At 69.3% G+C, this 51,778-nt stretch carries 61 protein-coding genes, 1 tRNA gene and 1 riboswitch (1 of these 63 cut by a window edge); of the genes, 29 read left to right on the top strand and 33 right to left on the bottom strand.

All coding sequences use genetic code 11. The annotated features are described in order from the left end of the window. A protein-coding gene (locus DJ019_RS10515) for a M20/M25/M40 family metallo-hydrolase (RefSeq protein ID WP_111275993.1) crosses the window boundary here: on the top strand, positions 1-1,041 show its 3' portion. Its footprint begins 372 nt before the window's first position; the window shows 1,041 of its 1,413 coding nt (coding positions 373-1,413); its start codon lies beyond the left edge, outside the window; its stop codon occupies positions 1,039-1,041. A gap of 63 nt (positions 1,042-1,104) precedes the next feature. Beyond that, complete coding sequence (locus tag DJ019_RS10510) at positions 1,105-1,497, top strand: hypothetical protein (RefSeq protein ID WP_111275992.1); 393 nt, start codon at positions 1,105-1,107, stop codon at positions 1,495-1,497. Positions 1,498-1,500: 3 nt separating this feature from the next. Here DJ019_RS10510 and DJ019_RS10505 read toward each other — a convergent pair whose 3' ends face one another. The 3 genes from DJ019_RS10505 to thrB all read right to left on the bottom strand — a co-directional run bounded on the left by DJ019_RS10505 (position 1,501) and on the right by thrB (position 3,432). Further along, positions 1,501-1,947 (bottom strand): MarR family winged helix-turn-helix transcriptional regulator, encoded by a 447-nt coding sequence (locus DJ019_RS10505; RefSeq protein WP_165843977.1) that lies wholly within the window; start codon positions 1,945-1,947, stop codon positions 1,501-1,503. Between the two features lie 76 nt (positions 1,948-2,023). Further along, complete coding sequence (gene rnhA / locus DJ019_RS10500) at positions 2,024-2,470, bottom strand: ribonuclease HI (RefSeq protein ID WP_111275990.1); 447 nt, start codon at positions 2,468-2,470, stop codon at positions 2,024-2,026. After that, positions 2,467-3,432 (bottom strand): homoserine kinase, encoded by a 966-nt coding sequence (gene thrB / locus DJ019_RS10495; RefSeq protein ID WP_111275989.1) that lies wholly within the window; start codon positions 3,430-3,432, stop codon positions 2,467-2,469. The genes rnhA and thrB overlap by 4 nt, the downstream gene beginning before the upstream one ends. An 81-nt stretch (positions 3,433-3,513) precedes the next feature. Here thrB and DJ019_RS10490 point away from each other — a divergent pair, with 81 nt between their 5' ends. The 3 genes from DJ019_RS10490 to DJ019_RS10480 all read left to right on the top strand — a co-directional run bounded on the left by DJ019_RS10490 (position 3,514) and on the right by DJ019_RS10480 (position 4,430). Beyond that, positions 3,514-3,735 (top strand): AbrB/MazE/SpoVT family DNA-binding domain-containing protein, encoded by a 222-nt coding sequence (locus DJ019_RS10490; RefSeq protein ID WP_111275988.1) that lies wholly within the window; start codon positions 3,514-3,516, stop codon positions 3,733-3,735. Between the two features lie 78 nt (positions 3,736-3,813). Next, positions 3,814-4,041, top strand: coding sequence for an AbrB/MazE/SpoVT family DNA-binding domain-containing protein (locus tag DJ019_RS10485; protein WP_111275987.1), 228 nt, complete (start codon positions 3,814-3,816; stop codon positions 4,039-4,041). Continuing rightward, complete coding sequence (locus DJ019_RS10480; RefSeq protein WP_111275986.1) at positions 4,038-4,430, top strand: type II toxin-antitoxin system death-on-curing family toxin; 393 nt, start codon at positions 4,038-4,040, stop codon at positions 4,428-4,430. The genes DJ019_RS10485 and DJ019_RS10480 overlap by 4 nt, the downstream gene beginning before the upstream one ends. Here DJ019_RS10480 and ispH read toward each other — a convergent pair. After that, positions 4,427-5,368: a 4-hydroxy-3-methylbut-2-enyl diphosphate reductase gene (gene ispH, locus DJ019_RS10475; protein ID WP_111275985.1), complete on the bottom strand. Its 942-nt coding sequence runs from the start codon at positions 5,366-5,368 to the stop codon at positions 4,427-4,429. The genes DJ019_RS10480 and ispH overlap by 4 nt on opposite strands. A gap of 121 nt (positions 5,369-5,489) precedes the next feature. Here ispH and DJ019_RS10470 point away from each other — a divergent pair, with 121 nt between their 5' ends. Further along, positions 5,490-6,170 (top strand): Tat pathway signal sequence domain protein, encoded by a 681-nt coding sequence (locus DJ019_RS10470; RefSeq protein ID WP_165843976.1) that lies wholly within the window; start codon positions 5,490-5,492, stop codon positions 6,168-6,170. Next, on the top strand, positions 6,167-7,948 hold the full coding sequence (gene argS, locus DJ019_RS10465) for an arginine--tRNA ligase (RefSeq protein ID WP_111275983.1): 1,782 nt from the start codon (positions 6,167-6,169) through the stop codon (positions 7,946-7,948). The genes DJ019_RS10470 and argS overlap by 4 nt, the downstream gene beginning before the upstream one ends. Before the next feature lie 9 nt (positions 7,949-7,957). Here the strand turns inward: argS and DJ019_RS10460 are convergent, their stop codons facing one another. From DJ019_RS10460 to DJ019_RS10450, 3 genes are all read right to left on the bottom strand, one after another. Next, positions 7,958-9,256 (bottom strand): O-acetylhomoserine aminocarboxypropyltransferase/cysteine synthase family protein, encoded by a 1,299-nt coding sequence (locus DJ019_RS10460; protein WP_111275982.1) that lies wholly within the window; start codon positions 9,254-9,256, stop codon positions 7,958-7,960. Between the two features lie 66 nt (positions 9,257-9,322). After that, positions 9,323-10,228, bottom strand: a complete 906-nt coding sequence (locus DJ019_RS10455) for a TylF/MycF/NovP-related O-methyltransferase (RefSeq protein ID WP_111275981.1) — start codon at positions 10,226-10,228, stop codon at positions 9,323-9,325. Positions 10,229-10,293: 65 nt separating this feature from the next. Beyond that, positions 10,294-11,244, bottom strand: coding sequence for an alpha/beta fold hydrolase (locus DJ019_RS10450; protein ID WP_240606436.1), 951 nt, complete (start codon positions 11,242-11,244; stop codon positions 10,294-10,296). 535 nt (positions 11,245-11,779) lie between these two features. Between DJ019_RS10450 and DJ019_RS10445 the strand changes: the two genes are divergently transcribed. Next, positions 11,780-12,922 (top strand): zinc-binding dehydrogenase, encoded by a 1,143-nt coding sequence (locus DJ019_RS10445; protein WP_111275980.1) that lies wholly within the window; start codon positions 11,780-11,782, stop codon positions 12,920-12,922. A 156-nt stretch (positions 12,923-13,078) separates the two neighbouring features. Here the strand turns inward: DJ019_RS10445 and DJ019_RS10440 are convergent, their stop codons facing one another. Further along, positions 13,079-13,444: a response regulator gene (locus DJ019_RS10440; RefSeq protein ID WP_111275979.1), complete on the bottom strand. Its 366-nt coding sequence runs from the start codon at positions 13,442-13,444 to the stop codon at positions 13,079-13,081. A gap of 27 nt (positions 13,445-13,471) precedes the next feature. Next, positions 13,472-15,052, bottom strand: coding sequence for a globin-coupled sensor protein (locus tag DJ019_RS21540; RefSeq protein WP_111275978.1), 1,581 nt, complete (start codon positions 15,050-15,052; stop codon positions 13,472-13,474). A 363-nt stretch (positions 15,053-15,415) separates the two neighbouring features. On the opposite strand from DJ019_RS21540, the gene DJ019_RS10430 reads away from it, so the two are divergent. Continuing rightward, a complete protein-coding gene (locus tag DJ019_RS10430) occupies positions 15,416-15,826 on the top strand; it encodes a MarR family winged helix-turn-helix transcriptional regulator (RefSeq protein WP_165843975.1) in 411 nt (136 codons plus the stop codon). Positions 15,827-15,855: 29 nt separating this feature from the next. Here the strand turns inward: DJ019_RS10430 and DJ019_RS10425 are convergent, their stop codons facing one another. Both DJ019_RS10425 and DJ019_RS10420 read right to left on the bottom strand, forming a co-directional pair. Further along, positions 15,856-16,338, bottom strand: a complete 483-nt coding sequence (locus DJ019_RS10425; RefSeq protein WP_111275976.1) for a hypothetical protein — start codon at positions 16,336-16,338, stop codon at positions 15,856-15,858. Then, positions 16,338-16,949: a response regulator gene (locus tag DJ019_RS10420; protein WP_111275975.1), complete on the bottom strand. Its 612-nt coding sequence runs from the start codon at positions 16,947-16,949 to the stop codon at positions 16,338-16,340. The genes DJ019_RS10425 and DJ019_RS10420 overlap by 1 nt, the downstream gene beginning before the upstream one ends. A 294-nt stretch (positions 16,950-17,243) precedes the next feature. On the opposite strand from DJ019_RS10420, the gene DJ019_RS10415 reads away from it, so the two are divergent. Both DJ019_RS10415 and DJ019_RS10410 read left to right on the top strand, forming a co-directional pair. Next, a complete protein-coding gene (locus tag DJ019_RS10415) occupies positions 17,244-17,903 on the top strand; it encodes a hypothetical protein (protein WP_111275974.1) in 660 nt (219 codons plus the stop codon). A 146-nt stretch (positions 17,904-18,049) separates the two neighbouring features. Continuing rightward, on the top strand, positions 18,050-19,240 hold the full coding sequence (locus DJ019_RS10410) for a cytochrome P450 (protein ID WP_111275973.1): 1,191 nt from the start codon (positions 18,050-18,052) through the stop codon (positions 19,238-19,240). 13 nt (positions 19,241-19,253) lie between these two features. On the opposite strand, the gene DJ019_RS10405 is transcribed toward DJ019_RS10410, so the two are convergent. Beyond that, a complete protein-coding gene (locus DJ019_RS10405; protein WP_111275972.1) occupies positions 19,254-19,685 on the bottom strand; it encodes a CBS domain-containing protein in 432 nt (143 codons plus the stop codon). An 82-nt stretch (positions 19,686-19,767) separates the two neighbouring features. Then, entirely contained in the window at positions 19,768-20,406 is a 639-nt protein-coding gene (locus DJ019_RS10400) for an arylesterase (protein ID WP_111275971.1), read from the bottom strand. 51 nt (positions 20,407-20,457) lie between these two features. Here DJ019_RS10400 and DJ019_RS10395 point away from each other — a divergent pair, with 51 nt between their 5' ends. The 3 genes from DJ019_RS10395 (at position 20,458) to DJ019_RS10385 (ending at position 23,981) form a co-directional block, all read left to right on the top strand. Further along, on the top strand, positions 20,458-21,153 hold the full coding sequence (locus DJ019_RS10395) for an ABC transporter ATP-binding protein (RefSeq protein ID WP_111275970.1): 696 nt from the start codon (positions 20,458-20,460) through the stop codon (positions 21,151-21,153). Then, a complete protein-coding gene (locus DJ019_RS10390) occupies positions 21,150-23,666 on the top strand; it encodes an ABC transporter permease (protein ID WP_111275969.1) in 2,517 nt (838 codons plus the stop codon). Before DJ019_RS10395 ends, DJ019_RS10390 begins: the two co-directional genes overlap by 4 nt. Positions 23,667-23,771: 105 nt before the next feature. Continuing rightward, positions 23,772-23,981, top strand: a complete 210-nt coding sequence (locus DJ019_RS10385) for a hypothetical protein (protein ID WP_111275968.1) — start codon at positions 23,772-23,774, stop codon at positions 23,979-23,981. A gap of 3 nt (positions 23,982-23,984) precedes the next feature. Here the strand turns inward: DJ019_RS10385 and DJ019_RS10380 are convergent, their stop codons facing one another. Then, the gene (locus DJ019_RS10380) at positions 23,985-24,503 is read right to left on the bottom strand and encodes a cytochrome C (RefSeq protein ID WP_111276248.1); all 519 of its coding nucleotides are present in this window, start codon (positions 24,501-24,503) and stop codon (positions 23,985-23,987) included. Positions 24,504-24,613: 110 nt separating this feature from the next. Next, entirely contained in the window at positions 24,614-26,464 is a 1,851-nt protein-coding gene (gene thiC, locus DJ019_RS10375) for a phosphomethylpyrimidine synthase ThiC (RefSeq protein ID WP_111275967.1), read from the bottom strand. 43 nt (positions 26,465-26,507) lie between these two features. Beyond that, a riboswitch (TPP riboswitch) is annotated at positions 26,508-26,615 on the bottom strand. A gap of 124 nt (positions 26,616-26,739) precedes the next feature. On the opposite strand from thiC, the gene DJ019_RS10370 reads away from it, so the two are divergent. From DJ019_RS10370 to cuyB, 3 genes are read left to right on the top strand one after another with little or no spacing between them, the layout of a single operon-like run. Further along, positions 26,740-27,156, top strand: coding sequence for a DUF6491 family protein (locus DJ019_RS10370; protein WP_133255281.1), 417 nt, complete (start codon positions 26,740-26,742; stop codon positions 27,154-27,156). A gap of 23 nt (positions 27,157-27,179) precedes the next feature. Continuing rightward, on the top strand, positions 27,180-28,202 hold the full coding sequence (gene cuyA, locus DJ019_RS10365) for a D-cysteate sulfo-lyase (protein WP_111275965.1): 1,023 nt from the start codon (positions 27,180-27,182) through the stop codon (positions 28,200-28,202). After that, on the top strand, positions 28,195-28,899 hold the full coding sequence (gene cuyB, locus DJ019_RS10360) for a cysteate racemase (RefSeq protein WP_111275964.1): 705 nt from the start codon (positions 28,195-28,197) through the stop codon (positions 28,897-28,899). Before cuyA ends, cuyB begins: the two co-directional genes overlap by 8 nt. 32 nt (positions 28,900-28,931) lie before the next feature. On the opposite strand, the gene ypfJ is transcribed toward cuyB, so the two are convergent. The 5 genes from ypfJ to DJ019_RS10335 are packed head-to-tail and all read right to left on the bottom strand — an operon-like array spanning position 28,932 to position 32,463. Continuing rightward, positions 28,932-29,777, bottom strand: coding sequence for a KPN_02809 family neutral zinc metallopeptidase (gene ypfJ / locus DJ019_RS10355; RefSeq protein ID WP_111275963.1), 846 nt, complete (start codon positions 29,775-29,777; stop codon positions 28,932-28,934). Between the two features lie 58 nt (positions 29,778-29,835). Then, positions 29,836-30,198 (bottom strand): hypothetical protein, encoded by a 363-nt coding sequence (locus DJ019_RS10350; RefSeq protein WP_111275962.1) that lies wholly within the window; start codon positions 30,196-30,198, stop codon positions 29,836-29,838. Positions 30,199-30,220: 22 nt separating this feature from the next. After that, a complete protein-coding gene (locus tag DJ019_RS10345; RefSeq protein ID WP_111275961.1) occupies positions 30,221-30,784 on the bottom strand; it encodes a tetratricopeptide repeat protein in 564 nt (187 codons plus the stop codon). A 54-nt stretch (positions 30,785-30,838) separates the two neighbouring features. Beyond that, complete coding sequence (locus tag DJ019_RS10340) at positions 30,839-31,747, bottom strand: DMT family transporter (RefSeq protein ID WP_133255280.1); 909 nt, start codon at positions 31,745-31,747, stop codon at positions 30,839-30,841. A gap of 56 nt (positions 31,748-31,803) precedes the next feature. Continuing rightward, positions 31,804-32,463, bottom strand: a complete 660-nt coding sequence (locus DJ019_RS10335) for a sugar transferase (protein ID WP_111275959.1) — start codon at positions 32,461-32,463, stop codon at positions 31,804-31,806. A 152-nt stretch (positions 32,464-32,615) separates the two neighbouring features. On the opposite strand from DJ019_RS10335, the gene DJ019_RS10330 reads away from it, so the two are divergent. Continuing rightward, complete coding sequence (locus DJ019_RS10330; protein WP_111275958.1) at positions 32,616-33,401, top strand: cyclase family protein; 786 nt, start codon at positions 32,616-32,618, stop codon at positions 33,399-33,401. A gap of 25 nt (positions 33,402-33,426) precedes the next feature. On the opposite strand, the gene DJ019_RS10325 is transcribed toward DJ019_RS10330, so the two are convergent. Further along, positions 33,427-33,512, bottom strand: a tRNA-Leu gene (locus tag DJ019_RS10325). A gap of 125 nt (positions 33,513-33,637) precedes the next feature. On the opposite strand from DJ019_RS10325, the gene DJ019_RS10320 reads away from it, so the two are divergent. From DJ019_RS10320 to DJ019_RS10310, 3 genes are all read left to right on the top strand, one after another. Next, on the top strand, positions 33,638-33,949 hold the full coding sequence (locus DJ019_RS10320) for a FeoA family protein (protein ID WP_240606455.1): 312 nt from the start codon (positions 33,638-33,640) through the stop codon (positions 33,947-33,949). Next, positions 33,946-35,832, top strand: a complete 1,887-nt coding sequence (gene feoB / locus DJ019_RS10315; RefSeq protein ID WP_111275957.1) for a ferrous iron transporter B — start codon at positions 33,946-33,948, stop codon at positions 35,830-35,832. The genes DJ019_RS10320 and feoB overlap by 4 nt, the downstream gene beginning before the upstream one ends. A gap of 88 nt (positions 35,833-35,920) precedes the next feature. Beyond that, a complete protein-coding gene (locus DJ019_RS10310; protein WP_111275956.1) occupies positions 35,921-36,238 on the top strand; it encodes a hypothetical protein in 318 nt (105 codons plus the stop codon). A gap of 6 nt (positions 36,239-36,244) precedes the next feature. Here DJ019_RS10310 and DJ019_RS10305 read toward each other — a convergent pair whose 3' ends face one another. Genes DJ019_RS10305 through hppD form a run of 6 tightly spaced genes read right to left on the bottom strand, consistent with a single transcriptional unit; the run spans position 36,245 to position 41,238 of the window. After that, positions 36,245-36,751 carry a MarR family winged helix-turn-helix transcriptional regulator gene (locus DJ019_RS10305; protein ID WP_111275955.1) on the bottom strand — a complete coding sequence of 169 codons (507 nt, stop codon included), beginning with the start codon at positions 36,749-36,751 and terminating at the stop codon, positions 36,245-36,247. Beyond that, entirely contained in the window at positions 36,748-37,752 is a 1,005-nt protein-coding gene (locus tag DJ019_RS10300; protein WP_111275954.1) for a fumarylacetoacetate hydrolase family protein, read from the bottom strand. The genes DJ019_RS10305 and DJ019_RS10300 overlap by 4 nt, the downstream gene beginning before the upstream one ends. Next, entirely contained in the window at positions 37,749-38,024 is a 276-nt protein-coding gene (locus DJ019_RS10295) for a hypothetical protein (protein WP_111275953.1), read from the bottom strand. The genes DJ019_RS10300 and DJ019_RS10295 overlap by 4 nt, the downstream gene beginning before the upstream one ends. After that, positions 38,021-39,154, bottom strand: a complete 1,134-nt coding sequence (locus DJ019_RS10290) for a homogentisate 1,2-dioxygenase (protein ID WP_111275952.1) — start codon at positions 39,152-39,154, stop codon at positions 38,021-38,023. Before DJ019_RS10290 ends, DJ019_RS10295 begins: the two co-directional genes overlap by 4 nt. Further along, positions 39,154-40,137, bottom strand: coding sequence for an isoaspartyl peptidase/L-asparaginase family protein (locus DJ019_RS10285; protein ID WP_111275951.1), 984 nt, complete (start codon positions 40,135-40,137; stop codon positions 39,154-39,156). The genes DJ019_RS10290 and DJ019_RS10285 overlap by 1 nt, the downstream gene beginning before the upstream one ends. Before the next feature lie 3 nt (positions 40,138-40,140). Further along, entirely contained in the window at positions 40,141-41,238 is a 1,098-nt protein-coding gene (hppD, locus tag DJ019_RS10280) for a 4-hydroxyphenylpyruvate dioxygenase (protein WP_111275950.1), read from the bottom strand. Positions 41,239-41,377: 139 nt separating this feature from the next. Between hppD and DJ019_RS10275 the strand changes: the two genes are divergently transcribed. The 3 genes from DJ019_RS10275 to DJ019_RS10265 are packed head-to-tail and all read left to right on the top strand — an operon-like array spanning position 41,378 to position 43,054. Then, complete coding sequence (locus DJ019_RS10275) at positions 41,378-41,956, top strand: YqaA family protein (RefSeq protein ID WP_111275949.1); 579 nt, start codon at positions 41,378-41,380, stop codon at positions 41,954-41,956. 28 nt (positions 41,957-41,984) lie between these two features. Beyond that, a complete protein-coding gene (locus tag DJ019_RS10270) occupies positions 41,985-42,494 on the top strand; it encodes a disulfide bond formation protein B (RefSeq protein ID WP_111275948.1) in 510 nt (169 codons plus the stop codon). Continuing rightward, a complete protein-coding gene (locus tag DJ019_RS10265; protein ID WP_111275947.1) occupies positions 42,491-43,054 on the top strand; it encodes a demethoxyubiquinone hydroxylase family protein in 564 nt (187 codons plus the stop codon). Before DJ019_RS10270 ends, DJ019_RS10265 begins: the two co-directional genes overlap by 4 nt. On the opposite strand, the gene DJ019_RS10260 is transcribed toward DJ019_RS10265, so the two are convergent. After that, positions 43,051-43,608, bottom strand: a complete 558-nt coding sequence (locus DJ019_RS10260; RefSeq protein ID WP_111275946.1) for a carboxymuconolactone decarboxylase family protein — start codon at positions 43,606-43,608, stop codon at positions 43,051-43,053. The genes DJ019_RS10265 and DJ019_RS10260 overlap by 4 nt on opposite strands. Before the next feature lie 66 nt (positions 43,609-43,674). On the opposite strand from DJ019_RS10260, the gene DJ019_RS10255 reads away from it, so the two are divergent. Then, positions 43,675-44,010 carry a winged helix-turn-helix transcriptional regulator gene (locus tag DJ019_RS10255; RefSeq protein WP_111275945.1) on the top strand — a complete coding sequence of 112 codons (336 nt, stop codon included), beginning with the start codon at positions 43,675-43,677 and terminating at the stop codon, positions 44,008-44,010. 78 nt (positions 44,011-44,088) lie between these two features. After that, complete coding sequence (locus DJ019_RS10250; protein WP_111275944.1) at positions 44,089-44,373, top strand: hypothetical protein; 285 nt, start codon at positions 44,089-44,091, stop codon at positions 44,371-44,373. Here the strand turns inward: DJ019_RS10250 and DJ019_RS21190 are convergent. Beyond that, positions 44,370-45,173: a PEPxxWA-CTERM sorting domain-containing protein gene (locus tag DJ019_RS21190; protein WP_205854139.1), complete on the bottom strand. Its 804-nt coding sequence runs from the start codon at positions 45,171-45,173 to the stop codon at positions 44,370-44,372. The genes DJ019_RS10250 and DJ019_RS21190 overlap by 4 nt on opposite strands. A gap of 475 nt (positions 45,174-45,648) precedes the next feature. Here DJ019_RS21190 and DJ019_RS10235 point away from each other — a divergent pair, with 475 nt between their 5' ends. Beyond that, positions 45,649-45,843 (top strand): hypothetical protein, encoded by a 195-nt coding sequence (locus tag DJ019_RS10235; protein ID WP_111275942.1) that lies wholly within the window; start codon positions 45,649-45,651, stop codon positions 45,841-45,843. Between the two features lie 112 nt (positions 45,844-45,955). Then, positions 45,956-47,635 carry a sulfatase-like hydrolase/transferase gene (locus DJ019_RS10230; RefSeq protein WP_111275941.1) on the top strand — a complete coding sequence of 560 codons (1,680 nt, stop codon included), beginning with the start codon at positions 45,956-45,958 and terminating at the stop codon, positions 47,633-47,635. Positions 47,636-47,652: 17 nt separating this feature from the next. Here the strand turns inward: DJ019_RS10230 and DJ019_RS10225 are convergent, their stop codons facing one another. From DJ019_RS10225 to DJ019_RS10215, 3 genes are all read right to left on the bottom strand, one after another. Further along, positions 47,653-48,162: a hypothetical protein gene (locus DJ019_RS10225; protein ID WP_111275940.1), complete on the bottom strand. Its 510-nt coding sequence runs from the start codon at positions 48,160-48,162 to the stop codon at positions 47,653-47,655. Between the two features lie 120 nt (positions 48,163-48,282). Continuing rightward, a complete protein-coding gene (locus tag DJ019_RS10220) occupies positions 48,283-48,699 on the bottom strand; it encodes a DUF1330 domain-containing protein (protein WP_111275939.1) in 417 nt (138 codons plus the stop codon). A gap of 17 nt (positions 48,700-48,716) precedes the next feature. Continuing rightward, on the bottom strand, positions 48,717-49,622 hold the full coding sequence (locus DJ019_RS10215; RefSeq protein WP_111275938.1) for a haloalkane dehalogenase: 906 nt from the start codon (positions 49,620-49,622) through the stop codon (positions 48,717-48,719). A gap of 106 nt (positions 49,623-49,728) precedes the next feature. Here DJ019_RS10215 and DJ019_RS10210 point away from each other — a divergent pair, with 106 nt between their 5' ends. Further along, the gene (locus DJ019_RS10210; RefSeq protein ID WP_240606435.1) at positions 49,729-50,307 is read left to right on the top strand and encodes a TetR/AcrR family transcriptional regulator; all 579 of its coding nucleotides are present in this window, start codon (positions 49,729-49,731) and stop codon (positions 50,305-50,307) included. Here DJ019_RS10210 and DJ019_RS10205 read toward each other — a convergent pair. Next, entirely contained in the window at positions 50,304-50,864 is a 561-nt protein-coding gene (locus DJ019_RS10205; RefSeq protein WP_111275936.1) for an HNH endonuclease, read from the bottom strand. The two genes, DJ019_RS10210 and DJ019_RS10205, sit on opposite strands and share 4 nt — an antisense overlap. Between the last annotated feature and the right edge of the window lie 914 nt (positions 50,865-51,778).

Raw genomic sequence — 51,778 nt, 5'->3', positions numbered from 1 at the left:
GAGGATGGCTACTTCTACGGCCGCGGAGTCGCCGACGACAAAGCCCAGGCGGCCATCTGGACCGACATGCTGATCCGCTACCGGCAGGAGGGCTTCAAGCCCCGCCGGACGCTGAAGGTGGCGCTCACCTGCGGCGAGGAAGGCGGCGGCCAGGTCAACGGCGCGGCGTGGCTCGCCAAGAATCGGCGCGAGCTGATCGACGCGGGGCTTGCGCTGAACGAGGGCGGTGGCGGCGCCTTCGGCCCGGGCGGCAAGCGGCTGACCAACACCGTGCTGGTGGCCGAGAAAGCGCCGGTGACCTTCACCTTCGAGGTGACCAATCCGGGCGGGCACAGCTCGCGCCCGCGTCCCGACAACGCGATCTACCAGCTCTCGGCCGCGCTGCAGCGGCTGGCGGCGCATGAGTTCCCGGTGCAGTTCAACGACGGCAACCGCGGCTTCTTCCAGCGGATGTCGAAGATCGTCGGCGGCGAGACGGGCGCGGCCATGGCGGCCATCGTCGCGAACCCGACCGATGCGGCGGCCAACGCCGTGCTCAGCAAGGACGTGAACTACCACGCCTACCTGCGCACCACCTGCGTCGCCACGATGCTGGACGCCGGCCACGCCGGGAACGCCCTGCCGCAGCGGGCGCGGGCCACGGTGAGCTGCCGCATCCTGCCGGGCGTGCCCATCGACGAGGTGCGCGCGGCGCTGGAGCGGGCGGTCGCCGACCCGGGGGTCAAGATCACCGCGGGGCCGCGCTTCTTCCCAGAGTCCAAGCCGCCTGCGCTGACACCGGCGGTCCTAGCGCCCATCGAGAAGGTCACCGCCCAGATGTGGCCGGGCGTGGCCGTCGTCCCGGTGATGGAGGCCGGCGCCACGGATTCCAGCTTCCTGAACGCGGCGGGCATTCCCGCCTATGGCGTCTCGGGCCTGTTCTTCGATCCGGACCTCGGCGGCGTGCACGGGCTGAACGAGCGCGTCCGCGTCCAGTCGGTGATGGAGAGCCGCGAGTTCCTCTATCGCCTGGTGAAGATCTACGCCGACCAGAAGGACTGAGCCCTGAAGATCTGGATCGCCGCCGCGCACGACGCGGCGCATCGCAATGGCGGCTGGGCGTTCGTGCGTTCGGGAGGTGAGGCCGCGGGCTGGGCCGGCGGCGACCGCCGGACGACCCGCGCGCGGATGATCCTCGCCGGCTTCCTCGCCGCCCTGAAGGATGCGCCGGCGGGCGCCCAGCTCAGCGTGATCGCGCCGCGCCCTGACGCCCTGGTGCTGCACAGCCTGCTGAAGCCGCCGGCCGAACCGCCCGAGGCCGACCTCGATCTGCGCGCCGCCCTCGGCGCGGCCCTGGCGGGCCAGGACTGGAAGCTGGCCGTGGGCGATCCGGCCGCCGCCACGCCGCTGCAGTTCGCCGCCGCCTGGGCCGACCTTGCCAGCGAGAAGGCCAAGATGGGCGGCGCGTTCAGTTCCGCCATCCCCAAGACCAACCTGGCGAAGGTGAAGGGGCTGTAGCGGCTAAGTCTGCTCGGCCATCCAGACGCGCAAGGCGCGCAGGAACGGCAGGGCCTCTCGGAATTCCTTCTCGGTGAACCCCTCGCGCAGCTTCTCCACCTTGGGCCGGATGGCGGCCATGGCGCGGTTGTAGGCCTCGCGGCCGTCGGCCGTCAGGCGCACGCGCTTGCTGCGGCGATCCCGGAGGCATGGCTCCAGGATCGCGAGCCGAGTCGCCTCGAGGCGCTGCAGGGTGTTGGTGATGGCGCCGGGCGTCATCTTCAGCGCCTCTGCGATCTGCGCCGGCGTCAGGTCGTCGCCGCGCCGGGCGATCAGGTTGAGGACCTCATACTGCGGATAGGTCAGCCCCACGGGCAGCGAGCGCGTGATCGCCGTCCGCACGCCGTGCTCAATGAGACTGATCTCATCGAAAACCTGGACCTCGGGATGTTCCTCGATGACTGCGGCCATGCGCCGGCTCCTCCGAACCTGTCGGCGGGAGGAGCATGTCATTCAATATTGAACTATATAGTTCAGTATTGAAATATCAGCCCGATGCCGCTGCGTCCCGCAAGCCTTTCCGGGCGAGCCCGTCGGCCCGCTCGTTAAGCTCGTGGCCCGCATGGCCCTTCACCCACCGCCAGTGCACGTCGTGACGCGACCGGGCTTCGTCAAGGCGCCGCCACAGATCATCGTTCTTCACGGGCTTGCCATCGGCGGTCTTCCAGCCCCGGCGCTTCCAGCCGTGGATCCACTCGGCGATGCCCTTCTGGACGTACTGGCTGTCGGTATGCAGCTCGACCTTGCAGGGCTTCTTCAGCGCCTCCAGCGCCTGGATCGCCGCCATCAGCTCCATGCGATTGTTGGTGGTGCCCGGCTCGCCGCCGCAGATCTCCTTCTCCGTCTGGCCGTGGATCAGGATCGCGCCCCAGCCGCCCGGCCCCGGATTTCCGGAGCAGGCGCCGTCTGTGAAGATCATCACGTGGGGCGTCACGCGCCGTCCCCGAACAGCACCAGGTCCGGCGAGGACCGGTGGACGGCCAGCTTGCGCTCGTATTCCAGCGGATCCTTGGGCTTCACCAGCGCCCCGGCCGGGGTGGCGCCCCAGTCGTGGAGGCGAGTGAGGAAGAACCGCATAGCCGCCCCGTGCGCCAGGATCGGCAAGGCCGCGCGCTCGGCCTGACCGAGGGGCCGGGCCGCCTCGTAGCCGGCCAGGAACTGCCGCGCCGCGGTGATGTTGAAGCTGCCGTCCGGCTCGAAGCACCAGGCGTTGAGCGCCACGGCGATATCGTAGGCGAACGCCTCCGTGCACGCGAAGTAGAAGTCGATCGCCCCGGAGAACTTGCCGCCCGTGAAGAACACGTTGTCCGGGAAGAAGTCGGCGTGGCAGACGCCGGTCGGCAGGCCGCGCGGCCAGCGCTCGGCCAGCAGGGCGAGGTCGGACAGGATCGTTCGCGACAGGCCCGGCTTCAGATCCTCGGCCGCCGCCTCGAGGCCCGCGAACATGCTGGACCATGCGGCCTGGCCGAGGTCGTTCGCCCGGGTCATGGGAAAGCCCTCGCCGGCGAGGTGCAGGGCCGCGAGGCCGCCGCCGGCCTCCCGGCAATGCGCGGCTGTCGGCCGCCGCACCGACAGACCATTCAGGAATCCCGTGATCGCGCAGGGCTTGCCGCGCACATGCCGGATCAGCCGGCCCTGGCGGTCGGCCATCGGCTCGGACGACGGATAGCCGTGCCGGGCCAGCCATCGCATCAGCTCGAGGAAGTACGGCAGGTCGTCCGGGTTCGTACGGCTCTCATAGACGGTCAGGATGTAGCGGCCCGCCTCCGTCTCCAGCAGGAAGTTGGAGTTCGACACCCCCTCCGCGATCCCCTTGAACGCCAGGGGCGCGCCAAGGTCGTAGTCGGCCAGCAGCGCCGCCAGCTCGTCGTCGGTGATGTCCGTATAGACCGCCATCCCCGCCGCATGGGCGAGCGGCCGGAGTCGGTCAAGACAGGAGTTCTGTGCTAGCGTTCACCTCGTCTGGCGGAGGAAGCCATGATTGCACTCAAGGTCGAGAAGATCGGCGACCGGGCGGCGGTCGTCCTGAGCGAAGAGGCCCTGGCGGCCCTGCACCTGAACATCGGCGACACCCTGTTGCTGACGCCCTCGGGCGACGGCGCCTTCGCCGCCCAGACGCGGGAAGGCTGGGCCGAGGATCCGCACGCCCGAGGCCGCGCGTTCCTGAAGCGCTACAACCGAAGCTTCAGCCAGCTGTGACGAGGCGAGCGCGCAATACATTCTGCAGCACAAAATGTATTACATGCGTTATAATTCCTCAACTGAGGAGCGTTGGACATGATCGCCTTGAAGGTTTCACAGGTCGGTAATTCGGTGGGTGTGGTCCTGCCCAAGGAAGCGCTCGTGAAGCTCGGCGTTCAGAAGGGCGACGTCGTCTACCTGACGGAAGCAGCCGACGGCGAGATGCGGATCTCCGCCTACAACCCGAGCGTCGCCGAAGAAATCGCCGCAGGCGAAGCGTTCATGGACGAATACCGCGACACCTTCCGCGCGCTGGCGAAGTGAGCCGAGAACCACGCTGGATCACAAAACAGGCGCTACTGGTCCTACACGACCGCTCGATCGCCTTGCATGGCGGTGCGCCCGGGCTACGGGATGCAGGCCTGCTGGAGTCGGCGCTGGCGCGCCCCGTGAACCGATATCACTACGAAGGTGTCGATGAACCGCACGCTCTCGCGGCGACGTACCTGATCGGATTCGCCAGCAATCATCCCTTCGTGGATGGCAACAAGCGCACGGCTTTCCTTGCCGGCGGCGTCTTTCTTCGCATGAACGGCTGGAAGCTGACGGCGACACAGGCCGACGCCGCCCGGCGTGTGCTGGCCATCGCGGCCGGCGAACGAGATATCGATCAAGCGGCGGCCTGGCTCAGGGACAAGAGCGAGCGGCTCTAAGCCACCGCCCGCGGCAGCTTGAACGTCACGGTCTCGCGCGCCGTGTCGATCTCCTCGACGGTGACGTCGAAGCTCGACGACAGCTTGTCGATGACGCCCTGAACCAGAACCTCGGGGGCCGACGCGCCGGCGGTGACGCCCACGGTCCGCGCGCTCTCCAGCCAGGCGAGGTCCAGCTTGCTGGCGTCGTCGATCAGATGGGCTTCGGCGCCGCTCCGTCGCCCCACCTCGGCAAGCCGGACCGAGTTCGAGGAGTTGGCGCTGCCGATGACCAGCAGCACCTGGGAGCGGGCCGCGATCGCCTTCACCGCCTCCTGCCGATTGGTGGTGGCGTAGCAGATGTCTTCCTTGTGAGGCGCGGCGATGGCCGGGAAGCGGGCCCGCAGCGCCGCGACGATGTCGGCTGTGTCGTCCACCGAGAGGGTCGTCTGGGTCACGAAAGCCACGTTGCCCGCGTCGCGCGGCAGGAACGTCCGCGCGTCCTCCACCGTCTCGATCAGCGCGACGGCGCCTTCCGGCAATTGGCCCATGGTGCCCACCACCTCGGGGTGGCCGGCATGGCCGATCAGAACGATCTCGCGGCCGGCGTCGTGGTGGCGCTGGGCCTCCACGTGCACCTTCGAGACCAGCGGGCAGGTGGCGTCGAGGTACAGCATCCGGCGCGCCTGCGCCTCGGCCGGCACCGATTTGGGGACTCCGTGGGCCGAGAACACAACCGGCCGGTCGGCGGGGCACTCGTCCAGTTCCTCGACGAAGATCGCGCCCAGGGCCTTCAGCCGGTCGACGACGTGGCGGTTGTGGACGATCTCGTGGCGCACATAGACCGGCGCCCCGTATTTCTCGAGCGCCCGCTCCACGATCTGAATCGCCCGGTCCACGCCGGCGCAAAAGCCGCGGGGCGAGGCCAGCAGGACAGTCAGGGGACGACGGATCGACATGGGGCGGAACCTAGTGTCCCGGGGCGCAATCCGCCAGCCGCGTTGCCGCCGCAATCGTCCCGCTGTAGTTAGCCGTGACGCTGCGCCTTCGCGCGGCCCCATCCCATTGGACGCCTCTTCCATGCGCCGCCAGATGCTCCTCGCCGCCGCCGTCCTGGCGGCCATCACCGCCGTTCCGACGGCCTCGTTCGCGCAGGGTCGCCGCGACCCCGAGGCGGAACAGCGCAAGCAGCAGGAAGACGCGGCCAAGAAGCGCCGCCAGCGCGAGGAGTGGGGCGACATGCAGGCGCCCCTGCCGGCCCTGCGCAACGCGGGGCCCTGCCCGTTCGTGAAGTCGCTGTACGACGCGGCCCGTTATGTCGAGTTCAAGGACGGCCGCGAGGCCTCCACCGCCGTCGGCTTCTCGGGCGAAATTCAGGGCATCTCGGCAGGCTGCGCCTACAAGGACGACCAGCCCATCGAGGTGACGATGGAGGTGCTGTTCGAGATGGGCCGCGGACCTCAGGCCGAGGGGCGCCAGAAGACCTATCGCTACTGGGTGGCCGTCACCGACCGGAACCGGAGCGTCCTTGCCAAGGAGACCTTCGATCTTCCGGTGACCTTCCCCGAGGGCGAAGACCGCGTCTACGTGACCGAAAACATCGGCAACATCACCATCCCCCGCGCCGCGGTGACCACCTCGGGCTCGAACTTCGAGATCCTGGTCGGGTTCGAAGTGACGCCGCAGATGGCCACGTTCAACCGCGAAGGCAAACGCTTCCGCCTCAACGTCGGCCAGGCGGGCGCGACCCCGAACCCATGAGCGACCTCAAGACGGTCCTGGGCGAGGCGGTGGAAGCCGCCTTCGCCGCCGAAGGCGTGCCCGCCGAGCTCGCCCGGGTGACCCCTTCCGACCGGCCCGACCTGGCCGACTTCCAATCCAACGGCGCCTTGGCCGCGGCGAAGCGCGTGGGCAAGAACCCGCGCGAGATCGCGACCGCCGTCGCCGAGCGGCTGAAATCCGACCCGCGCCTGGCGTCGGTGGAGATCGCCGGGCCCGGCTTTATCAACCTGAAGCTCACCGACGCCGCGCTGGCGGACCGCGCGAACGCCGTGGCCGCCGATCCCAGGACCGGGGCCGAGACGCTCGCCGAGCCGCGCAAGGTCATCGTCGACTACGGCGGCCCGAACGTGGCCAAGCCGATGCACGTGGGGCACCTGCGCGCCTCGATCATCGGCGAGAGCATCAAGCGCATCTACCGCTTCCGGGGCGACACCGTGGTGGGTGACGCCCACTTCGGCGACTGGGGCTACCAGATGGGCCTGCTGATCGGCGCCGTCTGCGACGAGAACCCTGAGATCGCCGCGCTGGTCGACCAGCTCAACGCCACGGGCGACGTGGCCGACGAGATCCCGGACGCGTTCCGAGCCGTCACCCTGGCCGATCTCGACCGCCTCTATCCCCTGGCCGCCGCCAAGGGGAAGGAGGACCTGACCTACCGCGACCGCGCCCGCAAGCTCACCGCCGACCTGCAGGCGCACAAGCCTGGCTGCTACGTCCTGTGGCGTCAGTTCCGGGCGGTGACCCAGGTCGCCCTGGAGCGCGACTTCCACGCCCTGGGCGTCGACTTCGACTGGTGGAAGGGCGAAAGCGACGCCGACCCGCTGATCCCGGAGATGGTCGCCGAACTGGACGCCAAGGGCCTGCTGGTCGACGACCAGGGCGCCCGGATCGTCCGGGTCGCCCGCGAAGGCGACAAGCGCGAGCTGCCGCCGCTGCTGGTGGTCTCGTCCGAAGGCTCGGCGATGTACGGCACCACCGACCTCGCCACCATTCTGGACCGCAAGCGCGCGTTCGGTCCGGACCTGGTGATCTACTGCGTGGATCAGCGCCAGGCGGACCACTTCGAGATCGTGTTCCGCGCCGCCTACCTGGCCGGCTACGCCGCCGAGGGCCAGCTGGAGCATATCGGCTTCGGCACCATGAACGGGCCCGACGGCAAGCCCTTCAAGACCCGCGAAGGTGGCGTCCTGAAGCTGAACGACCTGATCGAGATGACGCGGGGCAAGGCGCGCGAACGCCTGCACGAGGCGGGTCTCGGCGAGAACCTGCCCGAATCCGAGTTCGAGGAGATCGCCAGCAAGGTGGCCGTGGCGGCCCTGAAGTTCGCCGACCTGCAGAACTTCCGCGGCACCAGCTATGTCTTCGACCTCGACCGCTTCACCAGCTTCGAGGGCAAGACCGGGCCCTACCTTCTCTACCAGGCGGTGCGGGTGAAGAGCCTGCTGCGCAAGGCCGAGACGGAAGGCGCGGCGGCAGGTCCCGTCACCGTGGCCGAGCCGGCCGAACGCGACCTCGTGCTGACGCTCGACGCCTTCGAGACCGCGCTGGCCGAGGCCTACGACAAGAAGGCCCCGAACGCCCTGGCCGAGCACGCCTACCGGCTGAGCCAGGCGTTCTCGAAGTTCTACGCCGCGTGCCCGATCCTGGTCGCCGCCCCGCCGGTCCGCGGCTCGCGGCTGACGCTGGCGGCCGCGGTCCTGCGGCAGCTCGAGACGGCGCTGGACCTCCTGGGCATCGCCGTCCCCGAGCGGATGTAGACGGCCGCCCTACGCCTCCGCCGCCGCGATCGCCTGGTCCAGGTCGGCGAGGATGTCGTCGATGTGCTCGATCCCGATCGACAGGCGCACATAGCCCGGCGAGACGCCCGTGGCGGCCTGTTCCTCGGCGGTGAGCTGCGAGTGGGTGGTCGAGGCCGGATGGATGGCCAGGCTCCGCGCGTCGCCGATGTTGGCCACGTGGTACAGGAGCTTCAGCGAGTCGATGAAGCGGCGGCCTGCGTCGACGCCGCCCGCGAGTTCGAAGCCCACCAGGCCGCCGTAACCGCCCTTGAGGTACTTGTCGGCGCGGGCCCGCGCCTCGCCCGACTGCTGCGAGGGATGGATCACCCGGGTGACGCCCTTCCGCGCCGCCAGCCAGGCGGCGACCTTCTCGGCGTTGGCGCAATGTCGCTCCATCCGCAGGGCTACGGTCTCCACGCCCTGGATGATCTGGAAGGCGTTGAACGGCGACAGCGCCGCGCCCAGGTCGCGCAGCAGGATCACCCGCGCCCGCAGGATGTAGGCGATCGGTCCGAGGGGCTTCACGGCCTGGGTCCAGACGGCGCCGTGATACGAAGGATCGGGTGTGTTCAGCAGCGGCTGACGCGCGGCGTTGGCTTCCCAGTCGAAGGTCCCGCCGTCGACGATCATGCCGCCGATCGAGGTGCCGTGGCCGCCCAGGTACTTGGTGGCCGAGTAGACGACGATCGCCGCCCCATGCTCCAGCGGCTTGCACAGCAACGGCGCGGCGGTGTTGTCCATGATCAGCGGAATGCCCAGCGGCCGGCCGATGGCCGCCACCTCGGCGATCGGGAACACCTCAAGCTTCGGGTTCGGCAGGGTCTCGGCGTAGTAGGCCCGCGTGCGCTCGTCGGTGGCCCTGCGGAAGTTCTCCGGGTCGGCCGGATCGACGAACCGCACCTCGATGCCGAGATCCTTCAAGGTGTTGGCGAACAGGTTCCAGGTGCCGCCGTAGAGCGCCGTGGAGCTGACGATGTTGTCGCCCGCCCGCGCAAGATTCTGCACCGCGAAGGCCGAGGCGGCCTGGCCCGAGGCGACCGCGAGCGCGCCGACGCCGCCCTCCAACGCCGCGATGCGCTGCTCCAGCACATCCGTCGTCGGGTTCATGATGCGGGTGTAGATGTTGCCCAGCTCGGACAGCGCGAACAGCGAGGCCGCATGCTCGGCGTCGCGGAACTGGTACGAGGTGGTCTGGTGGATCGGCACCGCCACCGAGCCCGTGGTCGGATCGGCCCGCCAGCCCGCGTGCAGGGCCAGGGTCTCGGGGCGAAGGCTGCGGTCCGACATGAGAGGCTCCTCGGGGGCTTGGCTGGTCGGAGGCTAGTGGCCCGCTGCCGCTGCGGCCGTCAACCTTCAGGCCCCCTTCACGAAGACACCCTGGCCGGTCGGCAGCGGCAGGATCTCGAGCCCCCGCGCTGCGAACCACGCCTTTTCCGCCTCGTGCTGCGCGCGCGACGCCATCCAGCAGTAGTCGTCGAAGACAATGACGCCGCCGGGCGACAGGCGGTCGAACAGGGCGTCCAGGGCGGCGACCTCAGCGGTGGCGTTGTTGAGGTCCATGTGCAGGAAGGCGATCCGTTCCGGCGCCGCCTCGGTCAGGATCTCGGGGACCCGTCCCTTGATCACCCGGATGTTGCCGAAGCCCGCGAAGCGATCGCGCACTTCCTCGAACGAGAATGCGCCGCCCCCATAGGTCCCCTGGTTCACCTTGTCCCACCCCGCATCGAGCTGATCCTGCGGGATGCCTTCGAAGGTGTCATAGAGCCACCAGGTCTTCGGCCAGGCGCCGAAGCCGACGTATTCCGCCGTGAACAGGGTCGTGTGCCCCCTGAACACGCCCAGTTCCACGAAGTCGCCGGGAACGTGTTCGGCCTGGCGCACCGCCCAGGCGACGGTCTGCAGGTTCCAATGCCAGTTGGGGATCGGCAGCAGGCCGGCGTGGCGCGCGGCGAGCGCGACGAACTCCGGATCGTAGAAGAACGGCAGGATCTTGTTCCAGGTCGCCAGACCGTTCGAGACGTAGGCCGTCCCTCGAAAAGCCTCGAGGGCGTCCAGCACATCGAGAAGCATGGGCGTGCGCTTGTGCGGCGAGGCCGCGATTCCCTTTCGGACAAGGACGTCCGCCCGGCGCCCCTCGGTCACCGTCTGAAGCGCCCCGTACATCTTCTGGGCCAGGTCGTACTGGCCGGCGCGCAGCAGGCCATCCGCCATGCCGTGCATCTGCTCGACGGTCAGGTCTTCGAATACCAGGCGGGTCACGCAACCTCCGGATTTGCGGCGATCTCGCCCGGAGTCGGGCGACACCGTGGATGCCTCGCGCGCATTCAGTATCCGCGGGCGCGCAGGACGAAGTCGATGCCGGCGACCACCCGATCGCCATGGGTCAGCCCGAGGACCGTGGTGTGGCTCGCGTCGTCGACGTTCTCGACCATCCCATCCCGCGCCGCGCGCCCTGGGGCGTGGCGGACGGCGTTCCAGGCGTCCATCTGCGGCGACGGCGGCCCGGCGGTGATCACGGCGATCGGCCAGTCGGGGTTGAGCGCCCCTGCCGCCGAGGCCTGCTCGCCCGCCGCGCGCCAGCTTTTCACCTCGGCGTAGGCGGCCCGGCTCTGGCGGCCAGAGATGAACCCGCGACGTTTCTCGGCCTTTCCGGCCGCCGGGAGCCCGATCCGGTCCCCCCACCAGTAGAGCGGCTTGGTCAGGCCCAGGCTGCCGGCGACGGCGCCCAATCGCGCGATCCCGCTCATTCGGTCGACGAACCGCTGCGCGCCGGGCAGCGCGATCATTTCGGGCGTCACGGCGTCCACCAGGACCAGCCCCACCACCCGGTCCGGATTGCGCAGCGCATACTGGCGCACGTAGAGGCCGGCCATCGAATGCCCTACCAGCACGAAGGGCCCCTTCTCGCCTGACGCCGCCATCAGCGCCTCCAGGTCGCGGACGATGACGTCGCCGTCGCGGGGGGCGGGGCCTGGATCCGAGTATCCCATGCCCGCCCTATCGTAGGCGCAGCTCCGCAGGCCCTGGGCCGCCAGCTTCTGCTGCACCGCCGCCCAGTCCGCCGCGCCGCTGAACGCTCCCGACTCCAGCCATATGACCGGGCGGCCGCTCGCCTGCCCCTCGCAGACCAGGCGCAGGCGTCGGCCGTCTCCGATGTCGATCATTTCGCCGCGCGGCCGGTGCGTCCGGCTCACCACTTCCGCGGCGACGGCGACGGCGCCCCAGGCCGAGGCGATACAGAGAACAGCGAGCAGGATGACGCGCAGCATGGCCATGCGGTAGCCGGCTGCTCACGCGCGCGCGAGCGTTTTCCCCGTTCGAAGGAAAAACGAAGCCAACGGAGATGTCCTGGAAGGGTCGCCGGCTGACCTAGCGCCCGATCTGGGGGGCTGGGGGGGCTGTTCAGGATCCGGACCGGATGCGGGTCAGCCGACGATGCCTATAGAACGGGTGGCCTGTGGCCCCCGCGGGTCCGGAATAGGGCCATTTCAGGGCGTTGCGGGCCGGTCACAAGGTCGGGAAAACGTGGCGCGCACCTGCGCTGGAGACTTGTCGACGAACGCCGTTTGGGTGATGACGTTCGTGAACGGCGGTCGAAACCTCGGTATCGGGGCGAGGCTGCCGGGGCGTGGGGCCCCGCGGCGCTTCCAGGATCTCTCGATCCTGCGCGGACACTGAAGAAGCGGCAGAGGCGGCCCCTGTGGGCCGCCTTCTTGCTTTGGGCGGTCGCTTTTCGGCGCCCCAGGCTTGGCGAGTCCCGCGCAAACCGCCATGTGCCAGCGCTGACGCTGTAAATTGGAGGAAGCGCGCATGTCGGGAATACCGGAGTCTGGGCTGCAGCTGCGGTCCGAGATCAAGAGCACGGGCGAACTGGAGATCTCGCTCGCCGAGGTGAAGATCGCGCCGCTGGCCGCCGACGAGGTTCTGGTGCGGGTGGAAGCCAGCCCCCTCAATCCCTCGGACCTGGGACTGTTGCTGGGGCCGGCCGACCTGTCGACGCTGAAGGCAGAGACCAAGGATGGTCGGCCGAGCGTCACCGCCAGTGTGCCGCCGCAGGTGCTCCCCGCGCTCAAGGCGCGACTGGACCAGGCGATGCCCGTCGGCAACGAGGGCGCCGGCGTGGTGATCGCGACCGGGAGCGACCCGGCGGCGCAGGCGCTGATGGGCAAGACCGTCGCCCTGCTGGGCGGGGCGATGTACGCCCAGTACCGCACCGTTCGAGCGGCGGAGGTGTTGCCGTTGCCGGCGGGCGCGACGGCGGCCGACGGCGCCTCCTGCTTCGTCAATCCGCTGACCGCGCTGGGCATGGTGGAGACCATGCGGGCCGAGGGGCACACGGCCCTGGTCCACACCGCGGCGGCGTCCAACCTCGGCCAGATGCTCAACAAGATCTGCCTGAAGGACGGCGTGCCCCTGGTGAACATCGTCCGCAGCGCCGAGCAGGCCAAGATCCTGACCGACCTCGGCGCGAAGTACGTGGTGGATTCGACCTCGCCGAACTTCCAGGCCGAGCTGACCGACGCGATCGAGGCGACCGGCGCGACGCTCGCGTTCGACGCCATCGGCGGCGGCAAGCTGGCCAGCCAGATCCTGACCGCCATGGAGACGGCGCTGAACCGCAAGGCTGGCGCCTACAGCCGCTACGGCTCGAGCACCCATAAGCAGGTCTACATTTACGGCGGCCTGGACCTGCGGCCCAGCGAGTTGGCCCGCAACTACGGCATGGCGTGGGGCGTCGGCGGCTGGCTGCTGACGCCGTTCCTGGCTAAGCTCGGCGCCGAGGGCGCGCAGCGGCTGCGGAAGCGGGTGGCCGACGAGCTGAAGACCACATTCGCCAGCCACTACACGGCCGAGATTTCGCTGGCCGACGCCGTGAAGCCCGAGGTGATCACGGCCTACAACCGCAAGGGTACGGGCGCGAAATACCTGATCAACCCCGCCAAGGGGCTGTAGCCGACGAAAGAAAGGGCCGGACGATCCAGGAGGTGATCGGCCGGCCCCTTAAGGGAAGTCGTTGGCGGGGGAACGTCCCAAGATGGGGTCGTGGAACGCTCCTGTGCTCCACGGTGCAAGGCGCGGGCCAGTTTCGGCGTGTCGGATCGGGACGCCTCAGACGCCCAGATGATGCAGGGCGTGGATCAGCCGCGCCGGCTCGAAGGGCTTCAGCATCCAGGCGTTGGCGCCGGCCCTGCGGGCGCGGAGGCGTTTGCCGGCCGCGTCCTCGGTCGTCAGCACCAGTATGGGCGTCGCCGGAAGGCGCAGCTCCCGGCGAACGCGGGCGATCAGGCCGAAGCCGTCGAGCCGGGGCATGTTGATATCGGTGATGATCAGGTCGACGGGCTGGCGGCGCAGCACGGCGACACCCGCGACGCCGTCCTCCGCCTCCAGTACGCCGTATCCGGCGGCCTCCAGGACGCACCCCAGCATCCGGCGCGTAGCCGGGGAATCGTCGACGGTGAGGATTCGCCGGGTCATGCGGCGCTCCGGATCGGCGGGGGGCGGCTAGAAGTCTTCCCACTCTGAAGCGCCGGCCGCGAAGGGCACGACCTGGCCGCCGCCTCCGCCCATCGCGCGGACGGGAGCCTGGCGGGCCGCCGCCGCCGCCCGGACGGGAGCCGGCGCAGCGGTCCGCCCCTCCTCGATCCGGAAACGGGCGATCAGGGACGACAGCTCCGCCGCTTCCTGCGCGAGGGTGTGGCTGGCGGCGGTGGACTCCTCGACCATGGCCGCGTTCTGCTGGGTCATCTGGTCCATCTGGTTCATGGCCGTGTTGACCTCGGCCAGCGCCGTGGACTGTTCCCGGGCCGAGGCGGCGATCTCGGCGACCAGGCCGTTGATCTGCGCGACCTGGCCGACGATGCGCTGAAGCGCCTCCCCCGCCCGTCCGACCAGGTCGACGCCCTGCTCCACCTGCGCCGAGGACGCCGAGATGAGCGCCTTGATCTCCTTGGCAGCCTCGGCGGACCGCTGGGCGAGGGCCCGGACCTCGGAGGCGACCACAGCGAAGCCCTTTCCGGCGTCGCCAGCCCGGGCGGCCTCCACCCCGGCGTTGAGCGCCAGCAGGTTGGTCTGGAAGGCTATCTCGTCGATCACGCCGATGATCTGGGCGATCTCCCGGGCTGACCCCTCGATGCCGGTCATGGCGTCCACCGCTTCGTGCACGACGACTCCCGACTGCTCGGCGTCGGAGCGGGCGCCAGCGACGGCGGCGTTGGCCTGGGCCGCGCCCTCGGCGGTGCGGGTGACCGTGGCGGTGACCTCGTCGAGGGCCGCGGCGGTCTCCTCCAGCGTGGCCGCCTGCTGCTCGCTGCGGCGGGAAAGATCGTCGGCCGCGCGGCTGATCTCGCCAGCGCCGGCGTGCATTCCCTCGACGTTGGCGGCCACCAGGCGCAGGACCTCCTGGAGCTGCGCGACCGCGCCGTTGAAATCGTCGCGAAGCTTGCCGTACTCGGCCGGCATGGTCGCAGGCAGCCGATAGGTCAGGTCGCCCTCGGCCAGGGCCGCGAGTCCGGCGCCGACCGTGGCGGCCACGGTCGCGCGCTCGGCTGCCAGCACCTCGGCCTCGGCCTTCTGGCGCGCCGCCTCGGCCGCATCGAGATACACCGAAATGGCGTAGTCCATGTCGAGCAGGGTCGCCTTGACGATGGCTCCCACCTCGGCGGCGGCGGCGGCTCCGCCCGGGGCGGCCTTGCCGAAACGGCGGGGCCAGCGCGCCTCGATGAGGCTGGTCAGCAGCTTCTCCAGGACCAGGGCGTAGCCGCCGATGTACCAGCGCGGTTCCAGGCCGATGCGGGCGTGCACCTCGCCTACCGTCGTGACGCCCTGGACGTAACGGCCGTCGAACTGGCCCGTGGAGATCAACTCCCAATGGTGGATCTGGCGACTCTTGGCGCCGGCGAACTGGGCGTCGCTGGAGAAGAAGCGCCTTGTCTCCGGCGTTCGCCGGACCTGGTCGTAGAAGGCGTCGAGGGCGCCCGGAAGCGCATCCATGACCGGGCCCCTCGCAGCTCGGATGCGCTCACGCGCCGCATTGTCGAGCTGCATGAATTCCAGACGCTCAGCGAGCGAGTCGGCGACAGACATGGAATTTCTCCTCGTCCGATGCCGCGGCCTCTCGGGCTGCGGACATCGTAAACGCACACCCCCGAAGGGCCCCCAAAGTGTTACGCAGAGAAAACGAGAATCTCTGATACGAGTAGCCGCCCTCAGGGCATAATTAATAGTTAACGCGAGAAGAGAGGCTGGAAAATCTACAAGAATAGATTGAGGACAGTATCCGCGCTAACCATAAAGCGCACAATAATTGCAGAGCTAATGATCTCTACTGCCGTTAACTATGACCTTGTTTTTATTTGACAAGGATCAACGACACCCTGACCGACGCCGACTTACGGCCGACGCGTGATTCGGGGGGTGGACAGGATGACCGGAGATAAAAGACGCGCCTTGGGCCGAGAACTCTCGGTGGTGGCGCGACGATGGCGGACGCGGCTGGACGAGCGGCTCAGGTCCCTGGAGATGAGCCAGGCGCGGTGGGCGGTCCTGAACGCGATCCGGCATGCCAGCCAGGGGCTCAGCCAGAAGGCGCTGGCGGAGCAGGCCGGCATCGAACCGGCGACGCTGGTGCGGATGATCGACGCCTTGGAGGCCCAAGGGCTGGTGGAACGGTGCGCCTCGCAGGATGACCGCCGCATCAATCTGATCAGCCTGCGGCCGGCGGCGTTGCCGCTGATCGAGCAGATGGACGAGATCGACGCTGCGCTGAGCCGGGAGTTGCTGCAGGATTACGAGGGCGAGGATCTCCGCGCCCTGGTGGAATTGCTCCGCTCGCTCCGCAGCAAGCTGGAGCAGGCGTAGACCTCGTCACCCCGCACGCGGCCGCAAGCTCAGCCCGCCGCCTTCGCCGCCTGCTCCTCTGCGCGGCGGACGATCTCGCGAAGCCCTTCAAGCACGGCGGAGGCTTCAGGCGAGGTTTCCGACCAGGGCGCAGTCCGAAAGACGATCATGGTCTTGAGGTGCGCTTCCACCGCGGTGGCGTTCCAGACGCCCGCCTCGATGTAGTGGTCGCACAGGTCGCAGAGGCTGAACGCCACGGTCCCGAGGGCCTGCTTCTCGCACAGGCCGGCGAACCCGACGATCGTGCGCGCCTGGGTATAGACCTCCGGCCGGACCTCGAGCTCCTTCGCCGCCCGACCGACAAGATCGCCGAGCTGCGCCAGGGCGCCATCGATCTCCGCCAGAAGTTCCGGACGGATCTTCTCCAGAGCGGCCTCGCTGTCGGCGATGGCCTGGTCGCGGCGCTTGCCGCCTGGCTGCGACAGCAGCTTTCCGAGGCGGTTCGGAGCCCGGGTGTAGATGACCGCGCTCATCAGGCTCTCCGCTGAGGCTGGAGGATGTTGTCGATCTCGTCCTGGCTCATATTGGGGTCCACGGCGGCTCCGATTTCGCCCGTCAGATCGGTAGAACGGCGACCGGTCACTCCCATGGGCGGTCCCAGATTCTGGAAGCGTCGGTCGGGACCAGCGTAGGTCGCACAGGTTACGAAAGGACGATTGGCCTGGGCCATCCACAGGACGCGTTCCAGCAGGACCGTCGGCGACAACGGCTTCATCACCACGAAATGGGCGCCACAGTCGCGAGCCCGCGCCACGTTGCGACGGCTGGTATGGGACGTGACGATGATCACCGGCGCCATGGCGTTCGGAAGGCCCGACCGGCGCAACTCGGACACGAAGTCGTAGCCGTCCGGCTCATCGGGCTGCAGCGCGCCCTCGCAAACGATCAGGTCCAGGGGATCGCCCCTCACGGCCTGTCGCGCTTCCTCATAGTTCTCGGCCTTCACGAAGCCCGTGGCGCCGAAGCCCATCAGCACCTGGCTGAGCACGTTCATCCCCTGGCTATTGGGCTCGACCAGGAGAATTGACGCCTTGCGGAGCTGGATGCGCGCCGCAAGGTTGGCCAGCATGGGCTCATCGCTCATCCGAGCCGCCCCGCGTTTCCGCCGGTGCAGACCGTCACACGGACAGCGTCCGGCGATGCCTTTCGCATGAGCCCCTCATCCACTGCCCTGGTCAACGCCAGGCAGATGGCACCGGTATCGCCGCAAAGCTGCACAGCCGGTAAACCACGATGCGTCCGGCGCGCGCGATACCTGCGACAAAACATCTCAGGCGAAACCCGCCGGCGGGTTCACCGTGGATCCCTCGTCGCAAACTCGCCCCCCTTCGCCGCAAATCCCACGCCGGACAGCCCCGAAGTGGCTAGCGCAGCCGTCATGTCGAAGATTCTCAATGCGGCGCTGTGCATCGGCGCGCTCGCGACGGTGTCGCCCAGTTCCGCGGCTGCTCAAGGCAGCTTCCTCAAGAACCTCGCGCGCCAGGCGGCCGCGGCCGCCATTCAGAACGCCGCGCAGGCGCCGGCGCAGGCCGGGGCAACGCCCGATGCGGAGAGTGCGCCGGTCGAGGCGAGCGGAGACCAGCCCCCCGCAGAGGAGGCGCCCGCCACCGGTCCCGCGCCCTGGCCGGTGAACCTCGGATCCCGGTCCGTCACGTCTCCCATGCGCCTTGAATTCTCGCCCGAGACCAAGGCCGCCAAGGACGCGTTCCTCGAATTCAGCAAGGTGCGGTGCAACGACTGCGAAGGCGGCTATGCGTACGACGCCTGGGCGCAGCACCACGTGAAGGTCGGTTACGAATACAACGCCTTCCACAACAAGGTCGGCGGCCTGGCGATGGGGCAGTCGATCACCTGGACCGGCGCCGCGGCCACCGGCTCGATCACGGTCGTGGGCGAGACCCCGATCAAGGGCTGGCGCTGCAAGCAGCTCAAATGGGAGCTCAAGAAGGGAACGCAGCGCGCCGAACGGCCGGGCCTCTACTGCGTCAGTCCCTCGAGCGCCGGCACGGCAAAGGAGAACTGGCTGGATGTCTTCTGACGACGTCCCGGCCGCCGCCGGCCACGCGTTGCGTCGATGTGCATCCCTTCGCAGGTTAGGACACGGATATCGGCTTAGCCCCCGGACTTGCCTGACGTGCGGGAAGCGGGCGTCCTCTTCCGCAAAACAAGGGGAGACGCCGGGCCATGAAGATCGACCTCCTGTCGCCGGCCAGCTTCGACGGCGGCCAGCCGCACCGGCAGTATGCGTGGCTGCGCGAGCACCAGCCGGTGACCTGGCACGACGAGCCGGGCGGCAAGGGCTTCTGGGCCGTCACCCGCCACGCCGACGTCTGGGCGGTGGACCGCGACTTCCAGACCTATTCGTCCGAGCCGACGATCATGATCACCGACCCGCTGGCCGAGGCCGGGTCGTTCGGCCCGTACAAGATGATGCTGATGATGGACCCGCCCGAGCACACGGGGTTCCGCAAGCTCATCCGCTCCGAGTTCACCGAGCCGTCGGCGAGGCTGCGCGGCGAACGCATCCAGGCGCTGGCGAAGCAGATCGTGGACGCCGTGGCCGACAAGGGGGAGTGCGACTTCGTCGACGAGGTCGCCGGCGAGATGCCCAGCTACGTCATCGCCGAGCTGATGGGCCTGCCGCTGGACGACGGTCGCGAGCTCTACAAGCTCACCGAGATCATCCACACCGCGCCCGAAGCGCTGCCGCCCGGAGCCGGCGGCCAGGCGGTGATGAAGATGTTCGAGTACGGCTCGAAGGTGATGGCCGAGAAGCGGGCGCGGCCCGGCGACGACCTGGCCTCGCGGCTGCTCGCCTGCGAGGTGGACGGCCGCCGGCTGGAGGACATGGAGTTCCTGCTGTTCTTCCTGCTGCTGATCGACGCCGGCGGGGACACGACGCGCAACCTGCTCTCGGGCGGCCTGCTGGCGCTGATGGAGCACCCCGACCAGTATCGCTGGCTGATGGAGGACCTCGAAGGTCGCCTGCCCACCGCCCGGGAGGAGTTGCTGCGCTGGGCCAGCCCCGTGATCTACATGCGGCGAACGGCGAAGCGCGACACCGAGCTGGGCGGTCAGAAGATCCGCGAGGGCGACAAGGTCGTGATGTACTTCGGCTCGGCCAACCGCGACCCGGCCGCCTTCGAACGCCCCGACGTGCTGGACCTGTCACGCGCCGACAACCCGCACATGGCCTTCGGCAACGGGCCGCACGTATGCCTCGGCCAGCACCTCGCCCGCATCGAGATCGACGCCATGCTGCGCGAGGTGCTGACGCGCATGAAGGACTTCGAACTGGCCGCGCCGGTGGAGTGGCTGGCCAGCAACTTCATCTCCGGCCCGAAGGCGATGCCGCTCCGGTTTCGCGGGGCGTAGCGCCAGAGTGGCGTCAGTGCTGGGTGTGCGGACCGCCCGGCTCGCTCACGTGGCAGAGCGCCGCGCCGCTGACCGACATGTCGCCCAGAGAGATGTCGCCGAGCGAGATTATCCCGACCAGGCGCTTCTCGCGGTTCAGCACGGGAAGCCGTCGGACCTTGTGGTCGCTCATCCGCGCCGACGCCTCCTGAAGGTCGTCATCCTCGAAGATGAACTGCAGGTCGGCTGTGGTCATGGCCTCGCGCACCGTCGTGCTGGGCCCCCGCCCGTCGGCGATGCAGCGGATGGCGATGTCGCGGTCGGTGATCATGCCGACAAGGCGATCGTTCTCGCCGACCGGGATCGCCCCGGCGTCGAGCGCCTTCATGAGGCGGGCAGCGTCCTGGACGGTGGCGTCGGGCGCGATGGTGCGGACGTCGGAACTCATGCAGTCACGAACGTTCATGGGAATCCTCCCTGGCCTCGTTTTGAGGTGACCTGAGGAAAACCCCGCCTGGACCAGGCGGTTGCAGGGGCGCCGGATTAAATCAGCGTCGCGTCAGCGCCCGCGCCACCACCGGCGCAAGCCGTGCGGCGATGATGGCCGCCCCGCGCGCGTTCGGGTGGATCCCGTCCGGCTGATTCAGGGAGGGGTTGCGGGCGACGCCGTCGATCAGGTTCGGGTACAGCGGCACGCCATGGGCGCGCGCCAGGGCGGGCCAGATGGCGTTGAAGTCGCGGGCGTAGCCGCCGCCGATCTCGACCGGAGCGGCGATCCCGGCCAGGACCACCCCCACCTTCCGGGCCTTCAGCCGCTTCAGGATGCCGTCGAGGTTCGCCCGGGTCCGCTTCGGGTCCTGACCCTGCAGCAGGTCGTTGGCGCCCAACGCTACGATGACGAGGTCGGTGTCCTTGCGGACGCTGAAGTCGACGCGGGCCAGGCCGCCGGCGGTGGTGTCGCCCGACACACCCGCCGCTCGCACCAGCGCCGCCACGCCCAGCTTCTGGAGTTGGAGCCGGAGTTGGTTGGGAAGCGCCGCGGCCGCCGGCAGGCCGTAGCCGGCGGTGATGGAGTCGCCCAGCATCGTGATGACCCGCGGACGGCCGGGCTGCGCAAGGGCAGGGCCGGCGGCGAGCGCGAGCGACCAGGCGAGAAGCGCGCGGCGGGTATGACTTGGCGTGGCCATGAAGCTCCTATGTAAGGGAGGCTCTACGCCGCTCAACTCCCGGAGTTCCGCTTGAACGACGCGCCGCCGCTGATCCTCGACGACGTGGGCCTGACCTTGCCGTCCGCGGCGGGACCCGTGGAGATCCTCCGCCATCTTTCCCTGACGCTGAACGATGGCGAGCGCGTGGCGCTGGTCGGGCCGTCGGGGTCGGGAAAGTCGTCGCTGATCGCCGTGGCGGCGGGACTGGAACAGCCGAGCGCGGGCAGGGTCATGCTGTTCGGACAGGATCTGGCGAAGCTGGACGAGGACGGGCGAGCGAAGCTGCGGCGAGGCCGGGTGAGCCTGGTCTTCCAGTCCTTCCACCTGCTGCCCAACATGACGGCCGAGGAGAACGTCGCCGCGCCGATGGAGATCGCGCGGAGGCCCAACGCCATGGCCGAGGCGCGGACCTGGCTGGACCGCGTGGGCCTCTCCGCACGGCTGCGCCACTATCCGCACCAGCTCTCGGGCGGCGAACAGCAGCGGGTCGCCCTGGCGCGGGCCCTGGCGCCGCGGCCAAAGCTGATCTTCGCCGACGAACCCACGGGAAATCTCGATTCCACCAACGCCCGCCACGTGGCCGACCTGATGCTGGACCTGGTGGCCGACGCCGGCGCCGCCCTGCTGCTGGTGACTCACGATCCCGCGCTGGCCGCCCGCGCGCAGCGGGTCGTCACCCTGCGCGACGGCCGGCCGGTGGCTGAAGCGGCCGGGGCGCCGGCGTGATTCCGCTCTGGCTGCGGTTCGCCGGCCGGGAGTTGAGGGGCGGGATCAAGGGTTTCCGCATCTTCCTGGCCTGCCTGGCGCTGGGAGTCGCCGCGATCGCCGCGGCGAGCTCCACGGCCGAGGCGTTCCGGCGGGGACTGGCCACCGAGGCGCGCGCCATCCTGGGCGGCGACCTGGCGATCTCGGTCCGCAACCGGCGGCTCGCCCCCATCGAACTCGCCGAACTGCGCAAGCTTGGCGACGTATCCGTGGCGGTGGCGACCCAGGCCATGGCCGAGGGGCCCACGGGAGAGCGGAGACTGGTCGAGCTGCGCGGCGTGGACTCCGGCTATCCGCTCGCCGGAGTCGTCTCGATCACCGGCGCGCCGTCGCTGGCGGCGGCGCTGGAGCGGCGCGAAGGCGTATGGGGCGCGGCGGTGGAGCGCGCCCTGCTGGACCGCCTGGGCATGAAGGTGGGCGACCGCTTCCTGGCCGGCAACGTGCCCATGCGGGTCGGCGCGATCCTGGAAGAAGAGCCGGACCGCCTGTCGCGCGGCTTTGCGCTCGGCCCCCGGGTCCTGGCCCAGGCGGGCGCGCTGGAACAGGGCGGCTTCCTCAAGCCCGGCCTCCCCTTCGGCGAGACGACCCGCGTCGCGCTGCGGCCGGGGCTGGATCTGCAGGCCGCCAAGGCGCAGGCCCGCGGGGCCATGCGCGGCTTCTTCCGGCTGCGCGACCGCAACGACGCCTCCCCGGGCGTGAGCCGGACCATCGACCAGCTCGAGTACTTCCTGGGTTTCATCGGCCTCGCCTCGCTGGTGGCCGGAGGGCTTGGGGTGTTCGGGGCCGTCAGCGCCTATGTGGACGGCCGCAAGCCCGCTATCGCCACCCTGAAGGCCCTCGGCGCCGACAGCGCGCTGATCCGGAATGTCTACCTGGCCCAGATCGGTCTCCTGGCGCTGGCGGGCGTGGCGATCGGCCTGGTGATCGGCGCGGTGACGCCGCTGGTCCTGGGCGCGGCCGTCCGGGACGAACTCCCGGTTCCGGCGCTGTTCGCCATCTACCCGTGGCCGCTGGTGAAGGCCGGCGCGTTCGGCCTGCTCTCGGCGGCCGCCTTCTCGCTGGCCCCGCTGGCCCGGGCGCGGACGACGCCGCCTGCCAGCCTGTTCCGCAGCGATCTGTCGGGGCGGCTTCGGTGCGGACCGGAGCTTGTGGGCGCGCTGGCGGCGGCCGCGGGCCTCGCCGCACTCGCCATCTGGACGGCGCCGACGCCGCTGGCGGCCATGATCATGATCGGCGGCGTGGCGGCCGCCTTCGTCCTGCTCTGGGGTTTCGGCTGGGCGGCGGCGAAGCTGGCGGGGCGGATGCGGGGCGGCGCGCGGGGCGCCTTGCGGATCGCGCTCGCGAACCTGGCAGGTCCCCGGTCGGCGGCGCGGACGGCGGCGCCGGCCATCGGTCTCGGGATCGGCCTGCTCGCCGCCGTGGTGCTGATCCAGTCCAGCCTGCTGAAGCAGATCTCGGTGATTGCACCGCAGACGGCCCCAGCCCTGGTCTTCACGGAGATCCCCGGCGCGCGCGCCGACGCCTTCGACGCCGCGGTGACTCGGGCGCTGGGGCGCAGCCCTGACGCCGACTCGTACCTGCGGGCTCCCCTGCTTTCGGGCCGCATCCTCGCGGTGCGCGGCGAGCCGGTCGATATGGCGAAGATCCCGCGCGAGGCGCGCTGGGCCTACGACAACGACGTCACGGTCTCGGCCATTGACGCGGAGCCGCCCAACGCCGGCATCCTGAAGGGCCGATGGTGGCCGGCGGACTATGCCGGCCCGCCGCTGGTCGCCCTGTCCGAAGACCCGGCCGAAGGCGGCGACCTCAAGGTCGGCGACACCCTCACGCTCTCGATCCTGGGCGCCGAGATCGAGGCCAAGGTGGCTGTGATCCGGCGCATCGACTTCGGCAGCTTCGGCGCGAGCTTTCCCGTGGTGCTGACGCCGAATGCCCTGGAGGGCGCCGAGCCCAGGCAGGTGGCGATCGCCAAGGCTACGCTAGCCGAGGAGCAGCGGATCGTGCGCGCCTTGGGCAAAGACTTTCCGGAGGTGAACATCATCTCGGTCCGCGAGCAGCTCGAGGCGGCGACCGATCTCTTCGACCGCATAGCCCTCGCCATCCGCGGCGCGGCGGCGGTGGCCCTGCTGGCCGCGCTGCTGGTCCTGGCCGGGGCGATCGCCGCGCGGGCGCAGGAACGGACCCGCGAGGCGGCGACGCTGAAGGTCCTCGGCGCCTCCCGCGCGCAGGTGCTCGCCGCCTACGTCCTGGAGTACGGGCTGGTCGGCGTCATCGCGGGCGCGGCCGGCGTCGGGCTCGGCTACGCGGCGGCTTGGCCGGTGGTCACCGAGGTGTTCGAGGCGGAGTGGAGCGTGGACTGGGCCGGGGTGGCCGCTCTGCTGGCCGGCGCCGCGGCGGTCGCCGGGGCCGGCGGGCTGCTGGCGGCGTTCCAGGCGCTGTCGAAACGCCCGGCGCCGGCCCTCCGCGCGGAGTAGCGGCGGGCCCTGCGCAAGAGTGTCGCATGGCCGCCGCGGTAAGCATTTGGCATCGACCGTCCCGCATCTTCGGCGACACGACATCGCCAGCCCGGGAGCGCCAGAATGCGGTTCGACTTCACGACGAAAGACCTCGCCGACTGGGGTTCGGCCGGCCTCGTGTTCCTGTCGGGCGCCGCGACCGGCCACTACGCCGCGATCGGCATGAACGCCGTACAGTGGGCGGGCGCCGCCACGGCGATCCTGGGTTCGATCACCGTGGCCGTCGCCGTCCGCGTATGGCCGCCGAAGGCGACCGCGCGCGCCGAGGACTGATCGTCACGCCGCCGGCGGCACGGGGACCATGTTCTCCACCGCCGTCTTGGGCGCCACGCCCGGCGGCAGGTTCTCAGGCTCGGGCTGGCCCGCCGCGCCAAGCGAATGGATGTAGCGGTACATCGCCCGCAGGTCCGGATCGCTCACCTTCGCCAGGTTGTGGCTCGGCATCGGCGGCAGCAGCTTCTTGGTCTTCATGATCTCGACCCAGCCGTCCTCGGTCATGTTGGCGGCCAGGAGGCGCAGGTTGCTAGCGTACGAGACGCCCCACGGGCCCTGGTAGCCGACGGAACGTCCCGTCAGTCGCTGCGCCTCGGGAATGGAGCCGCCCGATTGCGGGAAGCCCTCGGTGTGGCAGTCGTTGCAGCCGCCCACGAGCACCAGGTAGCGACCCGCCTCGATGTCATTGGCCGCAACGACGCGCGGCCCGGCCGGCGCCGTCGCATCCGCCTTCGCGTCCGGCTTCGAGCAAGCCGACACCATTACGGCCGCGGATGCGGCCATCCAAACGATCCAGCGCATGGAGTCCCCCATTGGTATTCGCTTCAGGGCGCCGCCCTTAGCCGAACTACGTGGGGAAACTCAGCGAAGTTTCGTGAAAGTTTCGACAGGTCGACGAAGAAGCGACGATCTCACTCCGCCGGCGCCACCGGCACCAGGATCTCGCCGCCGGTCTCGCGGAACTTCTTCGACATCTCGGCCATGCCCGCCTCCACGTCGGTCTGGCCGGCGTCGTTCTGGCCCCTGGCCGCGTCGCGGATGTCCTGGCTGATCTTCATCGAGCAGAACTTCGGTCCGCACATCGAGCAGAAGTGGGCGGTCTTGAACGCCTCCTTCGGCAGGCTCTCGTCGTGGTACTCGCGCGCCGTCTCGGGATCGATGCCCAGGTTGAACTGGTCCTCCCAGCGGAACTCGAACCGCGCCCGGCTGATCGCGTCGTCCCAGGCCCGGGCCGCGGGATGCCCCTTGGCGAGGTCGGCGGCGTGGGCGGCCAGCTTGTAGGTCATCACGCCGACCTTCACGTCGTCGCGGTTCGGCAGGCCCAGGTGCTCCTTGGGCGTCACGTAGCAGAGCATCGCCGTGCCGAACCAGCCGATCATCGCCGCGCCGATGGCCGAGGTGATGTGGTCGTAGCCGGGCGCCACGTCGGTGGTGAGCGGGCCCAAGGTGTAGAACGGCGCCTCGCCGCAGGTCTTCAGCTGCTTGTCCATGTTGGCCTTGATCTTGTGCATCGGCACATGGCCGGGACCCTCGATCATCACCTGGACATTGTGCTTCCACGCGATCTGGGTGAGTTCCCCCAGCGTCTCCAGCTCGCCGAACTGGGCCGCGTCGTTGGCGTCGGCGATCGAGCCGGGGCGCAGGCCGTCGCCCAGGCTGAACGACACGTCGTACGCCTTCATGATCTCGCAGATGTCTTCGAAGTGCTCGTAGAGGAAGTTCTCCTTGTGGTGCGCCAGGCACCACTTGGCCATGATCGAGCCGCCGCGGCTGACGATGCCGGTGACGCGGCTAGCGGTCAGCGGCACGTAGGCGAGGCGCACGCCGGCGTGGATCGTGAAATAGTCCACGCCCTGCTCGGCCTGCTCGATCAGGGTGTCGCGGAAGACCTCCCAGGTCAGGTCCTCGGCGACGCCGTTCACCTTCTCCAGCGCCTGGTAGATCGGCACGGTGCCGATCGGCACGGGGCTGTTGCGGACGATCCAGTCGCGGATGTTGTGGATGTTGCGGCCGGTCGAGAGGTCCATGACCGTGTCCGCGCCGCAGCGGATGGACCACACCATCTTGTCCACCTCGTCGGAGACGTGGCTGAGGACCGCCGAGTTACCGATGTTGGCGTTGATCTTCACCAGGAAGTTCCGGCCGATGATCATCGGCTCGAGCTCGGTGTGGTTGATGTTGGCCGGGATGATGGCGCGGCCACGGGCGATCTCGTCGCGGACGAACTCGGGCGTCACGAAATCCGGGATCTCGGCGCCGAAATCCTCGCCGTCGCGGATGAACGCCTCGCCCTGTTGCCGGCGCAGGTTCTCGCGGATCGCCACGTACTCCATCTCGGGCGTGATGACGCCTCGACGGGCGTACTCGAGCTGGGTGACGTTGGCGCCGGCCTTGGCGCGATAGACCCGGCGGGGAGCGGTGAACTCCGGCGCCAGGTGTTCGCCCTTGGCGAAGCCGTTGTCCTCGGGCTTCACGGCGCGCGGGTGCTCGACGATCTCGACGTCGCCGCGGCTGACCACCCAGGGCTCGCGGGTCTTCGACAGGCCCTTCTCGATGTCGATGGCGACCGAGGGGTCGGTGTAGGGCCCGGACGGATCGTAGAGCGTCAGCGCCGGCTCGTTCGCCGACGGGTGCACCGCCACCTCGCGGAACGGCACGCGGATGTCGGGCCACAGCACGCCGGGCTGGTAGACCTTCTTCGACCCCGGGCGTTCGCCGGTGGGGATCGTGGCGGCGTTCAGCTTGCCGGCAGGCTTGTTCATCGGTCGCGTCCTCAGTCACAGGACGGATCACAGGCGTAAGGTCGGAACGCTAAGGGCCCTTCCCTTCGCCGGCATGACCCGGATCAGGTTCGACGGGTCGTGGGCTCACCCACCTCTCAGCCGCTTCCGCGCGGCCCCCCGAGGATGTGCGCAAGGTAGGCCCGTTGGCGGCGCGGGGAAAGGGCCTGCATTCGGCGCAGCCGCCGCGATCATCGGCGAAGACGGATGGCCAACCCGGACGTATCATCTGCGATGGGCGACGATGGAGTGAGCCGATGAGACTGGCGATGATCGTTCTCGGCGCGGCGACGATGAGCGCGTGCGCCATGACCCCCGCGCCGCGGGCGGACCTGGGCCCCGCGCCGGCCGATGGAACTGGCCTTCCGAGCGGCCAGTGCTTCCGCTCCGCCGACATCCGCAACCACACGATCGCCGACCGCGACACGCTGCTGATCGACGTGAACGGTCGCGAGACCTACCGGATCACCGTCAACGGCGGCTGCCTCGCGGGCGCGGTTTCGTCGGATCCGATCATCACGCGCCAGCCCCCCGGCTCGCCGATCATCTGCAAGCCCATCGACCTGGACATCGGCATCTCGCGCGGCGGATTCGAGAGCCGCTGCATCGTCCGCTCGATCGTGAAGCTGACGCCCGAACAGGTCGCCGCCCTGCCGCCGAAGTTGAAGCCGTGAGATAACGGGTCTAGGCGGGAGCCATGCATCTCTCCCGCTTCAATCCCGTCCGCTTCGCCCACCTGCCGACACCGTTCGAGCCGTTGCCCGGCCTGACGGAGCGCCTGGCGCGCCCAGGGGGCGGCGGCCCCGCCCTGTGGATCAAGCGCGACGACTGCACGGGCCTGGCCGGCGGCGGCAACAAGACCCGCAAGCTGGAGTACCTGCTGGGTGACGCCCTGGCGAACGACGCCGACACCCTGGTGACCCAGGGCGCCGTCCAGTCGAACCATGTGCGCCAGACCGCGGCGGCCGCGGCGAAGTTCGGGATGAAGTGCGAGATCATCCTGGAGGAGCGCACCGGCTCGCAGGCGGTCGACTACACCCGGTCCGGCAACGTCCTGCTGGACCAGCTCCTCGGGGCCAGGATCCGCACCGTGCCCGGTGGGACCGACATGAACGCCGAGCTCGCGAAGGTCGCGGCCGAGGTCGACGACGCCGGCGGCCGGCCCTACGTGATCCCCGGCGGCGGCTCGAACGCGATCGGAGCCCTCGGCTATGTGGAGTGCGCCCTGGAACTGGTGGCCCAGGCCAATGAGATGGGGCTGGAGATCGACCGCATCGTCACCGCGACCGGCAGCGCCGGAACCCACGCCGGGCTCGTCGCCGGCCTGGCGGTCATGGGCGCGGACATCCCGGTGCTGGGCGTCGGCGTCCGGGCGCCGAAGGATGCGCAGGAGGCCAATGTCTACCGACTGGCCCGCGAGACCGCGGCGCTGCTCGGGCACGAGAACCGCGTGACGCGCGAGATGGTGGTCGCCGACTGCGACTACGTCGGCGCGGGGTACGGCCTGATCGATCAGGGCGTGATCGACGCCCTGGCGATGATCGCGCGGACCGACGGGATCCTGCTAGATCCGGTCTATACGGGGAAGGCGATGAAGGGACTTATCGCGATGTCGAACGCCGGCGCCTTCGACGGCGAGACGGTGGTGTTCCTGCACACCGGCGGCGCCCAGGGCCTGTTCGGCTATCAGTCCGAGATGGAGGGCAAGCTCGATGCCTGAGCGGTCGCTCATCCTCGGCGTGCTCGGCGGAATGGGGCCCGCGGCCACCGTGGAGTTCCTGGCCAAGATCCAGGCCTACACCCCGGCCGACGGGGACCAGGACCACATCAGGGTGATCGCCGACATCAACCCGAAGGTGCCCGACCGCAACACGCCGGGCTCGGGCACGGGAGCTGTGCTGGCCGAGATGGCGGGCGCCCTGCGCGGAGCCGGCGCCGAGGTGCTGGCCATGCCCTGCAACACGGCTCACGCTCACGCGGACATGATCCAGCGGGCTTCAGGCCTGCCCCTGATCAACCTCATCGAACTGGGCGCGGAGGCCGCGGCGCGCACGGGCGCCATGCGGGCCGGCGTGCTAGGCACGAAGGGCGCGCTGAAACTCTACCGCGAGTACCTGGCCGCCCATGCCATGGGGATGATCGCCCTGCCGCCCGAGCGGCAGGAGCAGTTCATGATCACCCTGTACCGCATCAAATCGGGCGATCTCGGTCCCGACGTGAAACGCGAGATGATCGGCCACGCCGAAGCCTTGCGCGCCCTGGGCGCCGAGGTGCTCATCGCCGGCTGCACCGAATTGCCCCTGGTGCTTGAGCCCGGCGACACGAAGCTTGAGCTCATCGACCCCGGTGACCTGCTGGCGCGGCGTGCCGTGGCCGTCTGCATGGGCTGGGAGCCCGTGCCGCACGTCCCGGCGTAGTCATCGGCCGGCGTAGTCATCGGCCGGCGTGATCAGAGGTTCCGCGCGCTGAACGTATCGCACGCGGCGGGATCGCCGGTCTGCACGCCCTTGCGGAACCAGCGCATGCGCTGCTCCGAGCTGCCGTGGGTGAAGGCGTCGGGCATGACCTGGCCTTGCGACCGGCGCTGCAACGTGTCGTCGCCGACGGCGGAGGCCGCGCGCAGGCCGTCCTCGATGTCGCGCGGGTCGAGCGCCACCTCGCCGTTCGAGGCCGTCGCGGCGTGCGCCGCCCAGACGCCGGCGTAGCAGTCGGCCTGCAGCTCCAGCCGCACCGACCCGCTCTCGGCGCCCTTGGCTCCCATCCGCCGGGCCTGATCGCTGGCGCCGGTCAGGTTCTGGACGTGATGGCCGATCTCGTGGGCGATGACGTAGGCGCGCGCCGCCTCGCCGCCGGCGCCGAACTTGGTCTCCAGCTCCTGCCAGAAGGACAGGTCGAGATAGACCTTGCGATCAGCCGGGCAATAGAACGGCCCCATGGCGGACTGCCCCATGCCGCAGCCGGTGCCGGTGGCCCGATCGTAGAGCACAATGGCGTCGGGCCTGCGGTAGGTTTCACCCGAGCGCCGGAACATCTCGGTCCAGACGGCGTCGACGTTGCCCGAGACCACGTCCACAAATCGGCCGGCCTCGTCGGCCGGCGTTCCGCGTACGCCTTCCTGCTGTTGAGCCTGCTGACCACCGCCCACGACGCCGAGGGTCGTCGACGGGTCGATCCCGAACACGAAATAGCCGAGGAGGGCCAGGACCACGCCGCCGACACCGATGCCGCCGACGCCGACCGCACCCATGCCGCGCCGGTCCTCGATGTTGCCGCCGCCCTTGCCGCCCCAACGCATGTATCGCCTCGCTATCCGTGCCCGTCCGACAGAATGGCCTACGAGCGGAGCCGTTCCGTCAATGGCGATCCCTTGCCGCCGCCTGGACCTTGCGGTTCGAGTCGGCCAGCGCCTCGGCAGGAACGGACGGAAACACCGGCGCCGGCGCCGCAGCTGACGCGGAGCGCGGTCCGCTGGCAGGCTCCGGGATTCGGACAGGCAGCTCCCTTTGGAGACGCAGTTCCATCGCCGCGCGGTCCGCCTGCGCCTGGGCTTCGGTCGCCATGAGCTGGTTCTGCTGATCGATCAGGCGGCGGGCGGCGTTCTCCGTCTGCATCCGCAGGGTTTCGAGCTGCATCTGGTCGACCGGACCCGCGACCTGAGCCGCAGCCGGAGTCGCCAGGAGGGCGAGGATCAGGAGTGCGCCACGCAAGTTCAGCATCTGGGCGCCCTGGTGCGCCCCGCTAGCGCCTCTCGACGGTGAAGCGGGCGAGTTCCTGCCGGGGCATTTCCCAGTCCGGCTTGAGCTCCACCGCTTTCTGATAGTCGAAGTAGGCGGCCTTCATATTGTCGAGACCTTCGTAGGCGAGGGCCCGGTTGTAGTAGGCCTTCTCAGGTTCCTGGACGCCCAGTTCCAACGCCTTGTTGATATCGGCCAGCCCTTCGGCGTACCGGCGCGCGCCGACCAGCGCGGCGCCGCGGTTCACATAGGCCTCGCCCAGGTCTGGTTTGAGCTCGACCGCGCGGTTGAAGTCGAATTGCGCCGAGGCGAACTCCCGACGGCGCAACTTGAGCACCCCGCGGTTCACATAGGTGCCGGCCCGATCCTTCAGGTCCAGCATCTCCACCGCCAGGGCCGTGGTGCAGACCTCCTCGAAGCGGAGATCGGACTCGCCGGACAAGGCCGCATCCGAGCACTGCCTCGCCATCCCGCCGCCCAGGACGGTGACAGCCTGGGCGCTGGCCCCGGTGGCGGCGAGCAGGCCCGCGCCGGCGGCGAGGGCCAGGACGGTGAAGATCTTGGGCATCGGAGAGGCTCCTTGAGAGCGCAAAGCGTCCGCCCGTAACGGCGGTGTGTCAATTCACGTGCCGGCGCCCGACTCCGCGCGGAACCGTCGCAGCTCGCGATGCAGGATGTAGACGCCGCTGGCCGCGACGATGAAGGCGCCGATCAGGGTCAGCGGATGCGGCAGCTCGCCCCAGATCACCAGGCCCAGCAGGCTGGCCCAGACGAGCTGGGTATAGTCGAACGGCGCGATGACCCCGATGGGCGCCTGCCGCAGCGCCTCGGTGAGGAAGAGCTGGCCGACGCCACCGATCAGCCCCGCCACCACCAGCAGGCCCATGGTCTGCGGGTCAGGCGTCACCCAGTGGAAGGCAGACCCGACCATACCGATCGCGACGCCGCCGAGTGTGAAGTAGAAGACGATCGTCGGCCCCTTCTCGGTGTCCGAGATCTGGCGAATGGCCACCATGGCCCCGGCCGCGCCGAGGGCGCTGAGAATGCCCAGGGTGACGCCCGGGACGTTCATCTGGCCCGGCAGCGGGCGCGCCATGATCAGAACCCCGACGAAGCCCACGACCACGGCGGCCCACCGATGGCGGCCCACCTTCTCGGAGAGCAGCAAGGCCGACAGCGCGGTCATGAACAGCGGCGAGGTGAACTGAAGCGCGGTGGCTTCGGTCAGCGGCAGGTACTGCACCGCCGAGAAGCCGCAGACCATCCCCGACAAGCCGACGGTCGCGCGGACCAGGTGGCCGAAGGGCCGCCGCGTCTTGAGCACGCTGAACCCGGTGGTCCGCCAGATGTAGAGCCCTAGCGGGACGAAGGCGAAGAGGTTGCGGAACAGGATGATCTCGAAGACCGGGATCCCGCGCGAGCCGGTCCATTTCACCAGCGCCGACAGCAGGGCCATGCAGGCCATCGCCGTCACCCGGAAGGCGATGCCCGCGAGCACGCGGGGCTGTGGGGTCGGCGGGGAAGCGGTCACGGGGCCTCTTAAGCCGACGGCGCCCCGGCTTCGTCAACCGCCCTCTGCGGACATGTCTAGAAAGCCTGTGCGTCCCCGAACAGCAGGGGCACGGTCCGGGCGACCAGCGCGAGATCGCGGCTGAAGGTCCAGCCGTCGATGTAGGCGTTGTCGGCCTCGATGCGCTTCAGCAGCCCTTCGTCATTGGCGACCTCTCCGCGGTAGCCCATCACCTGGGCCTGTCCGGTCAGACCCGGGCGGGCCCGGAAGCGGGCGGCGTAGTCGGGAACCCGTTCCGACCATTGCTGATCGTGCGCCAGGGCATGGGGGCGTGGGCCGACGATGGACATCTCGCCCTTCAGCACGTTCAGGAGCTGCGGCAGCTCATCCAGGCTCAGCTTCCGCAGGAGGCTCCCCAGCGGCGTGACCCGGGAGTCGCCGCGCACGGCCTGGCGCAGGTCGGCCCCGTCCTCGGTCACCCGCATGGTTCGGAACTTGTAGATCCGGAACGGTCGTCCATTGAGGCCGGTCCGCTGTTGCCGGAACAGGATCGGCCCCTCGCTTTCCATCCAGATGGCCGTGCCGATCACCACGAGGAGCGGGAGGAACGCCAGCAGGGCGAGGCCGGAGACCACGATATCGAAGGCTCGCTTCCGACGGCTGCGCGCCACGCGCGGCGGCGCAGGCGACGCACCCGCGCCGCCCGGAACCTCCACGATCTTGGCGGCCCGCGTCATGCCCCTGCCCCGCGATACGATGCCGTCCGTCCCTGGTCGCGCAACCCCGAGCGCTGCCATACGGTTCCCGATGCGATCCGAACATGGTGAATTTCTGTCCGACCGCCATGTCCGAACGTAAGCTGGACGCAAAGAAAATTCGGAGGACGCCCATGGCCCGCAGGCTGATCGACCTGTCGATCCCGATCACCAATGACATCGTATCCGATCCGGAGGTGATGCGGCCGAAGGTGACCTATTCGAAGCACGCCGAGACGGTGGGCCAGATCGCCGCCTTCTTTCCGGGTCTCGAGGCGCGCGACCTGCCCGACGGCGAAGGCTGGGCCGTGGAACAGGTGCGCCTGTCCACGCACAACGGGACGCACATGGATGCGCCGTGGCACTTCCACTCCACCACCGATCAGGCGACGGGCGCTCGCCCGGCGCCGACCATCGACGAAGGGCCGCTGGACTACTTCCTCCAGCCCGGCGTGAAGCTGGACTTCCGCCGGTTCCCCGACGGCTACGTCGCCACGGCGGCCGACGTCGAGGCCGAGCTCAAGCGTATCGGGCATGACCTGAAGCCGCTCGACATCGTACTGGTGAACACCTCGGCCGGCGCGGCCTACGGCGACCCGGATTATATCCATCGCGGATGCGGCATGGGCGAGGAAGCGACGCTGTACCTGACCGAGCGCGGGGTGAAGGTGGTCGGCACCGACGCCTGGTCGTGGGACGCGCCGTTCTCGCACACGGCAAGGCGCTGGGCGGAGAGCCATGATCCGAAGATCATCTGGGAAGGCCACAAGGCCGGGCGCCTGCGCGAGTACTACCAGATCGAGAAGTTGACCAACCTGGAGGCCCTGCCGGCCACCGGTTTCACCCTGTCATGCTTCCCGGTGAAGATCGCCGGCGCCTCTGCGGGCTGGATCCGCGCGGTGGCGATCCTGGACGGCTGAGTCCAGGCCTGACCGCCCGCCAGATTGGTGCCCCAGGCCGGACTCGAACCAGCACTTCCTTGCAGAAAGCAGATTTTGAGTCTGCCGCGTCTACCATTTCGCCACTGGGGCAGCGGGGCGCGAACATACGGCCGCGAACTTCTGCGTCAACGCGAGCCTTGCGCCGGGGCGGCCAAGGTCGTACCTGATAATCGTTCGCAACGGTTGCGGACGACGGGATCCTGCCGATGCATGACATGCTGGCCGCGCCGCAGGGCGACGCCGCGACGGCGCTGACGCCGCCGGCCCAGCTTTCGCGCCTGAAGGCGGGTGACCGGGGCGTGATCGTGGACGTGCGCCGGGAGAGCCAGCACCGGGATCACGGCGTCGACGACGCCGAGTTGGAGCGGCGGCTGCTGGAGTTCGGCTTCGTCGAGGGCGCGGTGCTGGAGGTGCTCCACGAGGGCCTGATCGGCGGCGATCCGATTGCGGTGAAGCTGGACGACATGCGCGTGGCCCTTCGCCGGCGCGATGCGGCGGACGTGTGGGTTCGCCTGGAGCCGAAATGAGTGAAGCCGTCCTCCGTCCGGCGCGCGTGGCGCTGGTCGGCAATCCCAATACCGGCAAGACCGCCCTATTCAACGCCCTGACCGGCAGCCGCCAGAAGGTGGCCAACTATGCGGGGGTCACGGTTGAGCGGAAGGAAGGCTTCCTGACGACGCCCGGCGGGCGGAGCCTGTCGGTGCTGGACCTGCCGGGCACCTACTCCCTTCGTGCGCGAAGCCCGGACGAGGCGGTGACCCGCGACGCGGTGCTGGGCCGCCTGGCCGGCGAGGCCGAGCCCGATGTGGTGGTGGCCGTCGCCGACGCCACCAACCTGCGGCTTGTCCTGCGCCTGATCCTGGAACTGAAGGCCGTGGGCCGCCCGATGGTGCTGGCCCTCAACATGTACGACATCGCCCAGCGGCAGGGCCTTAGGATCGACCTGGACGGCCTGCGGGCCGAACTGGGCTGTCCGATCGTCACCACCGTCGCCACCCGCAGGCGCGGCGTGCGCGAGCTGGCCGAGCAGGTGGACGCCCTGATCGCCTCGGGCGCGGTGGCCCACGAGAACGTCTGGCGCGAACCGTCGGCCGGCGAGATCCGCAGCGCCCACCGCGAGGCGCAGCGGATCCTGAAGACCTATGTGCGCCCCCCGGAGCATCCGGACACGATCACCGGCAAGGTCGACGCCGTCTTGCTGCATCCGGTGGCGGGCCTCGCGATCCTGCTGGCCCTGCTGTTCGTGATGTTCCAGGCGGTGTTCACCTGGGCCGGACCGCCCGCGGACGCCATCGAGGCTGGCGTCGCCTGGCTCGGCGCGCAGATCGGCGGGCTGATCCCCGACGGGTTCCTGGGCGGGCTGCCGGAAAGCCTGATCGTCGACGGCCTGTTCGCCGGCGTCGGCTCGGTGCTGGTCTTCCTGCCGCAGATCCTGGTGCTGTTCTTCTTCATCATCCTGCTGGAGGATTTCGGCTACATGGCCCGGGCCGCGTTCCTGATGGACCGGATCATGGGCGGCGCCGGTCTGCACGGCCGCGCCTTCATCCCCCTGCTGTCCAGTTTCGCCTGCGCCATCCCCGGCATCATGGCCGCCCGGGTGATCGACCAGAAGCGCGACCGGATGACGACCATCCTCGTGGCGCCGCTGATGACCTGCTCGGCGCGGATTCCGGTCTACACCCTGATCATCGGCGCCTTCATCCCGGACCGGGTCGTCGGGCCTGGGTTGAACCTGCAGGGGCTGGTGATGTTCGGTCTCTACGCCGCGGGCATATTCAGCGCGCTGATCGTGTCGGCCGTGATCCGGAAGGTGTTCTGGCGCGGGGCGGTGGAGCCGTTCCTCATGGAACTGCCGACCTACAAGCTGCCGTCGCCCGAGAGCGTACTTCGCAACCTGCTGCTGCGCGCCCAGATCTTCCTGTCGCGGGCGGGGCGCATCATCCTGCCGCTGATGGTGCTGGTGTGGGTGGTCTCGACCTTCCCGATGCCGCCCGAGGGCGCGACCGAGCCCGCCATCGACTACAGCATCGCCGGCATGGTGGGGCAGGCGATCCAGCCGCTGTTCGCGCCGATCGGATTCAACTGGCAGATGGTGGTGGCGCTGATCCCGGGCTTCGCGGCGCGCGAGGTCGCGGTGGCGGCGCTGGGCACCGTCTATGCGGTGGGCGACGCGGAAGCCAATGTGGGGGCCCTGGGCGCGCGGCTGGCCGAAAGCTGGTCGCTGGCCACGGGTCTGTCGTTCCTGGCCTGGTACATCTTCGCGCCCCAGTGCGCCGCCACCCTGGGCGTCGTGAAGCGCGAGACGAACTCTTGGGGTTGGACCGCGGTGATGTTCGGTTACATGGTCACCCTGGCCTATCTGGCCTCGTTCGCGACCTATCACATAGCCGTCGCCCTGGGGGCCGGTTGAACCGTCAAAACCAGCGGTTGCGTTAACTGCTCTTTTTCCGTGCGCCTTAACTCGGCGATAAACCCACGGGCGCAAAGCTGTTCTCACCATGCAGAACAAGCTGGAAATCGCCCAGGACACGCCGGTCGCCAAGCGGCCCATCAGGGTCAAGCAGACCCTGTGCAAGCGCGTCCGTGAGGCCCTCCTGTCGCTCGGCGGCGAAGCGCACCGGTCGATGGTGATCGAGCAAGTGGCCCGCAATCTCGGCCACGACGTCCGTTTCATTCCCGAGGAGCTGCAGATGCAGCTCATCGTCTCCTTCGAGGAGACGTGGAAGGACGAGCGCAAGCGTGCCGCCTACGGCTTCCACCTCCCGTTCGGCGAGGGATCGCACCGCTGGAGCGTGCGCGGCGAGGCATTCGCCTAAACCGGCTCACCGCAGGCTGGGGCTGGGCGGCGCCTCTCCGGCGAGTTGCCCCGCAGCGGTCTGCAGACGCCCAAGCAGTCGCTTGAGCAGCGCCACTTCCTCGGGCGACAGGCCCGAGATCAGCGCGGCTTCATAGGCCAGGGCGAGCGGCGCGATCTCGGCGTACAGGCGCCGTCCCTCGGACGTCAGGTCCAGTACGTGGCTGCGCCCGTCGGCCTTGTTCTCGGCTCGCGTCACCAGGCGGCGCTTCGTGAGGCCCTGGGCGGCCCGGCTGACCGTCACCTTGTCCATCACCGTGCGGGCGACGATCTGAACCTGGGTCAGGCCGCCGTCCTCGGCGAGGACGCAGATCACCCGCCACTGCGGCACGGTCAGGCCAAAGCGGTCCTCGTAGGCCCGCGCGATCAGCCCCGAGACGGCGTTGGAAGCCACCGAGAGGCGGTACGGCAGGTAGCTGTCGAGCCGCAGGCCGGCGTCCAGGTCCGGCCCGCCCTCCTGTCGGATCACGCTCATGCCGGCGCCACCTCCTGCTCGATGGCGCCGAAGATGGAATGCCGGCGCGCGTCGACCATCTGGATCCGCACCACATCGCCGTGGCGCAGGAACGGGGTCGAGGGTTTGCCGTCCAGGATCGTCTCGACGGTCCGCACCTCGGCCAGGCACGAATAGCCGAGGCCGCCCTGGGCGATCGGCTTACCCGGACCGCCGTCGGGTCCGCGGTTCGACACGGTCCCCGAGCCGATGATGCTGCCCGCCGAGAGCGCCCGGGTCTTGGCCGAGTGGGCGATCAAGGTCCCGAAGTCGAAGGTCATGTCGACGCCAGCGTCGGCCTCGCCGAGCGGCTTGCCGTTGAGTTCCACCTCCAGCTTGCCGTGCAGCTTGCCGTCCTTCCAGTTCGGCAGGGCGTCGGGCGTCACCGCCACCGGCGAGAAGGCGCTGGCGGGTTTCGACTGGAAGAAGCCGAAGTTCTTGGCGAGCTCGGCGGGGATCAGGTTCCTGAGGCTGACGTCGTTGCACAGCATCACCAGGCGGATGGCGGCCAGCGCCTCCTCGCGGGAGGCGCCCATCGGCACGTCGCCCGTGATCACCGCGATCTCGCCCTCCATGTCGCAGCCCCAGGCCTCGTCCTTCAGAGGGATGGGGTCGCGCGGCCCCAGGAACCCGTCGGACCCGCCCTGGTACATCAGCGGATCGGTCCAGAAGCTCTCGGGCATGTCGGCGGCGCGGGCCTGACGCACCAGGGCCACGTGGTTCACATAGGCCGAGCCGTCGGCCCACTGGTACGCCCGCGGCAGCGGGCTCATGGCCTCGTGCTCGTGGAAGCGCGCCTTCGGCACCGATCCGTGCTCCAGGCTCTCGGCTAGGCCCCGCAGCTCGGGCTCGCACCGCGCCCAGTCGTCCAGCGCGTCCTGCAGCGTCAGGGCGATGCGGTCCGCCGGCGAGTACCAGGCCAGGTCGTTCGAGACGACCACCAGGCGGCCGTCACGGCCCCCCTTCAGCGACGCCAGCTTCATTCGGCACTCCCATCCCTGACTATCGTTGCAGCCCTGCGCACCCCGGACTCGTAGGCGCGCGGCTCGTAGACGGTGACCTCCACCCGGATGTCGCCGCCAGCTTCAGTGTCCCACATGTAGGCCCGTTCGAAACAGGCGTCCCGTCCGCCGGGCGTAGTGCCCTCGAAGGTGTCGCCCCAGGGCGTGACCTCGACAAGCTGGCGCCAGCCCAGGGTCAGGGCGCGGGCCAGCTCGTCTTCCGCGGCGGCCGCGAGGTCCTCGTCCAGGCTCACGCGCCCTTCCAGCTATCCACGTAGGCCGGGTTCTCGACGGTCGACGCGGCGTCGCCGATGTCGAGCGGGTCGCGGGTGTCGATCATCACGGCGTACTCGTCGGTCGCCGGCTTGGGCTGCGTCAGCATGTTCTTCAGCGCCTTCGGGTGCGGCCCGTGGGTGAAGCCGGACGGGTGGAAGGTCATCATGCCCGCCTCGATGTGGTCCCGGCTGAAGAAGTCGCCCGCGTGGTAGAACAGCACCTCGTCGTAGTCGTCGTTGTTGTGGAAGAACGGGATCTTCAGCGCGCCCGGATCGGTCTCGAAGGGCCGCGGCGCGAAGGTGCAGACGACAAACCGGTCCGACACGAAGGTCGAATGGACGCTGGGCGGCAGGTGGTAGCGATGGCTGATCACCGGCCGGATGTGCCTCACGTTCAGCCGCGCCGGCGCCAGGTCGCCGTGCCAGCCGACCGCGTCCAGTGGGTTGTAGGGATAGGTCACGGTGGAGACCTGGCCCCGCTTCTTGATGTCGACCCGGACCTCGCCCGGCTCCTCCTGGTGGGCGCGGAAGGCCGCGTCCATGACCGGCGTGTCCAGCAGCGCCGGGTCGAACAGCGCATGCCCACCCATCAGCCCCTTGTCGGGCAGCTTGTAGTGGGCGTTGGTGGCCTCGATCATCAGGACCGCCGTGGGCGAGGCGGGCCGCAGCCGCCACATGGTCCCGCGGGGCAGATAGAGGTAGTCGCCGGCCTCATAGGCGATGCGCCCGAAGTCCGAGTAGAGGTCGCCCTCGCCCTGGTGCACGAACAGGAGCTGGTCGCCGTCGGCGTTGCGGGCCAGAGCCGGCATGGCCTCCGCCAGCTTCCAGAACCGCATCTCGCAGGCGTTGTTGCGCAGGATCACGCCGGCAGCCCAGGGGGACGGATCGGCGGCGTTCAGCCGGGCCAGGTCGAAGGCGCGGGGGCGAAGCGGCCCCTCAAATGTGGTCCAGCCCGTCGGTGGGCGGCGGTGGTGCAGGAAAGCGGCGGGGCCAAAGAAGCCCTCCTTGCTCATCTCGCGCTCATAGGTGCCCTCGGGCAGGTCGGCGTGCGCCTGCCGCGAGTGGTCGCCCTGCGCCCCCCGTACGGGAATCCAATCGCCCTTCGCCATCACGGATCATCCTTGTAGACGCCGACGACGAGCGGTTCGCCCTCGGCGATGCGGGCCCGATACATGCCCGAGGTGTTGAAGCTCCACGCCATCTGGCCGTCGGGCGCCACGGCGATGACGCCGCCGTCGCCGCCCAGCGCCGTCAGCTCGTCCTGAACGACCTGATCGACGGCCGCCTGCAGCGACAGGCCGCCGTGCTGGACGCGGGCGCAGATCTCGTGGGCGACGCCCAGCCGGATGAAATACTCCCCCGCCCCGGTGCAGGAGACGGCGCAGGCCTTGTTGGAGGCGTAGGTCCCGGCGCCGATGATCGGTGAATCTCCGACCCGTCCCCAGCGCTTGGCGTTGGTGCCGCCGGTGGAGGTGCCGGCCGCGACGTCGCCGTGCGCGTCCAGCGCCACGACGCCGACGGTGCCGTACTTGCCCTCCTCGTGGACCAGGGCGGCCTTGCCGGCGGCCTCCGCGGGCGCGCCGGCCGGGCGCGCCGGAACGGGCAGGCCCTGGCGGGTCAGCGCCTTCTCCAGCGAGCACCAGCGCCGCTCGGTGAAGAACCAGGCGGGATCCACCTGCTCCAGGCCCTGACTGCGGGCGAAGGCCTCGGCGCCCTCCCCGCCCAGCATCACGTGACTGGAGCCTTCGATCACGGCGCGGGCGGCCGAAATCGGATGGCGTGTCGTGGTCAGGCCGGCCACGGCGCCGGCGGCCAGCGTCCGGCCATCCATGATCGAGGCGTCCAGCTCGATGCGCCCTTCGGCGGTGAAGGCCGCGCCCCGCCCGGCGTTGAACAGCGGGTCGTCCTCCAGCACGTGGATCGCGGCCTCGACCGCATCCATGGCCGAGCCGCCCGCCCGCAGCACGGCGGCGCCGGCCTCGGCCGCCGCGGCCATCGCCTCGCGATAGGCGGTTTCCTGCTCAGGCGTCAGCTGCTCGCGGGTGATCGAGCCGGCGCCGCCATGCGCCACCAGGGCCCAGCGCGGCGCCATCCGTCAGGCCTTCGCCGGCAGGACGCCCCGACGGATCTGGTCCAGCTCGATCGACTCGAACAGGGCCTTGAAGTTGCCCTCGCCGAAGCCCTCGTTGCCCTTGCGCTGGATCAGCTCGAAGAAGATCGGTCCGATCATGTTCTCGGTGAAGATCTGCAGCAGCAGGCCCTGGCCCTCGCTCGGCGCGCCGTCGATCAGGATGCGGTTGGCGCGAAGGCGCTCCACGTCCTCGCCGTGGCCCGGCAGACGCGCGTCGATGCCGTCGAAGTAGGTGTCGATGGTGTCCTGGAACTTCACGCCGCGGCGCCGCATCGTCTCCACCGCGTGGAAGATGTCATCGGTCCCGAGGGCCACGTGCTGGATCCCCTCGCCCTTGTAGTCCTTGAGGAACTCCTCGATCTGCGAGTGCTCGTCCTGGCTCTCGTTCAGCGGGATGCGGATCTTGCCGCAGGGGCTGGTCATGGCCTTTGAGACCAGGGCCGTCTGCTTCCCCTCGATGTCGAAGTAGCGGATCTCGCGGAAGTTGAAGATGCGCTCGTAGAAGTCGGCCCACGTCACCATGTGGCCGCGATGGACGTTGTGGGTCAGGTGGTCGAGATAGGTCAGGCCGACGGCGTTCTTCGCCATCGCCTCCTCGGCGCCCGGGATGGCCACGAAGTCGACGTCGTAGATCTCCTGCGCGCCGTAGCGGTCGACGAGATAAAGGTTCGACCCGCCGATGCCCTCAATGGCGGGGATGTTCAGCTCCATCGGACCGACCGGCCCCTGCACGGGCTTGGCGCCACGCTCGACCGCCAGCTTGAAGGCCTTGGCCGCGTCGCGGACGCGGAAGGCCATGGCGTTGGCCGAGGGCCCGTGGGCGGCGCGGAAGTCGGCGGCCTGGCCGGCCGGCTCCATGTTGAGGATGAAGTTGATGTCGCCCTGGCGGAACCGCAGCACGTTCTTGGAGCGGTGCTTCGCCACGGCGGTGAAGCCCATCATCTCGAACAGGGCCTTCAGCCGCTCGGGCTCGGGCGAGGTGAACTCGACGAACTCGAAGCCGTCGGTGCCCAGCGGGTTGTCGAACAGGTCGCGGGCGGCGGCCGGGGTCTGGATGTTCATCGTCGATCTCCGTTGACGCGCTCAACTAGTATCACATGAAACCAGTTTGCAAGTGCAGACCAAAGGTGAAACGCACCGGGACGACTTTCGGCACGAGCCCTGCTAGGCAGGGCTCAGATTTCCCCCAACTGGACAGTGCATGTTCCGCAAGATGTACGAATGGGTGATGCGGCTCGCGGGCTCGCGTCACGCGCCGGCCTCGCTCGCCGTGATCTCGTTCGCCGAGAGCTCATTCTTCCCGATCCCCCCCGACGTGATGCTGGGCCCCATGGTCCTGGCGAACCGCAACAAGGCCTTCGTCTATGCGGGGATCTGCACGATCGCGTCCGTGCTGGGCGGGCTGCTCGGCTACGCGATCGGCCTGTGGCTGGAGCCGGTGGGCCAGACGATTCTGCGCCTGTTCGGCCATCCCGAGGGCCAGGCCGAGTTCGAGAAGTGGTTCGACCAGTGGGGCCTCGCGGTCATCCTCATCAAGGGCCTGACGCCGATCCCGTACAAGCTGGTGACCATCACGGCGGGGCTGGCCCACTTCGACCTCTTCACCTTCGTCTGGGCGTCGATCGTCACCCGAGGCGCGCGCTTCTTCATGGTGGCGGCGGTCCTGAAGTACTTCGGGGAGGCCATGCTGAAGGAGTTCGAGCGGCGCCTGAACCTCTACAGCGTGCTGCTGCTGATCCTGCTGGTCGGCGGCATCGTCGCACTGAAGGTCTTTTTATAGGCGGACGTTTGGGCTCATATCCGCGCCGATGCTGAACCTCTTCCTCGATCGCTGGCGGCTCGTGGCGCTTCTCGTGGCCGCCGGCATGCTGGCCACGGCGCATGCCTTCGAGACCTTCGGCGGCTATGCGCCGTGTACGCTGTGCCTGCGGCAGCGCGAGGTCTACTGGACCATCCTGGGCCTAGGCGCGGCGTTCATGGTGATCGTGCGCATGCCCGGCGGCCCGAACTGGCGCGCGGCGACGTGCTGGGTGCTGGGCCTCGCCTTCCTGGTCGGGGCGGGGATCGCGATCTACCACGCGGGCGCCGAGTGGAAATTCTGGCCTGGGCCCCAGGCCTGCGCCTCGGCCGGGGCGGGAGGCGTGAGCGCCGCCGACATGGCGGCCTTCCTGGCGGGCGAGAAGGTGAAGCCGCCGGCCTGCGACGAGGCGCCGTGGGTTTTCGCCGGCCTCTCCATGGCGGGCTGGAACGCCTTGATCTCGCTCGGCCTTGCGGCGTTGAGCGCGTTGGCCGCCATCCGGGAGCATCGCAAGCTATGACCGAAAAGCCGATCCCCCCGCGCCCCGGCCGGGGCGCTTCCGCCGCCCGCCTCGCCGAGATCCTGCGCGTGGACCACGCCGGCGAGCTTGGCGCCGTGCACATCTATCGCGGCCAGCGCGCCGTCCTGGGCGTCGCGCGCGGCAAGGGCCGCATCGCCGGCCAGCTCGCGCACATGGAGGCGCAGGAGGCCGAGCATCTCGCCCGCTTCGACAAGCTCCTGACCCAGCATCGCGTCCGGCCCACCGCCCTCACCCCGCTCTGGCGGCTGGCCGGCTTCGCCCTCGGCGCGGGCACCGCCCTGCTGGGCGAGAAGGCCGCCCATGCCTGCACCGAGGCGGTCGAGACGGTGATCGAAGGCCACTACGCCGGCCAGATCGCCGAACTGGCGGAGCAGGATCCCGAACTCGCCGCCGAACTCTCCAAGTTCCGGGACGAGGAGCTCGAGCACCGAGACCTCGCGGTCGATGAAGGCGCACGCGAGGCGCCGGGCTACGGCCTGCTTTCCGCAGTCATCGGAGCCGGCTGCCGCGCCGCCATCAAGATCAGCGAGAAAGTCTAGGCGGCGCTGCGCGACGTCGACGAGAACCGGGCCGCGTCCGCCTCCAGGGGCAGGTCCAGCCCGTTCGCCACATAGGCCACCATCCGGTAGAACCCGCACAGCAACAGGATCTCTAGCACCTGGGCGTCGTCATAGTGGGCGCGCAGGTCCGCGAACTGATCGTCGTCGAGCCTCGCGCCGGCGTTCAGGGCCTCTACCGCCTGCAACAACGCCCGCTCAGCCGGGCTCCACAGCGGCGAGAGCGAGCCGGCGCCGGCGGTAGCCGCGACCTCGTCCGGGGTCAGCCCCGCCGGTTCCGCGAAGATCGCCACGTGCACGCCCCACTCGTACTCGCAGCCGGCCAGGGCGCAGGTGCGGTCGATGACCAGCTCCCGCTCCCGCAGGCTGAGCGGCCCGCGATCCAGCAGTGATCCCGCCCGGAACTTGCGCCACGCCCGCTCGCTCGTCGCCAGGGTGCGAAACAGCATCAACGGCGGCGCGCCCTGCATCACGGCGTCGAAGCTCGCCTGGATCTCGGCGGGATAGGGCGGGTCCAGCGGCGCGATCCTTGGCATCGGCGCAGCTCCTTGCTACGGTTTCAGTAGCATGAACGCTACATTTTCCGTAGCGCCCGTCAAGCCATGACCGGCGCTCCTGTCCGCGGCTCGCGCACCGGCCGCCCGATCATGGCGCTGCTCGACCTGCTGGGTCGGCGCTGGACGCTGCGAATCCTGTGGGAGCTGCGCGGCGGCCCGCTGACCTCCCGCGCGCTGCGGGCGGCCTGCGACGAGGCCTCTCCCACGGTGCTGCAGGCCCGGCTTTCCGAACTGAGGGGCGCCGGGCTCGTCGATCATGCGCCTGGGCGAGGCTACGGCCTGACCGATCAGGGAAGCGAACTGCTGGCCGCCTTCATGCCGCTCTACGACTTCGCCGAGCAGTGGGCGAAGCCTGTGGACGAGCCGCCAACGACGGGTTGAGCCGACTCGAAAAAACAGCCGGTATGCAGTAGTCACACGGCTGGAGTTCTGCTTTTGTTCACATCAGGGAGTCAGGCGATGGCGGACGGAAGCAGACAACTGGTACGGGATTGGGCCTATGGCGAAGCGCGCCTGGGCTGGGCCACGGCGGCGCGCTCCAGCCTCTGGGCGCGGTGCGGCTGCGGGCGCGAGGCGGCGATCGATCCCCACCCCTGGCTGAGCCAGGGACTGAGCCGTCAGACGCTGCATGACCTGGAGCACCGGCTGCGCTGCGTCTGCGGCGCGCGCCAGGCCAGCCTGGAGATCCGCGGCCTGGCCGAGGCGCCGGGTGGCGGCGCCGGCGGGATCCACGTCTTCCGTTAGACGCGCACCCGGACCGGCTGATAGCGCGCGCGACGCAGGGCTGCGCCGGCAAAGCCGAAGCCGGCGATGAGCATCACCCACGTCGAGGGCTCGGGAATGGCGCCTGCGAACGCGAAGCTCTGGCGCGCGCGGCTGGTGCCGTACTTGCCCGTCTCGGTGATGAAGTTGATATCGCTGCGGACCGGGCCGTAGCCGGTCAGGTTCGACAGGTAGTTCGCCCCCGAGTAGGCGGAGATGTAGCTGTTCACCGCCGCCGTGCCGCTGGTCACGGTGTAGCCCGGATTGATGACCTGCCAGATCGCTCCCTGCAGACCGGCCAGGCGATTGGTCCGGTCCGTGGTGTTGGGGGCTTGCTCGAACATGGCCGTCCCGTAGTTCACGAGGCGCCCGACCTGGGTGATCTGGCCCTGCGTCAGGGCCGTGCCGCCCACGAACGGCGTTGTCGTCAGGTACTTGGAGTTGGTCGTCAGGTCGTAGTTGTCGTCGTACTTCAGGTTCAGCGTGCCGAGGCTGATGCTGTGGAAGATGTCGACGCAGAAGCCCAGGAAGTCGGCCGACGGGCCGGTGGCGTCCGTCCCCTCGAACGCCGTGAACTGGATCGGCCCCAGATAGACGTTCTGGTGGAAGCCGCCCGGGCCGTTGATGCTGGCGGTCCGCGACGTGTTCATCGTAGCCGATTGCAGGAAGTACTGCGCGGCCTGGCCCGGCGTGGCCAGCGCCACGCCACAGGCGAAGGCGGCGATCACGGCGGCGCCCTTCAGGGCGCGAGTGGCGTCGGTGAATGCGCTGAATCGGGACACGTCGAGGCTCCTGCCTGGGTTTGGCCTGGCAAGGAGCAAGGGCGGCGCCAAAGGATGAGTGTCGGAAAGGTGCGGCTCCCCCGGCTTGGGGAAGATCAGGGGAGCCGCGTTCCGAGGACCGCCCGGGGGGGAGTGGCGGCCGGAGCTGTCGTCAGCCGGGCCCGTGGGGGAAGGAGGAGGGCCGCGTCGTCGACAATCACAGGATCGCGGCCCCTTGCGGCGGACGTTGGGCGCAAGCGTGACCTTTTCGCCCCGCTTCCACCCACGCTCGCAACACAATGCCGCAATGTCGCCTCGCCGAGCACGGCTTCCAGGTCCATACCGCGACCGACGCCAAGGCGATGGACCGGGCGCACAGCGGCGAGGTCGAGCTCATCCAGGCTGGAGGCAGCCTCTTCGCGCGTCACGCTGCCCGCCCTCTGAGCTTCGGAACCGCCAGGGGCGCCCCGCGCTTGAAGCGGCAAGGAGATCCGCCATGACACCAGAAGTCCTTTGGGGCGTCGGCGCCCTCGTCCTCCTGGCCGTGATGGTCTGGGCCGCCACCCAGTACCACCGCCGCAACAAGGCCAACGACCCGCTCACCGAGGCCGCGACCCGTGAGGAATACTCGCACCCCGACACCTATCCCGAGACGCGCGAGCGGCTGAAGGAGCACATCCGTCCCTCCTGACGCCGGCCGCCCGAAAACTATCGACACTCTTACTGCCATTATCTAGATTGCGTCCGGGCCCCTCCGGAACGCGTCGGCCGGACCGACGCGGCGGCGGGGCGGGAGGACGCACATGAAGCTGTGGACCTGGCTGGGCGTGGCCGTCCTGGGCGTGGCCCTGATCGCCGGCGCGGCGTTCCTGAACCGAGGGACGATCCTGTCGATGATCGCCCGCTCGCGGATGCCCGACGTGGCGCCCAACCGCGAGGTGGCCTGGGCCCAGGGTCCGGCGACGCCGCCGACCGGCGAGCGCCCCCCGAACGTGCTGTTCATCCTGGTCGACGACCTCGGCTACAACGACATCAGCTTCAATGGCGGCGGGGTGGCGAACGGCCTCGTCCAGACGCCGAACATCGACTCCATCGGCCGCCAGGGCGTCAGCTTCGCCAACGGCTACGCCGGCAACGCCACCTGCGCCCCCTCGCGCGCGGCGATCCTGACCGGCCGCTACGCGACCCGCTTCGGCTTCGAGTTCACGCCGGCCCCCGTCGCCTTCGAGCGGATGGTCGGCACCGAGGCCGAGCCCGGCGCGATCGTGAAGCCGAAGTTCTTCAAGGACCGGCTGGCCGACATGCCCCCCGGCAGCACGGCGTCCAACCCGGAAGCCGTCAACGTGCTCAGCATGCCCACCGGCGAGGTCACCATCGCCGAGGTCCTGCAGGCGCGCGGCTACCACACCCTGCACTTCGGGAAATGGCACCTGGGCGGCGCCAAGGGCTCGCGGCCCGAGCAACAGGGCTTCGCGGAAAGCCTCGGCTTCATCGCCGGCGGCTCCATGTACCTGCCCGAGAAGCATCCGGACGTGGTCAACTCCAAGCAGCCGTGGGACGCCATCGACCGCTTCCTGTGGCCGAACCTGCCCTACATGGTCCAGTACAACGGCTCGGCCTTCTTCGAGCCGCGCGGCTACATGACCGACTACCTCACCGACGAGGCGATCAAGTCGATCAAGGCCAACCGCAACCGGCCCTTCTTCATGTATTTCGCGCCCAACGCGCCACACACGCCGCTGCAGGCCAAGAAGGCCGACTACGACGCCCTGCCCCAGATCCAGGACCACCGCACCCGCGTCTACGGCGCGATGATCCGCAACCTCGACGCCAACATCGGCCGGCTGCTGCAGACGCTGAAGGACGAGGGGCTGGACCAGAACACCCTGGTGATCTTCACCACCGACAACGGCGGCGCGGGCTACGTCGGCCTGCCCGACGTCAACAAGCCCTATCGCGGCTTCAAGTCGACCTTCTTCGAGGGCGGCATCCACGCGCCGTTCTTCATGCGCTGGCCCGGGATGATCGCGCCCAACTCGCGCTACCCCTATCCGGTCGGCCACGTGGACATCTTCGCCACCGCCGCTGGCGCCGCCCGGGCCCAGGTTCCCGCGGACCGCAAGATCGACGGCGTCGACCTGCTGCCTTACCTCCAGGGCCAGGCCCAGGGCCGGCCGCACCAGACGCTGTTCTGGCGCTCGGGCCAGTACAAGGCCGTGCTCGACGGCGACTGGAAGCTCCAGTCGAACGAGGCCCGGAACAAGGTCTGGCTCTACAACCTCGCGGCCGATCCCACCGAGAAGACTGACCTCTCCAAGGCCGAGCCCGCGCGCACCCAGGCGATGCTGGGGCTGCTCAAAGCCCAAGACGCCGAGAGCGCCAGGCCGATCTGGCCTTCGCTGCTGCAGGGGCCGGTGTTCGTCGACAAGCCTGGCGGCGTGAAGCAGCAGCCCGGCGACGAATATGTCCTCTGGGATAACTGACCGGAGCGGCCGCCGCCCTACTTGCCCGCGTAGTAGTCGACCGCCGCCTGCGCCGCGCGGTCGTAGGCCTCGAGCAGCGGGTCGGTAGCCGCCGATCCCGCCCCGTTCCGGGCCTTCAGGAAGTATTCCTCATAGCGGGCGAAGGCCGCGCGGCAGAGCTCGTCCCGCTTGGGATCGCCGTAGTTGGACTTGAACGTCCGGTGGTTCTCCCACCCGTAGCCGACGCAGGCGGCCTCGCCGTCCAGCCAGTCCAGCCGCCCCTGGTGCGCGTCGGCGATGCGCTTGGAGACGCTGACCGGCTGGGCCGCGACCGGCGTGGAGTACGCCCCGTCGCGCACGCCTTTCTCGATCTCTTCGGCCTGGCTGATCAGCGAGGCGATGTCCTCGGGCGGCAGGCTGTCCTTCATCTGCTCGGCCTGGGTGCGGAGCTGTTTGGCGAGGTTCAGCATCTGCTGCGAACTGCCCTGGGCCAGGGCGGCAGAGGGGGCGAGGAGGGCGAAGATCAGGGCAAGATGCCGAAGGCGCATCCGGAAGGTCTCTCTGGCTGGAATTGGGTGACGGCGCGACCGAACCGCGGCCGCCCGCATTCTACGGCAGAATGCGGGTCTTGGACGTCATGGCCAAGCCAGTTGTGACATCCGCCCCGCCTAGAACCCCACGCCGGGCTTTGTGCGGATGTTGAGCTGGCCCGCCAGACCCGCCTTCCGATGATGCTCGATGGCGTGCATCTCGGGCGACATGGCCATGGCCTGGAAGGCGGCCAGCGAGGGGTACTCCGCCAGCGCGACCGCGTCCCACAGGTCCTCCACCTCGCCCAGCAGCAGACCGGTCACCCGGCCGCTGTAGCGGATATTCCCGCCCAGGTTCTCCACCAGCACCCGCACCGCCTCGCCGTAGCGGCCATAGGCCTCCGCGCCGGTCAGGTGCGCGTCCGAACCGTCCTCGTACTCGGCCCTGGGCTTGAACTTCAGCAGGTTGACCATAACGAAGGGCCCGTCCTCGGGCGCTCCGAAGAAGCCGGCGATCTGTTCCGGCCCGGGGAAGACGGCGTTCTCGACCTTCATCTGCGTGTCCCTCCTGCTCAGCCGCGGCGCCGGATCATGCCGTCGATCAGATCGACGATCTCGGCGGGGCTGTCCTCCTGCAGGAAGTGGCCGCCATGCAGCGTGACGTGCGGCTGGCCCTTGGTTCCCGGCACGCGGGCCTGGAACACGGCCTCGCCGCCCTTGGTGATCGGGTCGCCGTCGCTGAAGGCGGTGATCACCGGCTTGTCGAACGCTTCCAGCACCTTCCAGGCCGCCTTGTTCTCGGCCACCGAGGCGTGGTCGTCGGTGACCGGGACCAGGGTCGGGAACTGCCGGGCGCCCTCCTTGTAGGTCTCGTCCGGATACGGCGCGTCGTACGCCGCCATCTCCGCCGCCGAGAGCTCGCGCGCGCTGCCGCCGTTCAGCAGCATCCCGATCGGCATCTGCGGGACCGTCTGGCTGAACTGCAGCCAGGCCTTGAAGCCCTCGGTGATGGCGCCGCCGCCGGTCGGCAGCCCGGTGTTCGCCACCACCAGCCCCTCGAACCGCTCCGGGTAGGCCGCCACGAGGCGCAGGCCGATCAGCCCGCCCCAGTCCTGGCAGAACAGGGTCAGCCCCTTGAGGTCCAAGCCCGTCAGCCACTGGCTCATCCAGTGCACGTGGCGCTCGTAGGTGTAGTCCGCCCGGTCCGCCGGCTTGTCCGAGCGGCCGAAGCCGATCAGGTCAGGCGCAATCACGCGCCGCCCCTTCGCGACGAGCCCCTTGATGATGTGCCGGTAGAGATAGGCCCACGACGGCTCGCCGTGCATCAGCAGCACCGGGGCGCCGTCGCGCGGCCCCTCGTCCACATAGTGGATCCGCAGAACCGTGCCGTCGGCGTCGGTCACCTCGGCGTACTTCGGCGCATACGGCCAGTCGGCCAGCCCCTCGAACCGCGCGTCCGGCGTGCGGAGAACCTGCATGTCGCTTCCTCGAGACTTCGTTAGTGACACTATGAATGCCACTATCTGGTGTCGTCAAGCCGGATGGCGCTCGACAGGGACCGCCCGCCTGGGCGAGATGCGGGGGATGAGTCTCTCCACCGAGATCGACGGGCGCCGGCGCCGCGGCCAGGACAACCGGGCCCGGATTGTCGCCGCCATGCTCGACCTGATCCGCGAGGGCGCCATGACGCCCAGCGCCGAGCAGGTGGCGGCCCGGGCCGAGGTGGGGCTGCGTACCGTCTTCCGGCACTTCGACGACATGGACAGCCTCTATCGGGAGATGTCCGGCTTCATCGAGGCCGAGCTGCGGGCCATCGTCGAGCGGCCGTTCGCCGCCACCGACTGGCAGGGCCGCCTGGCCGAGCTGGTGGAGCGGCGGGGCGAGGCGTTCGAGCGGATCTCGCCCTTCAAGCGCGCGTCCGACACCGTCCGCCACCGCTCCCGCTTCCTGGCCGGCGACCACGGCAAGCTCGCCACCGCGCTCCGCGGGCTCCTGATGGCCGTATTGCCGCCCGAGATCGCCGCCGATCCGCTGAAGCTGGAGGCCCTCGACCTCCTGACCAGCTTCGAGGCCTGGACGCGCCTGCGCCTCGACCAGGGCCTGTCGCCGGACAAGGCTTGCGAGGTGCTGCAGTCGGCCGTGCTGAAGGTGGCGGGGCCTTAGGCCTCCAGCTCGATGTCCCAGTAGAGGTAGTCGAGCCAGCTTTCATGCAGGTGGTGCGGCGGGAAGCGGCGACCGCGTTCCTGCAGCTCGAAGGCGCTGGGACGCTGCGGCTTCAGCCGCGGGTGCATATGGGCCTCGTGCGGCGTGCGGCCGCCCTTGGCCAGGTTGCAGCGGGCGCAGGCGGTGACGATGTTTTCCCAGGTGGTCCGCCCGCCCCGCGAGCGCGGGATCACGTGGTCGAAGGTCAGGTCCTCGCCCGTCGTGCAGTACTGGCAGGTGAAGCTGTCGCGCAGGAACAGGTTGAAGCGGGTGAAGGCCGGCGGTCGATCCTGCGGCACATAGCTCTTCAGCGAGACGACGCTGGGCAGCTTCATGGAGAAGGACGGGGAGCGGACCTCCTGGTCGTAGGTGGAGACCACGTCCACCCGATCGAGGAACACCGCCTTGATCACCTCCTGCCACGGCCACAGCGACAGGGGATAGTAGGAGAGCGGCCGGAAGTCTGCGTTGAGCACCAGACAGGGCCAGCCGGAGGGCGCAGCCTTAAGCACCTGCATGGCAGGGCCTCCTCGGCGCGCGGGCGTCTATGACGTTCGACTTGGGACTGAAGACGCACCCCCAACGAAACGGAATTCGACGAACTGGGGAAAACTATAGGCCCGATTCGGAGACAACTCTACGACGGCTGGGTAGGTGAAAGGCCATTCGCCTCGCCCCGTTTCCGAGGGGGCGAGGCCTAGGCGCGGCGCATGGGTCAGGCGCCGAGGACGGCGGTCGCGCCGGCGACAGTGAAGGTCAGGGCCAGCGCCGCGAAGGTGACGACCACGTCGAGCAGACGGTTCACAGCCATTTGGAATCTCCTTGTCTCATCGTCCGGACCGCGGCCATCCGCGAGTCATCTGGACGCTGTTTAGATAACACGTATCTGAACGATGTCTAGATAGTCGTTTTTGCCAGCCCGCTATGCGTCTCCGCATAGGTCGGGAGGGCGTCTCAGACGCGCCCAAAAGAAAAGGGGCCCGGATGGACCCCTCTCCGTAAGACCGGGACGTGGGGAGCTTCGGTCAGACCCCCAGGCCCGCCGTGCCGCCGGCGGCGATGAAGCCGAGGAACAGCAAGAACGAGGGGACCAGCCGCTCGAGGTTCGCGAGAGACATGACACACACCTTGAAGTTGGGACCCGCGCCTGGGGTGGGGCGCGGATCGTTCTGGGGAAACCCCGGGGGAGCGGGGCTGTCCGGTTCCGGACACCTATTGAGTACCAGAAACTAAACACTGCACAGATCAGCGATTTCGCCTGACGGCTATGCGGTTCTGCACAAGGCCCCCTCAGGCGACCTTGAGATCCTCCCCCACAGGGGGAGGTGGCCCAAAGGGCCGGAGGGGGTTCACGCCCGCGGCGTCTCAGTCTTCCTCTTCCAGCCGAGCCCAGATCGTACGCGCAGCGTCGTCCACGCTGCGCAGCACCAGC

The organism is Phenylobacterium kunshanense (assembly GCF_003254525.1).
In the GTDB taxonomy this organism is placed as follows: domain Bacteria; phylum Pseudomonadota; class Alphaproteobacteria; order Caulobacterales; family Caulobacteraceae; genus Phenylobacterium; species Phenylobacterium kunshanense.
The sequence above is the reverse complement of the archived record's forward strand: the minus strand, read 5'-3'. Positions and strand labels throughout refer to the sequence as shown.

What these genes read in the sequence shown, in the direction of transcription:
- DJ019_RS10275 (WP_111275949.1), top strand. Translation starts at nt 41,378, where the DNA reads ATGTTCCGCAAGATGTACGAATGGGTGATGCGGCTCGCGGGCTCGCGT.
- DJ019_RS10470 (WP_165843976.1), top strand. Translation starts at nt 5,490, where the DNA reads ATGCGCCGCCAGATGCTCCTCGCCGCCGCCGTCCTGGCGGCCATCACC.
- DJ019_RS10450 (WP_240606436.1), bottom strand. Translation starts at nt 11,244, where the DNA reads ATGGCCATGCTGCGCGTCATCCTGCTCGCTGTTCTCTGTATCGCCTCG.
- DJ019_RS10320 (WP_240606455.1), top strand. Translation starts at nt 33,638, where the DNA reads ATGCTGGCCGCGCCGCAGGGCGACGCCGCGACGGCGCTGACGCCGCCG.
- DJ019_RS10250 (WP_111275944.1), top strand. Translation starts at nt 44,089, where the DNA reads ATGGCGGACGGAAGCAGACAACTGGTACGGGATTGGGCCTATGGCGAA.
- thiC (WP_111275967.1), bottom strand. Translation starts at nt 26,464, where the DNA reads ATGAACAAGCCTGCCGGCAAGCTGAACGCCGCCACGATCCCCACCGGC.
- DJ019_RS10230 (WP_111275941.1), top strand. Translation starts at nt 45,956, where the DNA reads ATGAAGCTGTGGACCTGGCTGGGCGTGGCCGTCCTGGGCGTGGCCCTG.
- DJ019_RS10440 (WP_111275979.1), bottom strand. Translation starts at nt 13,444, where the DNA reads ATGACCCGGCGAATCCTCACCGTCGACGATTCCCCGGCTACGCGCCGG.
- DJ019_RS10215 (WP_111275938.1), bottom strand. Translation starts at nt 49,622, where the DNA reads ATGCAGGTTCTCCGCACGCCGGACGCGCGGTTCGAGGGGCTGGCCGAC.
- DJ019_RS10425 (WP_111275976.1), bottom strand. Translation starts at nt 16,338, where the DNA reads ATGAGCGCGGTCATCTACACCCGGGCTCCGAACCGCCTCGGAAAGCTG.
- argS (WP_111275983.1), top strand. Translation starts at nt 6,167, where the DNA reads ATGAGCGACCTCAAGACGGTCCTGGGCGAGGCGGTGGAAGCCGCCTTC.
- hppD (WP_111275950.1), bottom strand. Translation starts at nt 41,238, where the DNA reads ATGAACATCCAGACCCCGGCCGCCGCCCGCGACCTGTTCGACAACCCG.
- DJ019_RS10260 (WP_111275946.1), bottom strand. Translation starts at nt 43,608, where the DNA reads ATGCCAAGGATCGCGCCGCTGGACCCGCCCTATCCCGCCGAGATCCAG.
- DJ019_RS10405 (WP_111275972.1), bottom strand. Translation starts at nt 19,685, where the DNA reads ATGAACGTTCGTGACTGCATGAGTTCCGACGTCCGCACCATCGCGCCC.
- DJ019_RS10285 (WP_111275951.1), bottom strand. Translation starts at nt 40,137, where the DNA reads ATGGCGCCGCGCTGGGCCCTGGTGGCGCATGGCGGCGCCGGCTCGATC.
- cuyA (WP_111275965.1), top strand. Translation starts at nt 27,180, where the DNA reads ATGCATCTCTCCCGCTTCAATCCCGTCCGCTTCGCCCACCTGCCGACA.
- DJ019_RS10505 (WP_165843977.1), bottom strand. Translation starts at nt 1,947, where the DNA reads ATGGCCGCAGTCATCGAGGAACATCCCGAGGTCCAGGTTTTCGATGAG.
- DJ019_RS10265 (WP_111275947.1), top strand. Translation starts at nt 42,491, where the DNA reads ATGACCGAAAAGCCGATCCCCCCGCGCCCCGGCCGGGGCGCTTCCGCC.
- DJ019_RS10305 (WP_111275955.1), bottom strand. Translation starts at nt 36,751, where the DNA reads ATGAGCGTGATCCGACAGGAGGGCGGGCCGGACCTGGACGCCGGCCTG.
- DJ019_RS10290 (WP_111275952.1), bottom strand. Translation starts at nt 39,154, where the DNA reads ATGGCGAAGGGCGATTGGATTCCCGTACGGGGGGCGCAGGGCGACCAC.
- DJ019_RS10270 (WP_111275948.1), top strand. Translation starts at nt 41,985, where the DNA reads ATGCTGAACCTCTTCCTCGATCGCTGGCGGCTCGTGGCGCTTCTCGTG.
- DJ019_RS10335 (WP_111275959.1), bottom strand. Translation starts at nt 32,463, where the DNA reads ATGACGCGGGCCGCCAAGATCGTGGAGGTTCCGGGCGGCGCGGGTGCG.
- DJ019_RS10225 (WP_111275940.1), bottom strand. Translation starts at nt 48,162, where the DNA reads ATGCGCCTTCGGCATCTTGCCCTGATCTTCGCCCTCCTCGCCCCCTCT.
- DJ019_RS10370 (WP_133255281.1), top strand. Translation starts at nt 26,740, where the DNA reads ATGAGACTGGCGATGATCGTTCTCGGCGCGGCGACGATGAGCGCGTGC.
- feoB (WP_111275957.1), top strand. Translation starts at nt 33,946, where the DNA reads ATGAGTGAAGCCGTCCTCCGTCCGGCGCGCGTGGCGCTGGTCGGCAAT.
- DJ019_RS10220 (WP_111275939.1), bottom strand. Translation starts at nt 48,699, where the DNA reads ATGAAGGTCGAGAACGCCGTCTTCCCCGGGCCGGAACAGATCGCCGGC.
- DJ019_RS10380 (WP_111276248.1), bottom strand. Translation starts at nt 24,503, where the DNA reads ATGCGCTGGATCGTTTGGATGGCCGCATCCGCGGCCGTAATGGTGTCG.
- DJ019_RS10350 (WP_111275962.1), bottom strand. Translation starts at nt 30,198, where the DNA reads ATGCTGAACTTGCGTGGCGCACTCCTGATCCTCGCCCTCCTGGCGACT.
- DJ019_RS10255 (WP_111275945.1), top strand. Translation starts at nt 43,675, where the DNA reads ATGACCGGCGCTCCTGTCCGCGGCTCGCGCACCGGCCGCCCGATCATG.
- cuyB (WP_111275964.1), top strand. Translation starts at nt 28,195, where the DNA reads ATGCCTGAGCGGTCGCTCATCCTCGGCGTGCTCGGCGGAATGGGGCCC.
- DJ019_RS10420 (WP_111275975.1), bottom strand. Translation starts at nt 16,949, where the DNA reads ATGAGCGATGAGCCCATGCTGGCCAACCTTGCGGCGCGCATCCAGCTC.
- DJ019_RS10490 (WP_111275988.1), top strand. Translation starts at nt 3,514, where the DNA reads ATGATTGCACTCAAGGTCGAGAAGATCGGCGACCGGGCGGCGGTCGTC.
- DJ019_RS10400 (WP_111275971.1), bottom strand. Translation starts at nt 20,406, where the DNA reads ATGGCCACGCCAAGTCATACCCGCCGCGCGCTTCTCGCCTGGTCGCTC.
- DJ019_RS10445 (WP_111275980.1), top strand. Translation starts at nt 11,780, where the DNA reads ATGTCGGGAATACCGGAGTCTGGGCTGCAGCTGCGGTCCGAGATCAAG.
- DJ019_RS10485 (WP_111275987.1), top strand. Translation starts at nt 3,814, where the DNA reads ATGATCGCCTTGAAGGTTTCACAGGTCGGTAATTCGGTGGGTGTGGTC.
- DJ019_RS10205 (WP_111275936.1), bottom strand. Translation starts at nt 50,864, where the DNA reads ATGCAGGTGCTTAAGGCTGCGCCCTCCGGCTGGCCCTGTCTGGTGCTC.
- DJ019_RS10385 (WP_111275968.1), top strand. Translation starts at nt 23,772, where the DNA reads ATGCGGTTCGACTTCACGACGAAAGACCTCGCCGACTGGGGTTCGGCC.
- DJ019_RS10415 (WP_111275974.1), top strand. Translation starts at nt 17,244, where the DNA reads ATGTCGAAGATTCTCAATGCGGCGCTGTGCATCGGCGCGCTCGCGACG.
- DJ019_RS10235 (WP_111275942.1), top strand. Translation starts at nt 45,649, where the DNA reads ATGACACCAGAAGTCCTTTGGGGCGTCGGCGCCCTCGTCCTCCTGGCC.
- ypfJ (WP_111275963.1), bottom strand. Translation starts at nt 29,777, where the DNA reads ATGCGTTGGGGCGGCAAGGGCGGCGGCAACATCGAGGACCGGCGCGGC.
- DJ019_RS10210 (WP_240606435.1), top strand. Translation starts at nt 49,729, where the DNA reads ATGAGTCTCTCCACCGAGATCGACGGGCGCCGGCGCCGCGGCCAGGAC.
- DJ019_RS10410 (WP_111275973.1), top strand. Translation starts at nt 18,050, where the DNA reads ATGAAGATCGACCTCCTGTCGCCGGCCAGCTTCGACGGCGGCCAGCCG.
- DJ019_RS10310 (WP_111275956.1), top strand. Translation starts at nt 35,921, where the DNA reads ATGCAGAACAAGCTGGAAATCGCCCAGGACACGCCGGTCGCCAAGCGG.
- DJ019_RS10460 (WP_111275982.1), bottom strand. Translation starts at nt 9,256, where the DNA reads ATGTCGGACCGCAGCCTTCGCCCCGAGACCCTGGCCCTGCACGCGGGC.
- thrB (WP_111275989.1), bottom strand. Translation starts at nt 3,432, where the DNA reads ATGGCGGTCTATACGGACATCACCGACGACGAGCTGGCGGCGCTGCTG.
- ispH (WP_111275985.1), bottom strand. Translation starts at nt 5,368, where the DNA reads ATGTCGATCCGTCGTCCCCTGACTGTCCTGCTGGCCTCGCCCCGCGGC.
- DJ019_RS10330 (WP_111275958.1), top strand. Translation starts at nt 32,616, where the DNA reads ATGGCCCGCAGGCTGATCGACCTGTCGATCCCGATCACCAATGACATC.
- DJ019_RS10345 (WP_111275961.1), bottom strand. Translation starts at nt 30,784, where the DNA reads ATGCCCAAGATCTTCACCGTCCTGGCCCTCGCCGCCGGCGCGGGCCTG.
- DJ019_RS21540 (WP_111275978.1), bottom strand. Translation starts at nt 15,052, where the DNA reads ATGTCTGTCGCCGACTCGCTCGCTGAGCGTCTGGAATTCATGCAGCTC.
- DJ019_RS10300 (WP_111275954.1), bottom strand. Translation starts at nt 37,752, where the DNA reads ATGAAGCTGGCGTCGCTGAAGGGGGGCCGTGACGGCCGCCTGGTGGTC.